Here is a 55,546-nt window from a genome sequence, read left to right on the forward strand (position 1 = left end):
GTTGCTGGAAGACTCGGGTGACACCAGCGAGTATCAGATCGAAGACTTGGATGCAGACCCAGAGCGGTTCAATGAACGGCTCTCCAAGCTCGGCATCCTGCGCGATGCGATGAACCGGGCCGAACCGGTCGAGATCGAGTACTTGACAGGTGAAGGCGGCGACGGCCCCCGTATGCTCGATCGCGTCGTGCGTATCACGCGCGACAGTGTGGCCGCATTTGGCAAGCTGGACACAGTCGATGGTTTCGTGACCGACCTTCAGCTATTCGCGGAGAACCGCACCGGCGCCCAAGCCGAACAGGCCGACCGCGCTGAAATCAGTTTATTGACGGGTGCGCTCGCTACCTCGAACCTCGTCCTCGATATGCAGGTGCCAGAAAGACACACGGCGCGTGCGCAGTTCGACTGGGTGCTCGCCGCCTACCGCAACGGCGAGGCGGTCCGGCTCTGGTTCGATGCACAGACGCGCCGCGTGGTGGCGGTCGGCGCCAGCCATGGCAGCGCTGACGACAACAAGACCGGCGCGCAGCTTATCGACGGCTTCGTGGAATCCCTCTCGCTTTGCGTGCCTGGCGTGGCTGGAGGGAATCTCGCGCGAGTCCGGTTCACGACGGCGCCGGCCTTCTTCGGCAACGGCAACTATGTGCCCCTCGCGCCCTTCGTGCCGGTCACCCTCGATTTCGTGGTTCCCAAAGGATCGGATGGCTACCGCCTGTTCGAGGCAGGGCTGCGTGACAATTTACGCATGCAGGTGCGGGCAGTCCCGCTTGCCCAGGCGGCAAGCGACACACCGCCCAAGCAGTCCGTGGAAGCACCCGCGCCGGCAGCGGCCGACACGCGCGCCGCCTCGCAGGACGCCGGCCTCGCGGACTACTGGCTCGCATGTTGTCCGGTGTTGCTTGCGCCGCTTGCGTCCGCATCGCGTCCGGTATGGATCCGCATCGCCCGCGAAACGCTCGACCATGGTATCGAGGGCGTCGCCTGCACCGAAGGCCTGCCCTCGAACGACCTGAGCCCGCTGACGCTACGCGACCTCAGGATTCCGTACCCAGCGCAGTGGACTGGGTGGGGTTGCTTCAACCATGGCGTCTACCGCTTCCAGTTCCAATTGGATGTACCCTTCAGGTTGTGTGTGGATGACGAACCGCTTTGCCTACATGTCGATGCGGACGGCAAAACACGCTTCGCTCATGCGTGCCTTTGCGGCGAATGTGAAGTGGTGGTGAGCCTCGAAGAATGGACTTGTGACAAGACATTCTCGATGGACGTCTATCGACTGCGTTGAACACCTTGACGGGAGACAGTCATGGCCGATCCAGACAAGAAAGAAGTGACCGTGCGGCAGGTCGACGGCGAGCGCTTCGCACTGGACCATCATGGGCAGGTGGCGCTCACAGGACACGAATGCGCGCCGCCGATGCAGCACAGCGCGCAGATCGTGCACAGGACGCCGGCCCATCAGCCGCTGGTGCATATGGTGTGCTGGGGCGAAGAGCGAGCCTGCGAGGTCGAGGTGAAAGGCCGCGTCCTGTTGGCGGGCGACGCAGAGGCGCCGGTGCAGGTGCGCATCGCGCATGACTTCACGACCGAACATCGTCAGCGGCATCGCGTCGAGCCAGTGGATCATACCCTGCATGTGGACTCGCAGCTCGTCAGGCCGATTCACCATGCACTGCAAATGCGCACGCCGCTGCAAATGCGATTTTGCAATCCGTGGCACCTCGCTTCCGACTACGTGATGGAAATCCGTCTGGGCGACAGGCCGCTCGTCACCGTGCACCTCACCGGCGCCACTGTGGCTACACCCCAGCCCTGCGAGGATCTCGACCCTTGCGCTACTGGCCGAACCTGACAAGGACCACGATGACTGACGATACAAGGAACGGAAAGCAGGATGGCAATCCAACCGGACAGGACTCGGAGACTACGGCCCGCGAACTTGCCGACAGCCTGGGCCAAGTCATCCATTCGGCACTCGGCGTGGGAGTCGCGCTCAGCCGTCTGGCCGCCAAGGCCACCGGCAGCGGCAGCGGCAGCGGCAGCGAGGAGCAGCCAGCGGCCGGGGCGGGACCTGTCAGCGTCATCGTGCATTACAGTCTGACCGCGGTACGCAACATGACCGGCACTTTGACAGGCATCTTGCCCGATCTGATGCCCTCCGTGAATGTCAGGCCCGTATCCGCCGATGGCTCGGCGGCGCCCGGCGCTCACGCACCGGCCAGCAACTCCGCCATGGGCGCGATGGTACCGAGCGTGCATCAGGGTGCAACGCTGCGCGTTCCCCTGTCCGTGCAGAACCCCGCGAACGAGCCCCTTCTCGCGCTCACGCCACGCTGCGAGTCGCTTGAATTCACCGGTTCGGACAGTGCTCATGTGCTCACGCACGACGCATTCCACTTCGCGCCGGCCGCTCTATCCGTCGCCGGGCGGGACTTCGAGAAGCTCACCGTACTGGTCGACGTGCCGGCGGATGCCGCGCCCGGCCGCTACACGGCGCGGATCGACTCGCCCGAAGGCGGGCTCGCGCTCAGGCTGGACTTCGACATTCTCGAAGCAGAGCACACTCCACCCGGGGCCTAGTCCTCGGCTGGTTTCAGTTGCTCTGGCACGGCGAGCGGCGGACGTGGCTCGTCAACGAACCCTTCGATCATCCGCACGAGTGTCGTATAGGCCACTGACCCCACGTCCGCGACGAGGTCGACTGCGCGGTGCATGTCTCGGCGCAAAGCGCCCGGCAGAGGTTCGTCGCGCCCGCGTTTCAAGGCCTCCGCAGAAATCGTGCTGTCGCGTAGCTTTTCGGAAATACTGACTGCCATCGCAAGTTCTCGCTCCAGCACGAGCGCAGCGGATTCCCCCAAATGGCGCGCGTCGCGTGCCAGCGTGCGCACCGAGCGCACCACATCTTCCAGCCCGGTCGGCTTTTCCGCAGCAAGACCTGGTTCGTCCATGATTCTCTTCTCCAGTCAGCGCCGACAGACAACATGCCGGCAATGCTCTTCATGCTTGTCACTACATGTGCCCGGGAGCGCCTCTCTCGGCTGTCTCGAGCATGCGTCGGGGTGCCGCTTGCCGCTCGTGCTGAAGGCCTCGTGGTAGGCGGAAGACGATGTGCTCCACCTCGCCGAACTCTCGCACCGGCAAGGGCCCAAACGTGTACTGCAAATGTGCGAGCAGCGCCTGCAACACGTCCTCTGGCGAAGATGCGCCGGCCGTAATGCCTAGGTGCTCGCAGCCGTCGAGCCAGCTGCCGTCGAAGGCTTCCACACCGCTTAGCAAATGAGCGCGCGCGCCGCATGCAAGGGCCACTTCCACCAGACGGAGCGAATTCGAACTGTTCTGCGCGCCCAATACGAGGATCGTGTCGCAACGGCGGGCCAGCTCCGTCATCGCACGTTGGCGATTGTCCGTCGCATAGCAGATGTGGGCTTTAGGCGGTTCCATGAGCAACGGGAAGCGCTGGCGCAGGATCGCCAGCACGCTTTCCGTGTCGAGCACCGAAAGTGTCGTTTGCGTGGCGCAGGCCACTCGCTCCGGATCAGGGACCGAGACCTGCCGGGCATCCTCCTCATTCTGCACCAGCACTATCTTGCCCGTGCACTCAGATCCGCCATCGCCTTGAAAATGCCCCATGCTGCCGAGCGTCTCGGCGTGACCGCGATGTCCGATATAAATGACGCTGTTTCCCTGCCGGGCGTGACGGGCGATCTCGAGATGGACCTTGGTAACGAGCGGACAAGTGCCGTCGAACACCCGAAGCCCGCGCGCCTGAGCCGCCTTCTCGACGTCCGCTGGCGTGCCGTGTGCGCTGAAGATCAGCACCGCGCCATTCGGCACCTCGTCGAGGGACTCCACAAAAACTGCTCCGCGTGCACGCAGATGATTCAACACGTGAGGGTTGTGCACGATTTCGTGGCGCACGTGCACCGGCGCGCCAAACTGGTTCAGAGCCTGCTCGACCACCGCGATTGCGCGATCGACGCCGGCGCAGAAACCCCTGGGATTGGCAAGATAGATGTCCATTTGCCGGTGCTCGTCGAGTGACACGATTTGGATCTCAACGACCCTGCGATTCTGGCGGGCCGAAGAACGCAAATAATACTTACCCAAGTATAGGTGGTTGTAGTGCAATTTCGATGCGTCGGCGGTCGCGTTCGAGCAATTGACGAGCACGGGTCAATGAGCAAGCTGAACGGCATCGGCACCTCGCGCACCTGCACTCGAGCACGGCACAGCGTCGGCATTTTCGATGTCATAGTGTCGCACCATTTCAAGAATTGAAATGGGCACCGGCACGAGCGTGAAAAATCACGCAAGCGATCTTATCTGATGTCGCGGGCAAACTGACATGTCAATCACCTCACTTGCTTCGGTTGCGTTCCCGGCTTTGGTGCGCTGACGCGGGTGCCGCGTGCGTGGATGCGGACACCTCAGGTTTCACCTGTTTGTCGACCTCGTCAAGGTTCCATACAGTTTGCGCACCACGCCGATCAACAACGAATTGGATGGCACGAACGTCACGCGTTCATCGGCGCGTCCGGCTCTTCAGAGCCAGCTCGATAGAACCCTCCAGTTCTGCCTGCGCAATGTCATGAGCTAACGTCAAGAGTGGTGGTGCGACACGTGTCGCCGTCAGCCGCGCGTCAAGCGGCATGTAGTAGGCGGTAAAGCTCGTTTTTGCCTTCTTACGCGCGGCGAACGTATTGTTTGCGGTGCCGTAACCTGCTGTACGACCAGCAGTTGCCTATCCGGACATGCGTTCTCGGTAACGGGTCGGTGTGAAGCTCCGGAGACAACGTGCCTCTCGATTGACGACTCACCCCGGTGACGTGGAAGGAGTCGACACTGCCAGCCGCCGCGCGGTGTGAGGTGCCAGGCAAGTTCCGCATGCGCAACGTAAGTGAACTGTTGTAACCCTCGTTATGACGATTGGGCCAAAGCGGCTGAAAGGCCCAGACCAAAAGGTATGCAGCCGGTTGTTTCCGTCACCACTGGAAATACGTCGTCACAAGTGCTGCTGGGGGAAAGGCAGGCGCTAAACGGATAGGCCCGGGGACATTCGGGTCGGCAATGACGGGAACGTGGTAAGTCCAATTGTCCGCCCACGCCGGAAATTTGGCTATGGCAGGTGACCCGTGAGGGAAGCTGTTGGGCAAGTGGATATGAGAACGCGGAAAAAGCGAATGGCGGGCGGTAATAGTTCGCATAGGGGTTCAAGATTTGCCCTGACTTGAAAGAGTGCAGACTTCCGCGTGGTGCAGTTGTCGCAGGTCCACGTCTGAGATTCATCGAGGGGAAGCTTGTGAGAGACCGGTATCACCACGGTTCAGCGCCCTTCGTCTCAGCGATGAGGCGAATCAACAATGTGATGCTTGCGAAGGGCTCGTGCAGCTTGCGAGACCGGCGTCATTGCGACGCTTAATGCTGTGCTCGAGCCGTATGCGGGGAAACTCGCACGTACGGTTCCTCGGGGGCTGCATTCCCGGGAGGGAGTGTGGCTACCCACTTACGAGCATTTTGACGGCGGTCGATTTCAAGCGGCGAGTTTCTGCTGACCCGGTCGATCGTCTTGCACCGGTTCGCCGTCCTTGAAGGCAACGCCTTCGAGCAACAGCTTGATCTTTTCTGGGCCGTTGATACGGCGCCAGGTTTTCTCGGCTTCCTCGATCAGCTTGAATGCCAGCCCGAGGAACGTTGGTCGTGATACGCAGTTACGCGTGCGTGTCGTGCGATGGCGCACCATGGCGAACGTCGATTCGATTGCGTTCGTCGTTCGCAAGTGCTGCCAGTGTTCGGCAGGAAAGTCGTAGAAGGCCAGCAAGCTTTCGCGGTCTTTCTTCAACGTCTCGGCCGCCCTCAGATATTTGGCCGAATAGATCGACACAAAACGATCGAACGCAGCGTGCGCGTCGGCGCGTGTTGCGGCCATCTATATCGATTGCATGTCGGCCTTCGCGCGGGCCTGTTGCGATTTGGGCAGCGCATTCATGACGTTTCCCATTTTATGAAACCAGCAGCGCTGGCCACGCGTGGCCGGATACACCTCCTCCAGCGCCGCCCAGAAGCCCATCGCGCCGTCGTGCCGCGCGTCAAACAAGATGAGAGCAGCGCGTCAATCAGGATGAGAGTACTGGCGTTGCGGCAGCGGTGGAGGGCGTAGCCCGGAAACGCTGCCGCAACGCCGCGCCGAGGAGTCCGCCCCGCTGCCGGGGTGCCTTGTCGGTGGTCGCGGTAAATCGGGTATGAACAGCTCTTCCATGTAGCGAAGGGAGGCTGAGTTGCCCGGCCGACACATCAACGACCATCAGATGAGGCTCTACATGAAGTACAGACTCAAGGAAGGACCAGCTCAAGCGGCTGCGCGCGCCGGGTTCAGCGCCGCCACGGGTTATCGCATCGATCAGGACCGGCGACTGCCATCGCAGAAGAAGGCACCACGTGCGCGTCGCCGTCCCGATCCCCTGGCGGCAATCTTTGACGCCGAGATTGTGCCGCTGCTTCAGTCCGCCCCCGGCATCCGGCCGATGGCCGTACTGGACGAGATGCTTCGGCGCCATCCCGACCTTCCGGGCAACGTGCGCCGCACACTGGAGCGCCGTATTCGCGACTGGCGCGCACTCCATGGCGAGGAGCATGACGTTATGTTCCGTCAGGTACACGAACCCGGTCGTCTCGGGTTGTCCGACTTCACCGAGATGGACAGCCTGGGCGTCACCGTGGCGGGTGTCGCGCTTGACCACCGCCTCTATCACTTCCGGCTGGCCTGCTCGGGCTTTGAGCACGCTCACGTCATTCTCGGCGGCGAGAGCTATGTCGCGCTGGCTGAAGGGCTGCAGAACGCCATCTGGGCACTCGGCGGCGTGCCGCGCGAACACCGCAGCGACAGCCTTTCGGCGGCGTTCCGCAATCTCGAAACCGAGGCGCGCGAGGATCTGACCACACGTTACGAGGCGCTGTGCGCCCACTACGGCATGCAGCCCACGCGCAACAACCGTGGCATTGCCCATGAGAACGGCTCCATCGAGAGCCCTCACGGCCACCTCAAGAACGCAGTGCGCGATGCGTTGCTTCTGCGCGGCACCAACGACTTCGATGATCTCGATTCCTATCGCCGCCTCATCGACGAGATCGTCGGTCGCATCAACGCGCGTAATGGCAAACGCATTGAGGCCGAGCGGGCGCTGCTTCAGCCTCTTCCGGCCCAGCGTACGTGTGACTACGAGGAAACGCGCGTGTACGTCACGACCACCTGTGGCTTCGTCCTGCGCAAGGTGTTCTATACCGTCCCGTCCCGGCTGATCGGCCATCACCTGCGCGTGCGCCTGTACGACGACCGGCTGGAGCTGTTTCTGGGCAGTACGGCCCTGATGACACTGCAGCGCGGCCGTGCGGGTCCCAAGGGTAAGCACGGCCACGTCATCAACTACCGACACGTCATCCACGCGCTGCGCCGCAAGCCCATGGCACTGCTCAACCTGGTCTACCGCGATCAGATCTTTCCGCGCGAGGCCTTTCGCCTGAGCTTCGATCGCCTGCTCGAGCAGCTCCCGGAGCGTCAGGCATGCAGGACCATGGTTGAACTGCTCAGCCTGGCCCACGAGCACAACTGCGAAGCGCAACTGGCCCAGGCGCTGCAGCAGTGCCTGGACGATGGACAGTTACCCGACCTGGACGCACTGTGTTCGCGTTTCGAAGCGACGCGCACGAACAGCATGCCGGAGGTGAACGTCCAGCTAGCACCGCTGAGCGACTACGAAGCCCTGCTTGACGACATGGCAACGGAGGTGACGGCATGAGTCTCGACATCGATGCCACCCGCCTGTCGCTGCTGCTCAACGATTTGCGGCTGCCCGCCATCAAGCAGATCTGGTCCAGCTTTGCCGAGCGCTCCGACACGGAAGGCTGGCCGGCAGCGCGCCTGCTGATGGCGCTGGCCGAACACGAGATCGCAGAGCGCGATCGACGCCGGGTCGAACGTCACCTCAGGGACGCCAAGCTGCTGCCGGGCAAGACACTGGAGAACTTCGATTTCGACGCGGTGCCAATGGTGTCGCGCGCGCACGTCTCGGCGCTTTGCGCTGGCGATGGCTGGTTGCGTAACGGCACCAACCTGATTCTTTTGGGGCCGAGCGGAGGGGGCAAATCGCACTTGTCGTCGGCCATCGGACTGAGCCTGCTGGAGAAGGGCTGGAAGGTCCTCTTCGCTCGCACTACCGACCTCGTGCAACGGTTGCAGGTCGCGCGCCGCGAGCTCGCGCTGGAGTCCGCCATCAACCGGCTGGATCGCTTCGACCTGGTCATCCTGGACGATTTCGCATATGTCAGCAAGGATCAGGCAGAGACGTCGGCGCTGTTCGAGCTCATCAGCGCCAGGTATGAGCGCCGTTCCCTTTGCATAACGGCCAACCAGCCGTTTGGAGAATGGGACAAGGTTTTCCCCGACCGGGCCATGACGGTGGCCGCCGTCGACCGGCTGGTCCATCACTCGACCATCTTTGAGCTGAACGTTGAAAGCTACCGTCGCCGTACTGCCCTGCAGCGCAAGCAGCAGGGACCGGGACGCCCGGCCAGTAGAGCGACACCAAAGAACGTTGGCGTGCCACCGACACAGGAGGATCAGCACGGCATCGACCTCACCGAATGACCCGCTGTTCTCATCCTGATTGACGCCGGCTAGCTTTGCCTGCGAGTCGCGCGTCAATCAACCCCGACATCACCTTCCACGCCACCACATTCTCATCCTGATTGTCGCGCAGCCGGAATACCTGCGGCGTCACCATTACACAGCAATCCTCAACGACTGGGGGCTTAACCTTGATTGTCGCGCGACACCCACTCGCCCGCGTCAATCAACGCCGCGCGTCAATCAATAAACGCTTGCCAGCGACAATCAACATCGGCATCATCATTTCTGCCGCGACATTCTCAACTTGATTGTCGCGCGTCTCTCATCCAGATTGTCGCGCCACACCGTCGCCTACCGCCAGCCGTGGCCCTGCCTTCAGCCCGCGCTATTTCAGGTCCTGAAGAAGCTCTAGCCACGACGCTTTTGTCTCGCGATACCCATCGCCGATCGCCACGCGCTCTTTGCTGCCGTCTGGTTTTACGCCGATGATGACCAGCAAGCATTGCCCATCAGAGTTCTCGCTACGCAGTCCCCGTATGAATGCCGTCGACCCACCAATAAACGTAGTGCGACTTGGACATGTCACGCCGGCTCCAAGCCACATGCTCCTCGGCCCATTGCGCCCTTAAGCCGGCTCACCACGTTGGCCGACAGGCCCTTGGCGTCATCACCGAGCAGCACGCTCAACGCTTCGCCCATGTCGCCCGTCGAGATGCCCTTCAGATACAGCCAGGGCAGCGCTGCGCTAACGCGAGGCGACTTCCTCACGTACGGCGGCACGATCTTCGAATTGAACTTCACGCCCGAACCCGAGCGATCTCGCACCTTCGGTACCTTCACCGCTATCGGCCCGGCGGCCGTCAACACCTCGCGCTCTGGCAAGTAGCCGTTGCGCACAACTGCGCGTTGCCCTTGCAAAGTCTTGACGTTCGCGAACCGCTCCATCAGCTCTGACAGCTCCGCTTCGATCGCCTGTTGAATCACTTGCCGCGCCCCGTGACGAACCAATTCGTCCAGGCCAAGCCCGACTCCCGATAGACCGACGACTGCTTTTTCCGTATCCTTGCTCATGGTGGATGGTTTGTTTTTTTGCTGGGTTCCCGACTTCGACAATCAGATTCTCAGCTGAAACCTCCACCGCCTTCAACTTCCCGCCTCAACTCCCCCGTACACCACTTCCGACTTTAGCTCCAATGTCATGGGCGTTATGCCTTCCGTATATTTTTTTGGCGATTCTTTAAAGCAGTCACGTTTGGATTGGCCTGTGGCGAAGGCATCCAATCCCCGATGAAGAACAGCGTGTGCAGACCCGGAAAATCTTCATTGTTGCGTTTCGTACGGCAGAGGCGGCCGATATGTAAGATGCTGCAATGTCTTGTTCTCTGATCCTGTTGGCGCCCGGGTGCAAGTTGTTGCGGCTAAAAGTAAAAGCGCGAGTGACCGTACCGAGCGACTGTTCGAGATCTGATACCTGCCGTTGCAACTCTGACGAGCCGACCGGCAGGAATGGGTCGGTTTCAGACGTGCGCGCCGGATTAAGCGACTGCCGCGAGGAGCGCGCCAAGGCACAGTCACAACAGCTGCTGCTGATCCTGCTCCGCTGCCGCCGGTTTTGGTTTGCGCGGCGGCAGCGGAAACGGTTCGGCGTGCATGGCTTCGACGGAATAGAGTTGAAGAAATGAGCGGGCCTCGTCGACCGATTGGCACGATAGCCAATCACCGTACTCCGTCGGCGGCACAATCACTACCGAGCGCTTCTCGTCACCTGGCTTGTGGAAGCGCTTCATAAGCGGATGCTCGTCCGAATTGACGGTCAGCATCGTGAAGGCGATCGACTGTGAGCCGTCGATCTCCTTCCACTGGCGCCATAGACCCGCGATCGCGAGCGGGGCTCCGTCCGCCATGCCAATCTTCCAGCGCACCGCTTTGCCCGTCTCGTAGTTCGGCTCGAAAAACGTCAGGCATGGGATCAGGCAAAGCTGCAGGTTCTTCCACGCGCCGCTGAAGCTGCGCTTCTGCTCGACACTTTCGGAACGTGCGTTCATCGTGTCGAACACCTTCACGCCCGGCGGGATGTGCCGGCGAGGAACGATGCCGAACGACGCGGGCACGGTCTCGAAACCGTCAAGGCCGCGACGAAAGACAGGCGCGAAATAGTCCTTGTAGATTTCCGGCTTGTAGTCGAAGTCCGGACGAGGGAACAGGCTAAAGGTGTCCCAGCGGGTATCGTTTGGATTCGCTTCGTAAGACGTGCACATGGAGGCCTCCTTGAGCCGCCATGATAGTCCAGCAAGCGGGATTGAGAGCGCCGGCTTTGACCCAACGAAGGCAGCGATGCGTCCGCGGCGCTCGGGGAAAAATTTATCTCGGGATCAAAAGCCGTACAAAATCACCTCTCTTTCTGCGGCCCAAAGGTCGAGAACCCGATATAAAGTCTGGTCCATGCCGCTCAGCTCACTGATGCCCCATTCCGCTATAGACGGTTTTGGCGAATCGCAGATTCGTCGGGGGTGCTGTGAACGCAAATTCAGTATATAAGGCGCACATGGACATGAATTCTTTGTGGCTATCTGCCCCGTCGGACGCCTATCGAATCTGGCAGGAAACGGAGGCCGTCGGGGCAGACCGACGGCCTTTCTCTGCGCGATCGCGTGTGCAGCACGCCGCAATGTTCGACCGCTTTCTCCGCCATATTCGCGAGCGGCATGCATCGGTGGCCACCTTCGACGCCGCGCAGATCGAATCATTTTTCAACGAGATCGACAGTCGCACGACGCCCCGGACGTCGACGCGCTTGAGATACGCCAAGATGCTGAACCGGCTATGCCGCCATCTCGTCGACATTGGGCTGCGTGCCGGCAACCCGGCGTCTGAAGTAAGCGCGTTCGCTCGTTGGCCCGAGGACGAGCCGCTACCTCTTTACCTCGATCAGGCCGCAGACGAACGGCTACAGGCGTGGACTACCCCGTCAGGGCTGGATGACTCCCGAATACTTCGAAACCGCGCCATCGTAGCGCTTTTCCTAGGTGCGGGCATATCGGCGGCCGAGTTGCGCCATGCGCATCGGTGTCATGTTGTCGTCGACGGCGCCAGGCCGAACGTCTATGTTCCCAAGCGCGGTGCCCGCGAACAACGGCGGGTGACGCTACCGCTGTTTGCATTGCCCGCTCTGCGCCGATGGAAGGACGCCCAGCCATCCTCGGATGACGCTCTGCTTTTTCCGGCACCGGGTCAAGGTGGCGTGATGAACGACGTCCTTCTCGGCACCGTCGTGAAGGACGCGCTCGAGGGCATCGGCTTTGTTGCGCCCGACATGAGTCCGCGAATCTTGCGCAACACCTTTGCTCGCCGACAACTACTGAGTGGCCGCAGCAACGAAGATACAAGCGGGATGCTCGGGCTTGTCAGCCAGCGAACGGTTACTCGTCTGCGTGCCACGATCAGCGAAGCGCGCCCGGCTTGACTTTGCGCGCAGCTCCGTAGGGTGGGTTACGCCGGTTAGTCCAGATCGGCATAACCCATCGATCGGAGTTCGCATGCCTTACCAAACCGAATTTGCCGACATCGCGTATCCGGACGAGTCCGGGCGGCCCTGCGCATTGACCTTTCGCATCGCCATTACCGCCTCGTCGGAACGGCTCGCTGTTGTTCACTTGCGGCGCGTCAATCCGGCTTATCAAAGTCCGATGAGTTCCTACATCGTTCGCGATCGAATCCTCAACCGGATACTCGACAGTTACTTGCGCGGTATGCCGCTCAAGACGGTCAGACTGGTGGTGGAAGATGGCGACAAGACTGCCATGTTTCCCATCGAGGTCGATTTCCAGGATTACATCGAGCGCCGAAATCCACACGAAGCAACGCCCGTCGCGACGGGGCGCGGCCTATTCACACAGCGCGTGAAGATCCGGTCGGAATTTCTGCTCGCGGGGCTCACGCGCGTGCATACCAGTCATAGCAAACCGGTCGCAGTGCCAAAGGACATCGCGCGCGTTTTGCGGTAACCGGATTCGATCGGGCCGCGCAAAGAGACACGCTATTCATGCTCTTTTACCGGCCCGCACACCGCTGATGCTGAGACACTGCTCGTTGTCGCTTGACTTCACGGGTCACCAGTTAGGCTGGTTAAATCATTCGCATCCGAAACATCATGAAAGAGATCAAGCCGACCGATGAACAGCTCTTCACGCTTGATGCAGTTGCGTCCGGCGCAACGGTCAAAGTGAAAGCGTACGCGGGCGCAGGAAAAACGTCACAGCTGCGCATGATTGCCGAGCGCTTCAGTTCAAAGCGCGGGCTCTATCTCTCGTTCAACAAGGACATCGCAACGGATGCGAGAAAGAAATTCCCGCGCAACGTCACCTGTAAAACGGTTCACTCTGCCGCTTACGGAGCAACGGAAAAAGCTCTGACGGCAAGGCTCAATCTACCGAAGGAGCCACCTCACCATCTTGCGAGCAGGTATGGGCTTGGTCCGGTTCGGGTCCCGACGATCATCGGCAAGAACATCGATCTGTCTGCATTCCAGGTCGGGCGACTGGTGGCGGACGGTGCGGCGCGCTTCTGCCGGTCGGCGCAGGACAAACCTGAGCCATGGCATATCCCCGTCGATGAAATGATCACTGAAGCCGCGGCCGACGAACTACGCTCAACGCTGCTGCCGTTCGTCGTACGCCACTGGAATGAGAGCACGGACCCAAATGGGAAGACTGCAATCACGCCCGATGTCTACCTCAAGACGTGGGAGCGGTCGCGCCCTCAGATCGGCGCGGACTTCATCCTTCTCGACGAAGCGCAGGATAGCGACGGATTGATGCTCTCGGTGTTGCGTCGGCAGGAACACGCACAGATCATCTACGTCGGCGATCCGTACCAGCAGATTTACGAGTGGCGCGGCGCGGTCAATGCGATGGAACACATCAAGGCGCGTGAATGTGCCCTGACTGAGTCTTTCCGTTTCGGGCACCACTTCGCCGCGCTCGCTTCGCGTGTGCTGAATCTCTTGGGCGAACGAACCCCGCTCCGCGGCCAGTCGCACATCGAATCTGTATTCTTCGAAGAGTCAGACCCGGCTAGGAAGTTCGATGCCATCCTGTGTCGCAAAAACGTGACCGTGATCGGGACTCTCGCGAATGGGCTGCAGGCCGGGCACAAGGTAGCCGTCCGGGCGAACATCGAAGAGATCCTGGCCTTCGCAGACGGTGCTGACCGCCTGATGCGAGGCGAGCGTACGTTCAGCCCCGCGTCTCTGGCGCTGTTTGAAACGTGGCGTGACGTGCAGGAGTATGCCGCCAGCTACGCAGGCCGAGACCTCCTACCCATCGTTCAGATCATCGACCGGGAGGGGACTGCCTACTTGCGCGATATGTTGTCACGCGCATCGCCGGAAGCCGAGGCCGACTATGTCGTTTCGACCGTTCATCGCGCAAAAGGACTCGAATGGAACCGTGTAAAGGTCTGCGGTGACTTCCGTTTCAAGACAGACGATGACGGACGCACGACACTTACCGATGAAGAGAAGCGCCTGCTCTACGTGAGTTTGACCCGAGCGCGGTGCGAGATGGATGTTTCCGAGCTTCGGAACGATCTACTTAAAGTTTTCAAGGATGGTGCCGAAAGGTAGTCAGGCACCGCCATCACCGGAAAAATCCAGCGAGAGGAAAACATGTTTGAGGAAACTTGGCAACCAATCGGAAGCGTCGCGGAACTCGAGGCTTTACTGAGACGCGTCGCCGCCGACGTCAAAGGTGAGAACGGCGCGCGGCCAAACACGATCGCTGCAACGAAAGAATATCTCAAGAAAGGCCGATGGATCGTTGAGCTTATTCAGAGAATTGAACGGGAGTATGTAAGGTTGACGGGGGGCAGTCCGGCCGCACGCAAGCAGGCTAAAAGCCGTGTCTACGAGTTCGTACAAGATACGACTGGGCTATCTCGTGACTCCGTCAACCTCTATGCACGTTGCTACGAGAAATTTGCTCAAATGCCGGAGGCATTGGAACTTAGAATTTCGGATATGCAGTTGCTGCTGCCGGACGAAGCTGACGCCGACTTGATTAGGTACATCGCTGAACGCAGGAGAGACATGCCGCATCTGCGTCGCGAAGAAGTCCGCGAACTCATCCGGCATTACCGGATGGCTCGAGCTTGATTAGGCCGGGTCTAATGTCGGCCCCAGCGAGCTCTCGACCTACCCGTTTTCCGGTCTATCTCTGGCTTCTGTATCGACCATATCAGGATCGGGAACGGCGACATAGCGGTGCGGCTCACCGCGAATAGCCGCACCGTTGTTACCTTCGCTGACCAGCGCACGGGCCAGGCTGCCCTCTGCAACGTCGTCGCGTATCAGGACGCGCTTGCCGTCGGCCTCGATCGCCCAAATTTCAAACATGTCGTTTTCCGTTACCCCTGCGACGCCTTGCGCACCGCAAGGCGATAGTTGTTGTCGATCCACTGCCTTGCCCATTCGATTCCGCGTTCGTAGGCCTGCGCCCGATAAACGCGGTTTCCGAGATCAGTGAAAATGAACCGCTCGTTATCACGCGAGACGATCACGCCCGAAACAAAAAGCCTCTGATTCGCCAGGATAGTCGGTGACGCCTCGATCTTCCAGCCTCGATACTCCGCGAACCGGTTCACGCGTTTCATGGGCACCTCCGATTGCATCACGTATAGTCTAGATTAAAGTCGACTCCCCGCCACGTACTGTGATTCTTTTCTTCCTGCAACGCCCGGTCGAATAGCCGCGTGGAGTTAGCCATCTGCGGGCCGTCTGTAGAAGGCTTTGTCTGGTCGCTTGCTTGCGCTGTAACGGTTCCAAGGAGATGCGCGCCTATAGTGCGGCGATCGCTATTTGTTGTTCACAGGTGGTATCGGTTTGCAGGTACTGTGTCGGATTAACGGCAAAAGCGCGTGGTCTTTTTACGCCACCAAGCGAATCCCGTCGGAGCCAGAAAAAAGTAAAGCCCGCGGTTCCGAGGAACTCGCGGGCTGTAGGAAAAGGATCTGAGGCTGTCAGGCGGCAAAGGAAAGCCGAAACTGATCGCCGGCGGCAGGCGCGACGCGGCGAGTTGCAGACTCCATCCAACGATCGACCTCCGCGATGCGGTGAGCGATCGTATTCGATACTCCGGCCTTTCGGGCCTTCACGCGCGCAGCGAAGTCGGCCGCCATTGAGTCTACGCTCGCTACCCAGTCGTACATCTTCACCCGCTCCAGCGCCTGTCCTTTCACCCCGAACAGATGGAGCTTCGCTCCGGCCGGAAGATGCCCTTCGAGGCCTTCGAGAATCGCGAACAAGCCGTGACGCGGATCGGTAAGATGCCGCCGACAGACCGAACCGAGACCGATCAGCACCGGCGGCGCAATCCACGGCATCCAGCGATCCCACACCTGCATCATGAGGTCGATGCTACGGCGGTAATCGTCGACGCACCAGCCCTGCGCCACGGGTACGGGAATGCGAACCATGTTCTGCACGGCGTTCGCACTCATCGTCTGGGCCAGCTGGTCCTGCCAAGCGTACACCACCCGAAGCATGCCTTCGAGCAGCGTCGCCGTCGCGTCCACACGATAGTCGATCGCCTCCTGGTCAACGGCCAGCTCTGGCTCGCAACAAAAGTCCGGTTGAGCGACCCATGACGCACCTGAGAACGAGGCCAGTTCAACAAACTGTTCCATCGTGCAAGGATAGACACCGGCAATCCCAGGCTGCCGCCCCTTCGACTGGAACAATTTCATTGCGGTAAAACCAGCGCTGTCCAGCGCAAAATCGATCTCCGTTAGATCGGTTGCTTCAGGAATGCGGAAACGACCCGTCTTCGGGTTCCAGAAGGCAGACGCGGAAACCATTCCGGCGAAGCCTTCATTAAAAGCGTGAAACGCCAGCTTGCCGCCACTATGGGGAATGCCGCCGCGGATCAACAGGCCGTCATCGACGTGCGCATTGAGTTGCGACATCGGCATGCGTCCGCCCTCTAATTCAATCAGCATAGAAATGCTCCATGACAAACGCGGAGCAGCCCATGCGGACCGCCCCGCATGGGTGTGAACGACGACCGCTTACGCGGCCAACGGAAACAGATGCATCTGTTGCCCCTCGATGCCGCGCATCTGCGCGTCGCTGATCGCGTTCTCAACGAGATGCCGGTCCAACTCGGCTGGCGAGAGATTCAGACGTTCGGCAAGCCGCGCGAAATATTGCCCGCGCGTCGCCATGTCCTGATAGCGCTGTGACGCACCCGCCGGTAGTGTCAGCATCGTTTCGTTGAGCCAGAAGCGCGCCGATTCGATCGCTGCATGGCCCTGAACACGCGCGTACCAGGCATGGTCGAAGGTGCACGTTACGAACTCGCACGCCCGCGACGCGTCGACGTCGAGTTGATCGCTCTCCTCGAAGTAGACGGTGCGCTCTCCGCCTGTGGTCTGCGCGTAGGCGGAAGGCCGCTCAGGATGGCGATACGGATTCCACTGTTCTGCTGCATAGTCTCGCAGTCCGTCGGTCGGTGCTTCTGCATCGAAACCGCCAACCCGATACCAGCCATGCAACGGAATCGGGACCTTCGGAAACGTCTCCACCTGTGGAATGGGATAGCGGCGTCCGAGGCGGTGAACTTCGAACCAGACCGAGATGGCTGGAAACGCGTGCGGTGCATAGTGGTGCATCGACCACATGAAATCGGTCGCAAGCAACTGTGCCGGCGTGATCATCTCGAACTGCACCTCGCACAGTTCGCGATTTTCGGGTGTATCAGGGATACGGCCGCTCGCGAGATCCGCGTCATGCTGCTCGGCGCGCTCCACTTCGAGCGCATCGAGCGTGAGCAGGTAGCGCAAGAGATTGACCCTCTCCTTGTAGGATATGACGTCGGGCTGAACCCGGATATAGCCGTTGTCGCTTAGCGACCGACCGACCAGCTCGCGTCTGCTGAGATCCCACTGGGTTGCGAGCAGGTAGTTCCGGAAGTCGTTGAGTCCCTCCATATAGGCATGCTCCGGCTCGCGGACCATTGATTCGAGCGAACTGTCGCGCTCGCCGGCAACGCAGCAAAAAACACAGCCCATACGACTGCCACACGGCGCACGCTGACCGTCCTCTCCGAGCACGACTCCACACATTCCATCGTTGGCCGCGCGGTACAGGTCCGAAAGGCGTTCGATGGTCCGTTGTGAGAAGGCGCAAGGGAAAGGGCGTTTTGCTTCGTCAGCGAACAGCGTGAGCATTGTCCAGACGTCGTCAGTGCTCCAGTCTCGCAGTGGCGACACGGCGAGTGCACCACGCGTATCCCGGACCGCCGCGATCGCGCTTTCACCGCGCTCGAGCATTGCCGTGCCGCGCGATGTGCTTTCGGCGAGCCGATTGCCCAGTACCGTGACAATCTCACGATCACCACTCGCGGCCGCGTTGCGTTCGAGTGCGATACGCAAGCGGCCCTGTGGGATCACTTTCCAGTCCGTCGCACACGCGCGAATGCGCTTGCCGTTTCGCACCCCGTTCTGCGGCGTACGAACCAGCGTGCCGCGACCGATGGTCGACACCACGAATTGCGCCGCCAGCGATGGCGTAGCTACGTGAGTCGTCACCGACAGAGCGTGCCTGTCGGCAAAGTGATCGATTTCTTCGAGCGTGGTCTCGATGTGACGACCAAGGCTAACGTTTTCGATGGTTGTGTTGGCGGTAGAAATGAAATGGCTCGGCTGGGCGTGATTGGCGAGCGCAACGCGACGCACGGCCTCGAGCATGAGAATCGTCGCGCAGGTTGAGTCCTTTCCGCTTACGGTGCCGCATAGTGGATGGCCCGCATGAATGAGGCCCATGAGGACCGCAATCGCGGCTTCCATCTTGAGGATGATTTCGTCAAACATGATTGCTCCGGTTCAAGGGAGCACTCCCATGCGGGAATCGCTCCCACAGGGATTAATGAATTGAGAGGGTCAGTCAGCGAGTGCTGATATTTCCTCGACCATCTGGCAGTACTTGATGAGGCCTTCCTGATGCTTTTGCATGATGGCCGCACGTCGAATACCCCGCGCCCACCGGGCAGTTGAGCCGATGCGGTCGAGCGCGCCGGGATCGGTCACGAGATAACCCATGCGGAGCATCTCTTCGACAGCCTCGTTAAGGGAGTCAAAGCACTGGTGCCCGATGAACCCATCCTGATCGAACTGCTGAACACGCCATGGCTTCGCGCCGGAGGCCTCCGGGAGTGCGAATGCCCACGACTCGCGCTCCTTCAGGCGACACTCGATACCGGCCGGGTCGCCGTCATACGAAGACATGAGACGCTGGTACGCGATCTGCAACGGACGGGCTTCATCACGCAAGAGACGGGCGAAGTCTGCTGGGATGTCATCCGATGCTGCACAGACAGTTTCCCAGGACGAGGAACGGTAACGTTTGATGGCGCTGCGATGGATGTTGTTCACGGAGGCTCCAGTGGAAGGGAGCCCTCCCCTGTGGGGAGAAGGCTCCCACAGGGAAAAAAAGAAAGGCCCGCACGGAGCGAGCCTGTCGATGCGCCAGTGGCGCGGGTTGTGTACACAGCGTAACGCCAAAAATTGGCCGTGACACCATTGAAAGATGCTGTATTTGCAGTCTCTTTCGCCAGCGCGATGTTCAACAAAAAAGCCCGTCGAAGCCTCCTGGTTGGAGACTCACGACGGGCGGCTGCAGGTTTTCGAAGGCTGCCTATGCAGGCTCGGCTACGAGAATGTGTGTCATCCAAGCCGACGCCGATGGAAGGCGGCCAACGAGGGAGATCAGCTGCGAGTCTTCGGTGCTACGCGCCTCAACGCTCGAACCGTTCAGGATCGCCGCCTGTAGATAAAACAGGAATGCAACAGCGTCTGGTCCATGTTCTTCGGCAATCGCACCAAGCGATTCGACTTCGTCGAGCAGCTCGCGCACGAACTGCGACGAGAGGCCTGCACGACGCATGTTCACGATCGCGTTGACCGCGACATCTGCGCCGGCGCCGGGATCATCGTCAGGAATGTCCGTACTGGCGATTGCCGTAGTTTCGACCAGGCAACGCATCACGTCGTCGAAAAAATCACTGCACGAATACGTCATCGATTTGCTCCAGCGAATTGTGGTGAGCAAACCGCACCAACCGGGCGGTTTGCCCGGTTGGGAACGTGAATAAAAATGGAAAGTGCTGCGGAATCAGGCCGACGGAGCAACCTGCTGGCTGAGAACAACTGTTCCGCCGCGGCCGACATTGCTGCGAATCAGACCGCGACGTGCCGCCTCGCGAAAGGCCGCATTCACGGTATTCAGGTGGAAACCAAGGTCGTCGGCAATCGCCCGCTGTGATGGCAGCCGATCTCCGGGTGCGAAGATGCCGAGGCGGATCGCTTCTTCAATCTCGGCAGCGATTGCCAGATAGGCGCTCCCGCGCAGGCGGCCAAAATCAGGACGCCAGCCCTGCTTCGGGTCCTTATACATTGCTATACCTCAAATGCCGGTCGAACGGCGACGGATTTGCGCGTGTAGTAGCGCGCGTGCCCGCGCCATGATTGCCCATTGCTGCAACGGACTGCTGTTCCCAGAGCAAACAGGCAAGCGCCAGTAACGCTCCGATCAAAGTCGCAGTCGCAATCTGCTTTTTCATGATCGCCTCGAAGTTTAAGCGAAAAGCCCCAATGCGCTGTCGAGAGTTGGGGCTTTCGCATCAGGAGCAGGTTTTCGGATGCGCGGCTGGAAATACCAGCACGCGGCCATCCTTGCAGAGAACGAAGTCGCCCCGCTCGCCTTTCGGCTGCTGGACGACAATCGTTGGGACAGGCTTCGCCGTTTCGACCCTCGCCTGGGGCTGGGACGAGCAGGCGCACAGCGACGAACTGCCTGCTGCAATGAGCAGCATCAAAAGGTTGTTCATGGGGAAGACCTCACAGGGGGCCGCTCACGCGGCTCGCGATTCCAGGGGGATACTGGCGTGGTGCGTCACCCACTTGCCGTCGACGAGAACATCACGCATGAGCGTGCCGTTCAGGACGTAGGTGTGAGTGTTGCCAACACGCGGCGTTGCGGCGCGTACCGACACCGTGACGGCTTCGATACGTGCGTACATGTCTTGCTTCGATTTCAATGCGTTCCTCGTTGGAAAAAAGCGAGGGAACGCCCCTGTGGGGAGCGGTCCCCACAGGGTTGAAAAAGCATGGTTCAGGCAGCGGCCAAGGCGGCAACATCAATCACGGCATCGGCTTCTGCGACAAGATCGGGCGTTTGCGAGATGAAGAACTCGCGCTCGTACCCGCCCTGCCGCAACACTTCCCGCTTCATCCGCATGAACTGCAGCTTGCGCTGCGGATCGAGCGGACCATCGGACTCGTCGCTGAACAGGGATTGATACGGCTGACCTGCGTTGCTAGCCAGGTACAGCGCGATACCACGCGTCAGACACTCGTTGATCCAGACCTTCTGGCCACCCGACATCACCGTGACTGCCTTGGTGCTATCGTGATCGGCGTCGTGCACGAGGATTTCAAAACCCTCGCGCAGTTCACCGCTGGCCAATGCACGTTGAGTCTGGATTTCGACCGTGAAGCGCATGCCGTAGCATGCGAGCAGCAGGTCGTTCACCATCCTCGTTAGCGCAGGTCCGGCATCGTCAATCGTCAGCGCAATCACGCCTTCGTTGCCTAAGCCCTTTGCAAGCAGCTTCCAGCGCGCGATCTCATCCGAGATGCGCTGAGCACGCGACTGCGTCGCGTCGAAGCCCCCGATTTCGGTTGCGATGGTCTGCCGCTCGACCTCACGCGTAGCCTGAGAACGGATCAGGGATTCGATCCGTGCCTCGGCCGCGGTGATGGCCTCACGGCTCTGCGCCAGTTGCCGGTCGATGTCAGCGATGGCGCCAGTCACGTCGTCGACGCCGAGGCGTGCGACTTCCGCATCCAGTTCCTTCGCTTCAGTCGTCAGTTGCGATTGCTGCGCCTCCCGGCGAGCACCCAGCGTCGTTTCTTCAGATTCGAGCGCGGCCAGTTCTACTGTGGCTTTGTTCAAACCCTCGGTCGCGGCGTCGAGCAACGGCTTGCGCGCAGCGAGGTCGACCGCCTTCTGCAGATCACGGCGCGCGGCCGCGATCTGGTCGGTGACCGACTTCAGCTCGGTACGTTTTCCCGCAAGCTGTTGGACCTCGGGCGTGAGCTTTTCGACAGACTCGCGTTTCGCGCGGAATTCGGTACGAAGGTTGTTGAGCGAAATTCGTTGCTCATGCACTTTCGTATCGGCCTCGCGCGCCTGCGCAAGCAAGGGACAGGTGTTGTGCATCGCGTGGCCGGCACATGGCACGGTTCCGATCACACTCGCCTGCTGTTCCAAGGCCTTTAGAAGCGTTGCCCGTGACGACCCTTCCGACTCCAGCCCCTTCAACCGGGACGAAGCCGACGTCAACTCAAGCTGCTTTGCTTCGAGCACGTCAATAGCTGCCTGGATCGGCGCAACGCGCGCTTCCTCTGCAGCCATGCGCGCCTGTGCGGCGTCGCGCACGGCAGCGGCTCCAAGGATCGCCTCTCGCTGCGCGATCACAGCGTTGTGCTCAGTGATCGCAGCGCGCAACGAGGTTCGCCGCTGAGCAAAGCGTCGACCGTCGGCGGTCGCGTCAGCGTGGAGGGTTTGCAGCGCCGCGGCGATTTGACTGCGCCGCGTTGCCAGTTCCCGTAACCGGGTCTGCGCGCTCGCATTCGCAGTCTGTTTCGCCACAAGCAAGGCGCGCTGGTCTGTCAGGGCGACTACCTTGACGTTCAGCGCTTCGCGGCTCTCGCGAGTTGACGCTACTGACTGAACATCGGAAGCGATCGCCTGATCGATCTGCACAAGCCGGTCGCGCTTCGTGCCGAGCGCAACGAGTTGCTGCTGCGTGGCGTCCAGCGTGCGGCCGAGTATCTTCGCGACGTCGCTGGCTTGCGCCGACAGCGTGCGAAGGTCGTCGATATGCAGGAGTTCGGCCAGCAGTGCCTTGATCTCACTCGCTCCATAGGAGGCGAGCGGACGCCGGTTCTGTGCCGAGAACACGCTGGTGAAGAAAGCCTCCAGCGATCCGCAGACCGATTCAACACACAGATCGTAAGTTTCAGCCTTGCCGTCAGAGACAGTGCCGTCGCCCGTCTGCATGGGTTGCCACTTGCTCTCCGGATCACGCCAGGCCAGAAAATACTCGGCCTTGCCGGTCTTTCCGGGCTTGCGGAAAGAGAACGACGATCGGTAACGAACCCCACCGTGCTCCCACTCGAACTCCTTCAGCGCCTGAGCGCCGTAGAGGTGATCCCAGTACGAGAAGCCGTCGACCGACAGCTTCGTTGCACGAGAAGGCATGATCCGGTACGGATGGAGGTTGTCCATGATGGTGGACTTCCCCGCCCCGTTCGGGCCCGTGAGCGCAATCAGACCGTTCGGCAAGGGTTGAAGATCGAGCGTGATGCTTTCTCGCTTCATCCCGTCCCGAACGCCGATAAAGCCCGTGAGCGTAAGCGTCAGTGGGCGCATGTCTGCACCTCCGGCGCGTCAAACAGATAGTCGGAAGGCAGCCATGGCGCGTCGTCGTCGTTGTAAAACATCCTGCCAACGGCGGGATCGGGCGTTGCGGCACGCGTCGAGGTAGTTTCCGCTTTTGCCGCTTCAGCAGCGGCAGCGGCTTCGATAGCCCGCCTTTCAAGCGAGCCATCAACGGCATCGCCGACGGCTTTGCACACAGCGGCATATTCGGCGCTGGTGTGCCGGATCAGGCCGTCCCAGTTGTCGACGCCAGTCAGCGCGAGCAGCTCCCGCGGCCCCCACTGATTCGCATATCCCGTCTCGAACGACCAGAGCAGGTTTTGCATCTGGACGTCCGGCACGACGGCAAGTTGAGCCTGAGCGGCGTTGACGGCTGCCGTGAGGATGAGGAATCGCCCGGACTGGGCGACCACCGCACCGCGATGCTCGCCAAACGGGGTGTGAAAAATGCCGGCGGTGAATCCGGCGTGGGCTGTGAGGACCTTGCCGATGTCGCGGGGCGCGCGGTTTGCGCTGAAGTGCCGGACCCATTGGGCGCCAGCAGGGTAAAGACCAAACATGATGACACTCCACAGATGATGGGCGGAGTGCATCCCGGAAGGGATGAATCCCCGCCAGGGTTAAGAGAAAAAGATGGATGCAGCGAACTGCGATCGATGCGTCGAAGACGCGGGTGAACCTTGTTTCGGTAGCGCACGTCGCGGCGCGCTACCGGAACACGGCTGTGTTCCGCGCGAGAGTGCCGTAATGGCCACTCTCGCTATGGCGGCTAGGCCGCAAACAGATCATCGTTGAGCCAGTCGAGCGTTGATCCGGCCTGCGCCGATTTCTCAGCTTCGGGCTCGGCCGCAGGTGCAGCGTCTTCCTCTGCTGGTGTCGATGCGGCCGGATGACTCAGCACGACGGCAAGGGATGGCGACTGCGCCAGCGAATCGATGCGTTCCAGCACACCGGCAGCGATTGCCTCCGCATCGCCCGAGGCGAGCAGCTGCAATCGCTCCTGCAGCGGGTTGGCTTCGACGTTGGTCAGGTCACACCAGCGCGCGAGCTTCCCCTCGACAGTCGTTTCCAGGCTGATTCCCTGAGCACGGCTGCGCACGACAGGCAAGATTCGGGCTTCCACCTTGAGATCCGCCGCACCAGCAAACAGCGCCTTGATTGCCTCGCGGTCAACCGCCTGCCGATGCTCCTCGTCGATCTGCCAGCGAACCCGGACGAACTTGTCGCCGGCGTCTGCGGCGATTTCTTCCAGCCGCCCCATGTCGGGCGGACCGTCGAAATCGATGCAGATCATCTGGCGTGACGGCGTGGGAACGAGCGTGGCCGTCGCGCTGCCCGGCACTACATTCCAGGCGAGATAGCCCTTATCGCCTTCCTCGCCGTAGTGGAACCGCCCGATCGACCCAGGATAAGCAATCAGCCTGCTATCGCGATCCCACTGCTGCTCCTTGTGGATATGACCAAGCATGAATCCATCGCATTCGGCATCAAACAGCGCCGTCAGCGAGAATTCGTGATCGAAGCCAGCCATCACGACACCGTGCTCAGTCGTGCAACCGTTGACTGTGCCATGTGACACGCCCACCGTCCGTATGCCCGAAGCGCGAAACTGTCTGTTCACCCGGCCTGCCGCCGCCAGAAATGCGGCAAGCACATCGCCCAGTCCCGTACCTGCCTCGAGCGCGCCAACGCTCGCGGCAAGCTGGCCCTTGTTGACCGTGGGAAGGCAGGTGAACACCACTTCGGGGTTCAGATCGATGAACTGGCGCAGCTCGTCATCGGAGAACACTGGCCCTTTCGACGCCCAGAAACGACCATCGATTAGCGCAACCTGTGAAACGCGGTCGGCTACGTAGATCTGATGCACGCCGCCCATGAGCGCGAAGTTGTCGAGCGTGCCCGGAGGCTCGTGCGAAAACGTGCCCTGCAGCATGAGAACCGGCATCGAATTGGCCAGCCGGTGAACCTGGGTGGCCAGCGCATTCAGCGACGGCGCATGAGCGTCGAGACGATGATCAGTCGAGTCACCCGATATCACGCCGACTTCGGCGCCGCGCTCGATTGCATCGCTAACGGCGAATCCAAAGCAACGGTCCGATTCAGCCAGGTTGTCCGGCGCGTAATGCAGATCAGAGAAATGTGCGAGTTGCAATTTCGCCTCCAGAAATAAAAATGGCCGCCCGTGGGCAGCCTGAATGGAAAGTACGTCCGCAAGGACGTGTGAAAAGTGTTTGGCCGTGATCACGGCGTGATTTCGGTGCGCGGAATGCGCGATCGAAAGCGTTTGAGCAAACGACGGTGCGCTTGCTAAAGCGTTTTCGTCGTAGTTGGGAACAGCCAGCCCGACGGCTGGCTATATACGGTAGAGCGTCAGTTCAGCAACGACTTGCCTGATGATGCGAACTGCCCGGTGGCAGCATTCCAGTCGAGCGAGTTCACCGCGTGCTGCAAAGCTTCAAAGAACAGCTGGTTTGCGACCGTCTGACTGGGCGTCGCCTTCCGGTTGATCCGGGTGCTCACACCGCTGTTCGTCGAAATGACGTGGTCCGCGTTCATCACAGAGACGTCCGCCCACGCCATATTCACACCATCGAGCACGACAGCATCACCGTCGACGTGAATCCGTAGATGATGCGCGTTCAACATGGCACATTGCTCGTCGCTGATCGGATAACCGCCCTGCTGGTTGATGATGTTGCGCAGCGGCTCTGTCGTAATGTCCTGCAACGAACAGGAGAACGCCGGGGCCGCCGACAAACCAGCAATAGCGGTGACGATCAGGGTCTTTGCAAGCTTCTTCATGGTTCCTCTTTGAAAGTAGTGCCTCTACGGCACGGATGGCCACTTGCGCGGCATTTCGATGCGCGGATGCGCTGTCGAAACGATTTGAGCAAACGCAGGCTTGCTGAAATGGTCTCGTTGGAAAGGAGAAGGAAGCCAGCCCCGAAGGGCTGGTACTGCGTTAGAAAAAGTCAGCGAGAGATGGCCGCGGCTTCGCGGCGTCGATCTCGCGATCAAGCTCGGCGGGATCGGTCAACGCCGTGATCAATCTCTCGTTCATGCGATCGACATCTGCTGTTCGCTCGGACCATCCGCGCCCAAATATCGCGTGCGCGTATATCCGGAAATCCTGCTGCCGGTCATCCGCGCTCAGGCCCAACCGCTGAAGCAGGTCGGACATGCGCTCGCGTTTGTCGGCCAGGGATTCGGTCGCTTCGCTTTCGCCTGTGTGATGGACCGAAAGAACGTGCTGTAGGAGCGGACCACTAGCCGGGGGCGCATCGGACGGTTTCCCGGTCGTATGCTCCGACGTCGACTCTGCCGGTTGCGTCGAGGCAATCGCCGGCGTGCTACCAACTTCGGCGGTCTCGTTCAATCGCGTCGCCGTGTCGCCCGTCCCTTCGACGTTGACGATCGGAACCACGTTACCGCTGGCTTCGATCAAGGCAACTGCCTGATTTGCCGCGTCAAGCGCAGGAATCGGATCGTCAGCCGCATCCAGCAGTGCGCCGATGTCGATATCGGCATCGAGCACGGTCAGGGGTTGCGTGGTTCGGACAGCGTCGCCGTGCTCGTTGATCCGCGTGATATCGAACTCCCGCTTCGTGATCCAGAATCGCGTACCCGTTAGCTTGCCTCGCGCAAGCTGTACGGTCTGCATCGCCGAGTAAGCTTTCTGAAGCACGTAGATCGAGTTGGTCGGCAGTTCGATGAGACCAAGGCCCCTGATGTCCGGCACGGCGAAGATGAAACTCGCCGACAGGTTGCATTGACGCGCTTGATACTGCGGACACTGTTCAGGATCGCAGATGCCATCGGGAATCGCCTCATCCTGACGACGGATGACTGTGCGGCCGCCGAAGTGCCGAACGGCACGTTGCGCACGTTGGTCGCGGGCGACCTTCGCATACGTCATGCAGTACCGGATGCCGTCACGCTCATACTGTGACCAGAACTTCCGGCCGTTCGTACCGTAGACGGTCATCTGGTTCGGCAGGTTCTGCATCCAGTCGTTAAACGCAAACAGCACCGGGAAGCGATACAGCTTGAGCCCCTCGCCGCGATCTTCGCCGTAGAGTTTCAGGATCTCGTCGGCGACGTCGGGGTTGGTGAAGTCCGACCGACGACACGTGAAATACGGCGTGTTCCTCGGTGCGAGTGCATTTTTCAGGTTGCATTTCGATTCGAGTGCCATCGCGATCGCATCGAACGACTCACCTGCTGCGACCATGCTCCCGTAAAGCTCCACCGCACGTGCGTTACCGCGTGCCTTCGACGTGAGAACCTTGATGCCGGGGCGAATGTGCCCGATCACCGGCGGACGCAAGGCGCGCTCCTCAACGACGCTGCGAACAGGGCCGTTGACCAGATTGACTACTGCGTTCATGAGAGTTTCCTCGCGAGAAAGAAAATGGCCGTTGTCCGCAACTCACCGGCTGACTGCTCCAGTTCGTGTGCTGCCGCTTCTCCGCGGCGTTCGGCTACATGGGAAAGAAAGACGCGGCGTTCCGGATCGCTGTATTTCGCGACCTGGGCAACCTCGCAACGCTGTCGCCATGCTGGCGACGTGGTATCGGCATTTGCGCGCTCCTCGTCGATCGTGTGGCTGATCGCTTCGGCTATGCGCTGGTCAAGACGGTCAGGAAGCAATGAAGACCTCCAACGGGACAGAAACAACGGACGAAAAAAAACGCGTCCCTCGGTGTGAGGAACGCGTTTCGGGATTCGATGGAAATGACCCGAGCGCCACAACCCTTCCGGGGTCGTGGCGCTCAGGGAGCCGTAAGGCTCATATACGAGGACGTAAGTCGCCCTCGCGCAGCATGGTCACGCCGCGCAACAGCCCATTTTCGGAAAATTCATTCCGCCGCAGGATCACGGTTCAGTCCACTTCGATCGTTCTACCCAGACGGGCTCTGGAGAGAGAACACCCGATGTCCGGGTCCGAACGATGTCACGGCGCAAATACATGCGGCCGGTGACGAGTTTTATGACTGAATGAATGGGGAGCGCGGGCTAGGCGCTCATCAGAAGAAAATTCCACACCAGTTGCCGTCTGGTCGGAGCATGCACGAAGGCACGGCTTGTACAGAAGATGGACTCCGGGCTAGCCGGGTCATGTCGATGCGTCGGAGACGCGAGAAGTAGAGTCAGTATTGCGCAAATTTCGGCTTGCAAAGCCCCGAAAGATCGCGAAAACAGCACAGCTTTTGCGCGAATTCATCATACGAAGCTCCAGCACAATGATCTATGAGAGAGACCACACCCGAAAAATCCACATGGCTGCTGTTCTTGAATACCCTCCCGATCCTGATCGGTCGGCGAAACCGGACCTATCCGATGTCAACGCGAATGGAACGGGTCTGAAGCCGATTGAGCGGCTGACTAGCGATACGCGTATTGCGCGCATCAACTCGGAAACAGACGCCCAGACGATCCTGCGCTACAGCTCGCAGTTCGCGCGCGACTACATCCGGTCCGATTACAACTTCTGTGCGTCGAAGATTGCCGTCGCACGCGGCGGAAAAGTCCGTGCACTCGAAACTGCCTTGCGCGAGACCTCCGACTGGTTCAGGAAGACGGATGCGTGGCTTGGACGCCATGACGTTCGGACTATCGAGATGCCGTACGAGGAGATCGAGCTCGTCATTACCCGCCCGCTCTCCGGTCTGTTGGTGCGGTGTCTCACCCAATTCGACCGCGTTTTCGTCAAGTCGCTCGCGACAGTAGTCATGAAAAAGATCAGCCCTGACGATCGCGCGCGGCTTCTCGCCAATGCAGAGCGCCGGCTCAAGCACATCGTGCAGTTGTGCATGCCTGACAACGACCAGTACGACTTCGACGGCAAGCGCAGCGAGCAATAGCGCTCCGCCATTCTTTGCAGACCAGGACAGCGTCCAGCGCGAACTTGACTTCGCAGCCGGATGGCTACGCTCGAACTCTGTCACAGGAGAGAAACGATGGACCTAAGGGAAATTCAGGCACTGCACGCGCAGTACACCGCGCAGCCGGTAATCATCGACATCGCCAGTCATACGGCGGCCATGCCCGCCCTTCCGGCCCCCGATGCCGGACCGAGCGTGCGAGTTCGCGTTCTCGCCTTGGCTGGCGGTCTGCGCAAAGCTGGTAAGCCCGCACTCGTCGCGATTGCCGTCGCAGCCCTTGCTGCGGGCGGTGGGATGAGCGTCGCACGTATCTGGCGCGCGATGCATGAGACAGTGGTTGCTCCACCGGCCGCTCTCACTAGCGCCTCGAAGCAGGCTCCCGGTTCGATCCCTGCAAGCGGGCCGCAAAACGACATGCCGATCGACGTCAATCCGGCACGACCTCTCACGGCGAGCGATTTCGACACGCACAGGCCCGTCGCGCAATCGGCACTCGCCAATGTCGACGCGCGTTCGCTCGCCGCAGCCAATCCCAATCCCGCGGTCGTACCGACTGTGCCGACCAGTCGCCCCGCCGCCGAGAACGTGGCGGCGGCCGCGTCCCCCATTCGAGCGCCGCGACAGTCGCCGCCAGTTGCACCGGCGAGCGCTGTTGCGACGCCCTCGCCAGCCGCTCCCACGACGCCGCCCGCGACGGCAGAGCCCCAGGCGCGGACCCAACCAGCGCAGCCCTCCGCTGCGGCTGCGTCGTCAACACTGGTCAAGTCAGCTTCGACCACGACGCCGGAAGCACCCAAGCCAGAGCAACGCCCGGCATTGCGCGCGCTGCACCGGGTTACCCGTCACACGACAGCCGCCGCAAATAGCGAGACGTCGCCCGAATCGGCCGCGCCCGCGCAACCCAAAGCACAGCCCGCCAAGTCTGGCGACGTACAGCTCTTTTAATGAGGCCGCATCTGATGAAGCCGCAACCGCTTAATGTCACGCTCCTGTCCGCAGGCCTTTCCATCCACGGCGATGTCTTTCTCGATCACGGGATCAGCAGCTTTGCCATCGTCGACGGCAACATTGTGTCGAACGCTGGCCTCCTGCATATCGGTCAGGGCGGCATGGTTAAAGGACAGGTCGAAGGCGAGCACGTGCGTGTTGACGGCACGGTCGAGGGCGACGTGCACGCGCGCGGAGTTCTGGAAATCAATGGCCGGGTCATTGGGAACGTCTATTACTACGGGACGATCCGTCTCGGACCGCGCGCATCGCTCGAGGGCCAGGTCAAACGCAAAAGCGACCTGACCATCGAGAACGCCGCAAGCAACGTGCAGCAGCTCTCGCGCACTGCGGCAAGCGTTTGACCTATCGACTACGTCCACACGACATTCAGGATGCTCATGAACCGCATTATCAAAGCTCTCTCCCCGTTCATCATCACTGGCGCCGTCATCACTGGTGCACACGCCGAAGCGCCGTCGGTACAGCAACAACTCGATGTCGCTCTTTACAAGGACGGCCACCAGATCGCGATGGGCACCTCAATCATCAAGGATGAAATTGTCGGAAAATCTCCCTACGCGATGCGCAGCGGAACCGAGATCGGCTATGGCAAGTGCACCAAAGTCGGCAACGCAACGAGCCTCGCGAGCGACAGCGTCTTTGTCGGGCTCGCGATGTTTATTGATCCCGTTGTGGTCGACGGAGCCCGGGCGAAACTTTCCGTCAGCGTTCAGGATACCGAGTTCGTGGGCAAGTACGAAGACGGTCCTGCCGACTGCCGATCCGAAACCGTCAGCACGAAGGGTCTGAAGGTCAACAAGGTTGTTGTCGACATTGCAGACGGCCAAAGCATCGATGTGCCGCTCGGTGACCCTCGTTATCGTCTCGCGCTCAAGCTTCGCAACCCTGATCTCTGACCAACGCGCGTTGCAAATGCAAAGGGGCGCCCTCGGGCGCCCCTTTTTCGTTTGGTTGCTGGCGGATCAGAGCCACTGTTCTGCGTCACTGCGAAAATACAGCGCCTGGTAGCCCGGCATATACACAAGCTGCTCTCGCCGGTCGACCGTCAGGCCTCGGGCCTCAAGCCACAGCGCCAACCATCCTATCACCCGCTCAAGCGCGTGCTCGTTCGTTTGAGCCGCGAGCCGCAGCGTGTGATGTATGGCGAGCCTGTTGAACGCAGCCGAGTTGCCGAGCCGCTGGAAGGGAGAGGACAGATAGTATCGCTTCCACGTGAGGGCGAGGAGTTCCGCCATTTCATTCGCTTTCACGAGCGGCGCGATCTCGTGCTCCGAGCCCGCGACCGATGGCGCATGTTCTTGCGCCCTGCGCTCATCGAGCCGGGTACCGAAGCCGTGCATCACATCCCGGTTAGCGTCATGCCACGACGCCAACATGTCGTGTGCAACCCATGCACGCGTGCGCAACGCGTCGTCCAGCCACGCCCGGCACTCGTCGTTGTCGGTAAGGCAGAAGCCGGCGGCCGCGAGTGGTGCCCAGTCATCTCGTCCGACGGCAAAGTGAGATCCGTCACTGTCTTCGTGCCAGGCGCATAGCGCATCCGTACTCGCGCTGGACCGCTCAAAGCCGTCCGCGTGCAGGCGATGCAAGGGTTCTCGCAAAGGGAGCGCCTCGCTGTGCGGCACAAGGCTTAACGTCGAGATCGGCACGTAGCCGAATCTGCGAAACACGCGGTCGAGCATGATCACTCCGAGGAAACCAATCAGTAGTTACTGGATAGACGATTCGATGAGGAACCGGGAAACGGGATTCTTCTTGATGGTCGCGATGGTCAGGCCGTCGCGCGCTCGGGTCATCGCGACATAGAAAAGGCGGCGCTCTTCGGACTCGGTGCTTTTTTCGTCGGGCACGACGCCCTCTTCCGCCCGCGAGATCCACACGTGATCCCATTCCAGCCCTTTCGAACTGTGCATCGTTGTCAACACGAGTGCGCCATCGGCTGGCTTGTTGTTGTCGCGGCGGAGGTATTCGATCCGCTCAGCGAAGGTGCCAGAAAGCCGCGATATCACGTCGTAGGTGCCCTGGATCGCGCGGATAGACTGATCTTTCTTTGCGTACGTCATCATCAGCTCATGCACGCCGTCGAGCACCAGCGAGTAGAAGCTCCGTTCGCACATCGCCTGCCATTCGGAAAGGCGTTTCATAAAGCTGCGATAGACCGTCGCGGTGTCTTCGGGCAGACCAAGCGCGACAAGATCCTTCTTGTGACGTTGAATAAGCTCCGGCCCCATGTCACGGTGGAGCACGGCAAGAAGCGGTGTGCTCAGCCCCATGTAGCCGAAAACCGCATCGAGCCCGTTCTGCTTGCGCCCTTCGGCGATTCCGAGCAGGTTGCACATGAGAGCCCCTTCTGGGCGATTCAGCACGGAACTGCCGGACGCCCGAAAGTATGGAACGCCATGCGATCGGCAGACAGCCTCTATCGGGTCCAGAATCCGGTTCGTGCGCGCGAGGATTGCACACGACTTGCCCGCCCTAAGGAGCGGATACAACGTCTCGACGGCCGCAACGGCATCCGCATACTCGTCGTCAGAACGCTTTGTTGCAACGGAGCCGCCCGGTCCGCGTTCCGCATGCAGTAGCTTGGCGATCCGGTCTGTGTTGTTTCGGATCACGCGGTCTGCGGCAGAGAGGATCTCCCCGTGGCAGCGATAGTTGCTGCCGAGCACGACTTTCTGGGCGTTGAAGGTCGACGCAAAATTCTCCATGCCGCGGTAACCGAGTGCTGCGCGGAATCCGTAGATGCTCTGGTCGTCATCACCAACCACAGTGACCTTTGCATTGGCTTTCGCGTGCAATTCAACCCAGCGGTATTGCAACGGGTCCGTGTCCTGGAATTCATCAACGAGAAGATCGGTGAAGCGGTACGGCGCGATGTCGCCCGCTTCCATGCCCGCGACGGCGAGGCGCAGCATGTCCTGAAAATCGATCTTGCCGTTGCGCTCAAGAGCGGCCTGATAGGCGGCGTAGATCTGCGCGTCTTCGGTGCCCGCCTCCACACGGCCGAAATTGGTCTTGATCCGCTCGATGCTGGGGACGACCTCTTCGGGCTTCCAGGCGAGGCCTAGCTCCGCGATGACACGCGCAATGAGGCCCATCCGATCGCCATCCGTCGCGATGTCGCGCTTGCCCAGCTGTTTGAACGCGAGCGAGTGAAACGTCCCCGCGATGAGCCGCTTTCTGGCGCCATCACCAGCAAGCGCCAGAATGCGATCGCGGAGCTCGACTGCTGCGTCCTTACTGAAGGTGACAGCGCCGACGATTGCGGCGGGGTCAGCCAGCAGGAGGGCTGCCTTCGCCGCGATCGTCTTGGTCTTGCCAGCACCGGGGCACGCGATCGCAACACAGTGCTGGCGCAGTTCCGCTACCTCACGCTGCTGCGGATTGAGCCCGTCGAGCATGGTGGCAGTCCTGTTATCGGCCGCGCACCGTGGTCATCAGGCGCAAATGGGTCATATAGCCGCGCACGCCGACGGGGTGAAATTTGCGGAGGAACCGGGTCGTTTCCTCGTCGACGTCGGACTGGTCACGAACGCCGTTCCACACCAGGAAGTCGAAATGATCCATGACCTTGTCGAACTTCAGCATGAGCGACAGCACGCGCATCGAGAATCGGGAATACGCTTCCACTTCAATCTCGAGCGAAGGCTTGGTAACCGTCGGCGCAAACACGATATCGCCCTGGTCCTGCATCTTCGATTCGGTCTTGGCGCGGAAGCCCTGCGCGACGCTCAGCTGCTCGTCGACATACGCTTCCAGATCGCCGACCTGCTTTTCGAACCACGCGGTGACAACGCCCAGATCTTCTGTACCGAAGGTCGAGCGGCCGAAGCGTTGCAGGTTGATGCTCATGCGGTTCAGATACGGCCACCACTGCTCGAACAGCGGCTTCAGTCTCGTGTGGTTCAAGCGAACCGCGGCCTGCACCACTGCGGCGCCGGACAACTGACGGTTCATCAGTTCGCGGCCAATCTCGCGACGGCGTTGGACGATCGCTGCGCGCTCCGCCGGCGGCAGATCACGGAAAAGCTTGCGTGTCCGCGCAACCTGCTCACGCTTTTCCGCCGCTTCCGTCTCGCTGATCATCCCTTCTTTTTGAAGGGTGTTCGCGGCGTCTTCCATCTGCTGGAGTTCGGCCTCGATTTCGCCACCATCCGCGCCGTCGGTGATCAGTGGCAGTGTCGGAGCAGCCGCGCTTGTTCCCTGCGCGGTCGGGGCGGCGACGGGTTGTCCGGCGGTTTGGCTGTCGGCGTCGAGTTTCGACTCTTCAGTGATGGCGCTCATATTTGGTCCCTGTTGGAAAGTGCTCGCGCCTCGCGCGGCATGGACTCTATTGTTTTGCGCATAGCGGTCCCGATACAGACCAAAACGTGTGCAATTTCTCGACGCTTTCGGGCGTGCTAGCGTCGACCGCGCGCTAAAACACGTCGGGGCGAAGACCCTATGAAGTCGGAATGCTAGTGACGGATATGGAGTTTGGCGCCAATCGGTACAGGAAGAGTGCCTGTATGTGGCCGACGGAGTGCGACGAGACAGGACCACGTGTCGAGAGTTCGCCGTCGTTGGGATCGCTTTGTATTGAGACGGCGAACGAGGCGGGGGACTCAAACTGCAAGAGGTGCCAGAGCGCAACGCGAATCCGACTGAGGCGAACCGATTGCGGCGAGCGGACGAGCCGGCTCACGGTCTTAACCCGGAAAGCTCCAGAAAAACATGTAGCTTTCCGGGGAAACTATTGATACGAGGACGCTGCTTTCCAGAGGAGCACGCCGAGTACGGCAGCGACCGCGATCCAGCATTGTGCGTAGATTGGAAACGGCAGAACCAGCACGGCGAACGAGACACCGAACACCAGCAAAATGCCGTGAGCGGCCAGGTGAAATGACAGCGGGCTGGCAAACCCAGCCGCCGAGGCCTTGATCTTCCGGCGAATGGTGCCGTCGACGAACGCCGCGACACAGAAAACAAGCGTGCCGAGGATAAAGAGCTTCATCACAGTTGCGCGATACACCACGCGGTATATCTCGAGCCAGAAGTTGTGCATCCACGACTGCGCGAGATCCGACATGCCTCCGTCCGTGATCTCGCTGCCACCGGCAGCGTTCATGGTCCGGCGCACGAGACCGCTTTGAACGAACCAGCGCTTGAACCGCGCGTTGGTCAACGACACGGCTTCGTCAGCGCGCTCCGCACCAACCACGTCGGCAACTGAATCGGCCTCTTCCTGAGCTATCGCGAACCACGCCCGGTCGGGAAGTGCAGGCATGATCAGCACCGCTATCAGCGGCACGAAGAAGAACCACCATTTGATGTGGGAGACGAACCGGCTATTGGCCATACGTGTGTACGCCCCATTCCAGCAGGTTCGTGACGATCCTCGCGAGGATGTAGATCGGGAAGGCGACCAGCCCACTCAATCCGAGCCAGAAATGCACAGGCCTGCGGCTGACGAACAGCGCCAGCGCATAAGCCATTGCCCCGCTTCCCCTGGAAAACTCGGCGGGCCGTGGCGCATCGACTTCATCTTGCGATGTCGCGGTTGACATCGCGCGGCGCGCGACGTCAGGCTCAACCCGCGAGAGCTTCGCTATCAGAAAAAGTGTGGGCGACATCGTAGTCCTCGAAGTAAAGGCGGAAGTTTTCGCCGGTCAGGGCTCGCGCGGCTAGCTGGAAGGCCGCCGACCGCTGCGTGATCGACTCGGGGCACCGCTCTTCGACCATTTCGGTGCCGAGCGCTTCGTGGCGTGCCTCGAATTCGGTGACGGGTTCCAGCATTGGCGGCCAGACGTGATACCGCTCACCGTCCCGGGCAACGTAACGGCGTGCGTACAGAAGGTGCGCGCTTGAGAAAAGACCTTGCATGAATGCAACATGTGGATTGCCTGTCTTACGGGTGCGCTTGTACGCCGCGATGCCGTGGTCTAGCATCTCCTTGACGAGCGGTTCGGATTCGCCGATGAACTTCTCCCCGATGAAATCGGCCACGCGTGCGCAGGCGAGCTCAAGCTCCGGCGCCAGCGTGAAAACGGGCATCAGGCGGGACGACAGCTTGTGTTCGCGGATGATTTTTTTGAATACGGCAGACATGCGTTTAGTTAGCCTTGAAGGATTGGAATACGACCCTGATACACCGCGGCACCCGAGATGCGCATGAAGTACTGCAGGTTCGGGAGTTTATGTATCAGGTCTTTGGGAATAAGGGGAACCTTCTCCAGTTGTAGTGAACGTGAGACGCCGCCGGTGAACTCTCCGATGTGCGCTTCACTGCCGGTGCTCGTACTGCCAGAGATAGTCAGGTTGCGTATGGCTGTTTCGCCGACCTTGTCCGAGAACCACTGCGCAGTGTCGCTGTCTTCCAAGCGTAGGACGATCTGATTGTTCAAGTTGCCCAAAACCTGCAGCATTTTCGCGGCGTTTCCAAGGCGAGCCTCGAGATCCGCGCGCGCCTGAAACGCGACGAACGCCTTGAAGCCGGCTCCGCGGCCCTTATTCAGGATCTGGATCACCTGTTCGTTGATCGCTTCTGCGATCTCGTCGATGATCAGGACGACCTCTGGCGGCGAGTCGTAGAAGTTGTAGATGGAGCCACACACCGCCGCGACATCGGCCAGGATCATCGATGCGATCGCTTTCTGGACGATGTTGTTCGACAGCGAGTCCAGCCCCATGTACAGGACGGCTTTCTGCTTGATGATCTTGTCGATGTCCCAGATTTCGCGTTCGTCGTCGAAGTCGTCGGCCTTCGGCGCCAGCATCAGCCCAGTTTCGCCCGTCGCCAGCATCTGGAGGAGCGGGAGCGCCGAGGCGATGATCCGCATGTAATGCTCGCGGTCATGTACCTGCGTGGCGATCAGTCCGTCAATCGCTTCGTGACCTCGCTCCAGCGCCGCGAACCGCGCGTTATACAGCGCAATCATCGCGTCGATCGGACCTGCCCCGTTGTTGCGTGCGCCCTGGCGGGTATTTTCCGTGGCGACCTGCTCTTCCCAATCAGTCAGACCCTGTTCGATGAAGAAACGCGTCAGGCTCTTTTCGAGCAGCGTTGTGATGCCCGACTGCGCGTACTTCAGGATCGATCTCAATGTGGGCTTATCGCCGATGTACAGTTCGCCCTTGACAGCGCGGTCGATGAACAGGAAGGCGAAATCGCGGAACGGCCCTTCCTCCATCAGTTGCGCGATCCGGCTCGGGATTTCTGACGGTTGTGACCAGTTCTCGATCGGGTTGAGGCGGATCGATTCGGAAGGCTTCGCCTGATTGAAGTAGAGAAATTTGCGGCCGGAGCGCGCGCATTCCTTTTCGACGCGCCGCTTCCACTCCGCATCGTTTTTCGGGTCAACGATGATGAGAACGTCGCCGAGGTGGATGACCTGGGTCGAGATGACTTCATAGGTCCGGGTCTTGCCGGCGCCGGTCGTCCCTCCAACAAGCGTATGACCACCCATCGCTTTATAGTGGAACGGCACAAGCGCCTTCTTCGGCTCCATCCCATGTATCCACGACGAGCCCTGGGGCATTCGATCACGGATGCTGTCCGTGGGAGCGAAGATGCCTTCGATAGCTTCCTCAATCTTGCGCCCTGTCTTCGTCTTGTTTAGCCATTTCGGCAGGCCGGGTATGTCGGTGGTCGGCATACGCAGAATGTCGTGCGCGATCTGGCAATGTTTTTGGGTCCACTCGTACCCGATACCCAAGTACATCGAGTTCGCTTCTTCGCGCATTCGTTGCTGGATCTGCAGCAGCTTGGGCACGTGCAGCGTGGTCAGCCACTTTGTCGAGATGGCCATGCGAAACTTGAGTGCTCCCCAAATCTGCAGGGAGCGAACCACGAGGAACCCAAGCCCGACAAGCATGAAAGCCCAGCCGTATGGCATGCCGAAGATCGGCAGCAGGACACAGGCCGCGAACCAGAAAACAGCCGCCCGAAATTCGTAGATTGGTCTGAAATGATTGATGTAGTTCGTCATGCCGGTCGATCCAGAATTAGCTGACCCACGCGCGGCGCGAGCGTGATGTCCGTCGACGCGTCGGCGACCATCAGACTGCGCTTGCGCATATGCTCAACGAGCGTACTCGAGGCGAGGCCATAACTGCCGATCAGGCGTTTTGTAACGACAAGCCCCTTGTCGTTCCACTCAACGCCCTTCGCGGCGCCCGATGCGACGTCCTCGCGCAACGCCGTGAAGAACTCACGAACTGAATTGGGCATGCCCTTGAGAACATCGTCAAAGCCAGTCGGTGCAGGCGCCTTCTCTTGCCCGGCGGCCACTCTCGGCGTGACGCGCATTGCGGTCGGATCGACAGGCTTCTGGACCGGCGCTTCGCTCGCGGTTTCCTGTCCCGGCGCGATGCCGACCGCAGCATGTAACGACCAGTGACTCGCGGTGCCTAACTCCGGTGCCTGTTCCGACGCTGGAACAGGCGAGGATACGGGTTCCACAGATGCGCGCTGAGAGGCCTCGACTGGCGAGGCCGCAGACTCAGTCGTGGACGGCTTTTCACCGGCACCACCGGATTTTGTTGCTGTCGGCTCAGCGGCCGGCGTTGGGTCCGAAGCTGTGGCGGCAGACGACGCCGGCGGAGGCGAGTGCGCGGGCGCAGGCGCTGGTGCGACAACGGGTTGCAGTTCAGCTGCAACCTGTACAGCCGTCGGCACCGTATAGTTTACCGGCGCGAACACGCCGCGTTGCGCCTTCCGGTCCGCTTCGTCCGCGACGTTGACTGCCTGTCGGACCACCTTGTGCAACAGGGATTCGACGCCTTGCGGCTGCATGACAGGATTGATAGCGCCGAACAATTCTGAGAGAACCTCGCCATCCAGTCCGGCGATCAATTCGGAGCCGACAAGCATCTGTGCGAGCATCCCAGTGCGCATCCGCTCGACAGGCAGGGGCTGCTCCCGCACCATGACCCGATACGCTGAAGCACCGAGCCACGTTCCGGCAGCACCGTGCACAGAGGGATTCCACATTGCCCGATCGCTGTCGCGTTCGATCTGGAAATGCCGGTACGGTTCGTCCAGCCTGGAACACACCGCGGCGAGAAACACCGCGTAGTTGTATTGCGGCTCGATGCGACGGCGCTTTTCCGATGACAGGTTTGTACCGAACTTCTGTCCGCCGGCGAGCCGCATGGCGAAAAACGCCGTCTCAACGGTACAGCGGAATGCCCCGCCCGGTCCGTGATACAGCGTCGCGCTGAGCGGCAACGAGGAAAACCACGTCGCACAGGCGCGCAGGACAGAGAGCCACTTGCGCTCAAACTCGGCTTTGCTCGCTTCGTTGGCGCATTGACCGATGAGATCAACGCGTCGCTGGTGCTGGTCGACGAGTGCCGACGCGTCTATGTTCTGATGCAGATTCATGGCATCAGCCCCGCTGTCGCAGCGCGACCTACTTTGGCGACAATCGAGCCGCTGGCATTTGCACCGCCGCCGAACATACCCGCGATCTTCGGAATCTCGAACGAAATGAGAAACACGAAAATAGCGAGGTCAAAGACATAGCCGCTCGCGCCGGAGGTCGACAGGCCCTTCGCTGTCGCGTCCTGTACTGCCGCGATCAGGCTCTGGGTGACCAGTCGCATCAGGATGGCTGCGACGACGACGTACATCCCGGCGCTGATCATGTAATCCAGCCATGTCTTGAAATACCCGCGCGTGATTGTTGAGAAGCCGAGTGCAAATGCAATCTGCCCCATCACGACGCCGCACGCGAATTGCAGTTGGCCGAGGTTGATGAAGAACGCAAACACGACCGAGGTGACCGATAGCACCAGCCAGGCAAAAAAGAGCGGGACCATCGCGACAGCCACGCTGAATATCGCGCTCCAGCCAGCCCCGGAGAATGCCTTGACGATCGCGTCAAGGATCTGTCCGGCTGCGCTGCCGATCACGCCCAACGTACTCGACATGTTCGTCCCGCCGATGGTATTGGCAAGGGACAGAAACCATTTGTAGAAGCCCGGGCCGAATTGGGCGAACTCGATATAGAACGACGCGAATATCCCCAGGACCCCGATCTCTTCAAAGAAGGCCAGCCACGCCATCACGGGGTCTCTCGTCGCCGCGAAGCGTACGGCAGCCAGAATGAGCGTGATAACGCCGAGGCCGCCCGCGAACTTGTCCGCTTCGGGCTTGATCTGCTCGCTGATCGCCACCGCAGTGTCCATCACCGATGAGAACAGCGCCGTGATCTTGTCCATCGCCTGCTTGCTGCCCGCCGAAAACTCGCCAGGCTTCACATACGAACTTGCGTTGGTCGTCGCCGTGCTGGACGAGTTTCCCGGGACAACCGACCCGTCCGGCAAGACTATGGGATCATCTGCGAACGCCGCGAGTGGCGTCCCGATCAGGAACAGCGGAAGCAAGGCGGCGGCAAAGATCCGTTTCAGCAATTGCAGCATGAGTGATCCGTCCTACGTCTAGAATCCGTAAGCCGCGCGCTCGGCTTCCTGCTGGTCGAGAAACGCCTTTGCCGATGCCGCGCGCGCCTTGTCGTCAGCGTTGGATGCCGACTGCTGCTGGGCTTCCTTCTGCTGTTTGCCAGCGGCCAGCTGGAGCATGTCGCTCATCTGGCTCGATACGATATCCAGATAGTGCGTGGTCAGCTCTGCGGTAGCCTGTGCGGTCGGAGTCAATGACATTTGCGACTGCAGATCCTGGCGGCGTTGTGCAAGCGTCTGGATATGCTGCATCACGTTGTTGCCCGTCTGCAGCAACTGCGTCGCCTGGTTATCGCGCTGGTTGTAGAGCGTCGCCATATCAGCAAACCATTCCGCGTTCGATTTGCCGGATCGCGAGATCAGCGACTGCACGTGATTAAGCCACTGGCCGCCGTTCTGAAGATCGCCATAGAGGTCCGTCGCGGTGCTGGCCAGCTTCTTGTACTTGTCGATGTCGCCCGTGATCTGGTCGTATTGCGCCTTCATCGCCGCCGGGTCGAGGTTTGTGGCCTGCAGCAGTTGGTTCGCCATCATCTGATACTGATAGGCGATATTGCTGTCCTGGTAGACCTCGGTCTTGATCGCCTTCAACGCGGTAATCGTGTTCTGGATAAGGTTGGTTGGATCGATGACCGTTAGCTGAGCGTACGCGGCGTTCGATACGCAGAAGGTCATCCCAGCCATCAAGGCAAGGCGCGCAAGAATCTTTTTCATAAGTGGTTTCCCTTCGGTCAGTCGAGAGTCATCATTTCCGCGATGTAGTTCTGCGGCCAGTTGCGCGCGCCGGACTGGAAATGCTTGTCAAGCACTGCCTGCGCCCGGCCGTCGGAACGCAGCACCGCGAGCGTCTCCTTCGGGAAGCTCGCCTGCAGCATGCGGGTCTGCGTCGGCGTGATCCACAGGTAGTCTCGGTTCGGCACTGCATTGGCCACCATCTCGACCTGACTCATCGTCAGACCGAACTTCTCGCAGTAGAGATGGAGGTTGTTTTTCGCGTCTGGATTGGGGAGGTAGACGATGTTCGGAATGTTTTCCTTCAACACCTCGAAGTTCGCGATGCGTGCGACCTGAGCGAGCGACTGGGTCGCCATCATGAGGGTCGCATTCAGCTTCCGTATCGTGACGGCCCACACTTCCAACCGCTTGTAGAAGCGCTCGTTCTGGAAAAAGAAGCCCGCCTCTTCGACTTCGATCACGGTGTAGCGCTTGCCGTCGAGCCACTGCGCGATCCGGTAGAACGCGTAGTCCATGAACAGCGCCGCCGCCACGGGGAAGTTGTTGAAGAGATCGCCCATCTCGATCGAAATATCGTCGGACAGCTCAAACGCGTCCTCGACGTGATCGAAAAAGCGTCCGTTCTTCTCGCCTTGCGTCCAGACTGACAGACGGTCGCGCAACTCGATCGAAAGCAGGGTGTTCAGGTGCGACAGCGTCCACAGCTCAGGACCGTATCCGTCACCTAGCGTCTTGACCGCATCGAAGATCTCCCTTTCTTGCGGCTTCGTGCACCGGAAGGTGTCGTCTTCGATCGCCATCTGTACCCACTCGGCGACATACGGATAGTGCTTTTCGTCGACAAGGAGCGACAACGGATTGACCGACGTCGCCGCCTCAAAGCGCCCGGTCGCGTCAATGAAGCGTCCGCCCGCCAGCACTGTCGGGATGCGGGTCGAGCGATCCTTGTCAAAGCGTACGCGGCGAGCACCGTGGCGCCCCGTTTGCGACATGAGAAAATTCAGGAAGATAGACTTCCCCATCCCGATCGGGCCGAGAACCAGCAGGTGCGACGCACCACCGGGGATATGCAGGTTCACGCGTTGCAGCGTCTTGTGACGGGTCGGCAGCATCGTAAGCGGCCCGGTTTTCTGGCCGGACTGCTGTGTCAGCCACGCATTGACATCGCTGCCTTCGGCAACGCCGCGCACGGGTGCGATGTCGGAAACGGTCGCGGTTTCGACGAACTGCAACCGGCGCTGCTGATCCCATCGCCCCGGCATCGTTGACGCCCATGCAGCGAACAGGTTGTCGCGCTCGACGATGACGCCGAAGCCCGCGTTGCCGATCCGCCCGACAACGTCTCGCGTCGCGTCCTCGCACTCCTCCACGGTGTTCCCATAGACGACTACCGACACGTTGGCGAAGCCAAACTGCTGACCCTCAGCCTGGATCTTTGCGAGTGCGTTTTCTGCCTCCTCAGCGAGGGTCTCTCGGCCCTTGTCGTTCTTTTGCTCTTCCTTCGCGAAGTAGGCTTTGACGATGGCCCACGGATTGAATGCCGCCATCTTGTAGAACTTGCGAATCTTGTCGACGTAGCCGCTTGCCTTGGTAGTATCGAGGAACCGGAACATCACGCAGACGTCCAGTTCCGCATCGACTTCGCCCAGCACGTCGAGCGCGGCCTCCTGGAAGCCCATCCATTCTTTGACCGCTACGATCTTCGCGAACCGCTTGCCGTATGCCGATTCGAACATCAGCATCTCGGCGCCGATGGTGATCTCGCTTTCCGTCAGGTGCGAGTCGAGCATCGTGACGGGATACCGGACGCGGCGCGGCGGCACCGAGGGATTGGCGGTCTGGTGCAGGAACGCGAGCGCCGTCTGGAGAGAGAGCCGCTTCATCTTGAGTCGGGTCACCCCGCCCTTGAATGCGTCAAGCACGGACTCGAAGCGTTTGATGTCCGATGTCAGTCGCTCCAGATCGAAGACGAAAGCGCTTCGCGCAAGCAGCGAATCTTTCATTGCTTCGATCATTGCGACGATCATGGATTTGCCACCCACCGTCATGTGGTACGCGATCTTTTCAAATACGCGGTTCACGCCGGTTTCGGGCGTGAACGCGAGTGCGAGCGAGTGGGTGTTACGAAAGTACTTGCCGCTGGCCACGTGCCTGCGGTTGATCTCGTCGATGTGAGCATCAATGTCTGATGCGAACTCGCCCTCGATCCTGCCTTGGACCCGCCGATGCGACAGCCTCCACCAGGCCGTGATGCGGTGGTCAAAATTCTTGCACGCGTGGTCGAGGTTGTCGCGCGCGGCCGAGATATCGCCGACGTTCGGCGTGTCCGCGTCGACACCACCAAACTCGAAGACGGAGAGCAGCGAGCCGTCCTTGTCGAGGATAAGCTCTGGCGTGACCATCGTTGCCCAGGGCGCTACTTCCTGTATGGAACGCACGGCGAGTCGCTTTTTCAGCATGGAAGATCCTGATCGAATCCATATGGGCGCTTGAATCGCGCCGAGAATTTTGCGGACGGCCACGGCCGGTAGACATCGGCATAGCGGTTGTAGACGAGCATGACCTGCCGCCACCATGGGTCGCGCGCACTCTTCCAGCGCAGAAGCCAGTGGACGGCGACGCCGACGACGAGAAACGTCGGCGTCATGCTCGCGTAGCAAAGCAGCACGGTCATCGTGCCGTTGGCAATCGCCAGTCCGCGGTCGGCACCGCCCATCTGGCGGGGGAGCGACAGACCGCGGCTGACCTTGGTCGGCTTACGCACAGGTATAGTTGATATGGAAGTGGTTTTTCATGATCGGGATCGCACATGCAGCGATACCGATGCCCACGAACGCGGTCGAGATCACCTTGACAATGGTGCTTTCCGAACTGCCGATAGCGACCGCGGCGAGGATGATCACGACGCAGCCGATCACGAAGAGCCACGGCCCGCTGATGTATGCGGAAATCAGGCAGATCGCATCGGTAGCCGAGCCGAGGTCATCCAGGCTGACGGCCGATGCGAACGGTGCGAACGTCGCGAGCGCCGCCGCCAGCAACGTCGTGCGCAGTTCGCGACGCGTCAGAAAGCGCGACCAGATGAACTGACGCGCCGAATGCACCTTCGCGCGCGCGGCCGCAAAAAACTGTGAGACGTACTTCTTCATGCAATGACTCCGGTAAGTTAAAAAACGCGGTTGAGGATGTAATCCCCCTCCTTGAAACCCTTAATCTCGACGATCTCGGATATGTGGCGCAGCTCGCCGGTACGGCGCAGATGAATGACGTAGTGGAAGCAGTCGGCGATGGCTTTTCGCATGTCGGCCAGCTCCCATCTGCTTCCCGTTGGTATGCCGAGCATGGCGAGGCTTTCGAGGCGGCTCAGTCCCCCGCGAGCATTGTTCGAGTGAATAGAGCCGAGGCCTCCGTCGTGGCCCGTACTGAGCGCCTGGATGAAGTCGTAGGCTTCACCGCCGCGAACTTCGCCAACGACGATGCGGTCCGGCCGGAACCGAAGGCAGAGCGCGACCAGCGCCTGTGTGGTGACGCCCTTGTCGGGATTGGAGAGAAGACGCACGAGATTGGGCACGCGCAGCTTCAGCTCCATCGTGTCCTCGATGGAGATCACGCGTTCATCGTCAGGAATCTCTCCGCCGAGTGCATTGAGAAACGTGGTCTTACCCGTTGACGTTCCGCCTGCAACGAGGATGTTCTTACGTCTTTTGACAAGCTGGCGTATCGCCTCGGCCAGCGCATCGTTCTCGATGCCCGGGTGAAACAGATCATCATCGGTGTGGTGACTACGGGCATGGACGCGCGAGAAGGCGCCCATCACGTTGTAATCGTTCAGAATGAGATTCGACTCGCGATGCTTTCGTATCGACAGCGCGTGTCCATCGATCGCCGTCGGCCGCATCACGGCTGCGATCCGCAGCCCCTTGTGACCGGCGTTGATGATGCCCTGTGCGGTGCCGGCTTTCGCCGACTTCTCTACAGAAGCGGCCAGCGAAAGGATCGCGCCGTTAAGCGTCGCCTGATTAAGCGAAAGGTCGAGCCGGTACATCCGCCCCCGACGTTCCACCCAGATGTTGTCGAAATTGTTGATCATGATTTCGGCAACATCGGATGCGTCGAACTGCTCGCGCAACGGGACGACCGACTCGAAGAACATCCGCACCGCGCTCTCCTCGAGCGGGCGGACCTTGAGCAGGGGATTTTCGGTATCGTAGGACATGCTGCTATTGTTCAGACTGGCCAAACGCGCAGCGGACCGAAAGAGACACCAAATAAGGGAGCTTTCGCGTCAGCCCGATGGCGTTGCCCAGTCGACCATGTACGTCACACTGACGCTGTGATGCTGGTCCTCCGACGAGCCGGCTCACGGGCTTAACCCGAAAAGCACAGTAAAATCGCATAGCTTTTGACCCGGCCGAGCACCGAAATCTGCGGCAGCGGAATTCAGTTCCCGGGCATTCTTCCCTTTTTCGACCGATGGCTAGAACCGCCCCGTATTTCCAACGCTCCCCCCAAGCAGTGCGCGCGCGGCGCGCGAAGACCTTGCTCTTGCCAATGCCCCGCGCCTCTGCAGACGAACTCTCCCTGCAAGTGCACATTGCTCTCGACTCGATGCGACGTGGAAAGGGATGCGTCAATGCCACTCAGACACTGTGTCAGGCGATGATCCTAGTGGGCTTGCTTGCAGAGTTGGGATACGGCACGGCAACCTATGAGCAGATGCAGCGCGCCGAGGCCATCATTTCTGCCGCGTTCGATCGCGGCCGCGATGCGGGCGTCTGGTCTTTCAGCGACGGAGATTACGCGCACTTCGCGCTTATCGTGACCACATACGACGCGCAGCTCCAGCGCGCGCCGATGTCGGCAATCGCAGAGGCGAGCAATCGACTCGACCGGTTCCGCGCCGGAGAGTCATTTGAGGAAATCGCCGGTCAAAAGCGGCAATAGCACGGTGGCCAGATCCGGCCTCACGACGTCACGCCCCGACTGCGGGCTTTTTTTATCCCTCGCACATGAAGAAAGGAAAGATCGCCGACGGCGAAGCACGCGACCGACTCATCCTCTGGATCAGGAAGCGTATGGACGAATTCGGTATTACGACCGATGCGCTCGCGGAATCGATCCAGCACGACGTGGACCATCCGCCGATCTATCGCGATGCACGGGGCAATGAGTGGAATGGGCTTGGCGACATGCCCGAGTGGCTGCGTGCCGCAAGCCACGCTGGGGTCAACGCTGAGTTCTTTCGAATCGAGGCGCCAACGCCCTCGCCGCCCGCGATTTTGAGTCCCGCAAGCGGCAGCCGCGAGACCGACCCTCGCCAGCTGGACCTGTTTTTTTTCGGAAGCGAACGAAAAAGCTAGCAAAGCGAGAAGTTCCTCGCTGCAATTCCGACAAGCAGTTGTCGGCCCTCATCTTGATATTCAGGTTTTCCCCTCGCAAACTGATACAAAAAATACGGGAATCGCCGTTGTTTAGTCGTCCGTTGACTGGTTTTGTTGCCCATATTGAAATAGGCCCGTGAGCCGGCTCACGGGCCTAATCGATCCAGCCCGACCTCGCAGTTTCTCATTTCTCAGCGTATGTGATTGATTTTATTGATTTCACAACGATTGACTCTGCGGCGCTGTCTCCAACTAGGGTCGTAATTCATTGAACCGCTTCGGCGACGCGCCATGCACGCAGAAAAAAAAACCCCGGCACGCGGCCGGGGTTGGTTTAAGGGGGATGAGCAGATAAATCGCGCATCAGCAAATCACTTCGACCATCTCGCCGAAAGGCGCCTTCTTCGCCCGCTTGAGAGGCGTCGTCGACGCCCACAGAACAGGGTAGTCCGGTGGATCATCAGGAAACGGCCCGTCCATGTCGGTGAGATAAACCAGGAACGCAGGGCGGATGCCCTCTTTCGCGAGTCGTTCGAACGGCTCGACGAACGAGGTGCCGCCACCGCCACGTACGGGCAGCAGGTCGAACTCGACCGCGTCGCCGCGCTCGAAGATCTGCACCTGCGTTACGCGCGTGTTGCAATCCATCACGATCAGGCGTCGAGGTTGCACGCCGGCATTCACTGCGACGATTTCTGCAGCGAATTGCGCCTGCGTTTCATCCCACACGGAGCCACTCGAATCGCGAACGAACACCGCATCGCCAACTGCCGGTTCGTTCAACGATGGCAGATACAGGCCCATGTGCAGATAGCGACGATTCGGCATCGCGAAGCTGTAGTCAGTCGGCGACGATTCCTGCGCAAAGCGATGCAGGATCGGCCGCCAGTCGACAACAGGCTCGACGGCATCCGTTGCCATCGCCTCCAGAGCACCAGGCAGTGCGCCGCGCATTTTGGCTGCTTTCGCGGCCTGCAACACGGCCACCTTCCAGTCAGCTTCCTTCAACGCCTTGTCGTCGCCGGTGTACTGGCGGACCTCGCCACAGGAGGGCGCGGCATCGGGAGTCGCAGTGGGTTCGGAATTAGCGGACGGTGTGTTCGCGCCGTTCGCGTTTGAGGACTGCGGCGGGCTACTGCCCCCGGTTGCACCGTCTTGCTGCTTCGGCTGCGGAGCCGATTGCTGCCCAGACTGTGCATCCGGTTTGCCACCGTCCTGCTTCCCCTTCCCTTGCTGCTTTTGCTGCTTCTCCTTCTGCCGCTTCTCCTGCGCGAGAATGCCATAAATCTCCTCGGCTGACTTGCCCTTGAAGCGCGCATCGACGAGCACACCCTTTGGTAGCAGCATGCCTGCCTCGAGCACGATCGGATTGATCGCGTAGTCACATGCGTCGTTCCAGAGCTTCGGATCGCGATCGCCCTGACGCCAGCAGTGACCATTGTTCACGTGCAGAACTTCATGCGCCAGGACACCACGTGTCTCAAGGTCGTTCAGGCCGCCGAGGTACGCCGGGTTGTAGCCCAGCGATTCCCCGTCAGTCCAGAACGTCTTGCACGATGCGTCTTCAACTACCTTCAGTCGAAGCGCGAGCGCGCCGAAGAACGGCTGATCGAGGACGAGCGCGGTGCGCTGTTTCGAGATTCGCGGGTCCATGGCCACCTCAGGCAACGAGGCGAAGCAGCGGCGTCGGCTCCGGCTGAACGATCGGTTCGACCGGCGAAAACACCGACTCGCGGTCGACCATCGGCTCAGGGATCGTGCCCATGAATGCCGCCATCAGCCCCTCGATTTCCGAGGCCTTGGCCGCTACCTGAGAACGCAGCACGTTCGACTCCTTCAGATCCGCACCCTTGTGCACGGCGAGATGACGCTTCGCCTGCTCGAGGATGTGATTGAGCTTCGGATCATTGGAGAAGTTGAGCTTCGGCAGCAGGTCGCACAGCTCGCGCACGTTGTTCGTGACGTCCAGGCGAACGTTCGTGGCGCCGTAAAGGCGATCAGCAAGCTTCGAGACTGCCTCGTACAGACGGCCGACCAGATCGTTGTTGGCCGTCGAGATCGAGGCCAGCACGTGCTGATCGATTTCCGTACGCAGATCGGTCAGCACGTCGGGCGGCAGGTCCACACCGAACTGGCTGGCATCCGGGAACGGCAGCACAGCGAGCTTGACGCCGAACTTGCCCGACATCTGGGCGAGTGTCGGATAGTCCGCCTCGTTGTACAGGTCCTTTTGCTCTTCGCGTGCCTTCTCCTTCAGGTCCAGATAGTCCGTCAGGAACACCGACACGGCCAGCTCGAACTCGTCTTTCATCTTGCGTAGCTGATCGGCGACGTCCATGTAGATCATCGTCGGCAGCAGGCGCACGCCCAGCTGGTCGTACTGCAGCGTGTGGGCGTAGTAGTAGGAGCGGATGCGATTGCCGATCGAGATCACTTCGTGATAGCTCGGCGCGTGTTCAGGCAACAGACGCTTGTTGAAACGGCCGATGCCCTTGGTATGGTGCTTCGCCTCGACGGCTTCAGTCGCTTTCATGTCGAAGCGGCGACCCTGCCAGGCGGAGACGGTGACAGACGAGAGCATGACTTTCGACTTCAGTTCGGTGATGTTCATGGATAACTCCAGAAAAGATAGGGAATGGATCCAGCGGAAAGAAAAAAGCCACGGGCCGCGCGTGGCGGGCCGTGGCAACAGAGAAGACAGGTACAGCGGGAAGAGCTCGTGCTTACTGGCCGCGAATGATCTGACCGAGCGCAGAACCCTGTGCGCGAATGAACGCGTGCGTGTTCTGCAACTCCGGCTTGCGCCGGATCGCGTCACGTGCGAGCAGCGCCGCAAATTCGCGGTGCCCCTCGCCGATCAGCCGGTCGTTATATGTCAGCACTCGATCGAAGTTGCCTTCAGTCGAGTGCGCTGCCAGTGCCGTGCTGACTGCGTAGAGCGCAGCGGGCGTTTCTGGAATCGGCGCACTATCCGGTGAAAGCAGGATGGCGTCCGGCGATGGCAACTGACGGTAGATACCGAGAAAGCTGATCAGCTCGGTCGCGGCCGCTTCGCCGACCGATCCCGCATAGGAGATCAGTTCAAGGTCTTGCGGCACGACGCCCATCGTCTTCGCGACGAACCCCCAGGTACGGGGGCTTGCGGAGTTTTCGATGTCGCGCGACTTCTTCTGCACGTAAAGCAGATCCGGCCGGAAGCGCAGAAAAGCTATGAGTTCCGCCGGCACGTTGTTGCGCACAGCCCAGGCGGTCCACGCGTCGATGCTCGGCTCCAGTTCCACCACCGTCGCGAAACGGGAGATGACGGGATCGAGGATGCCTGTCACGCCCGCGTTGTCGCTGCGCCGGTTGGTGGCCGCAACGAAAGTGACGCAGTCGGGCAGAACGTGCTCGCCGATGCGACGCGCAAGCAGCAGTTGCATCTTTGCTGCCTGCACGGCGGGCGACGCCTGCCCCAGATCGTCGAGGAACCAGAGCAGTGGCGTTGTTGCGCTCAAGGCGCGTTCAAGGTCGCCAAATGGGAGAAAGCGGGCAATGTCGCCCTTGGGGAACGGCAGACCTTTGGAGTCCGTCGGATCCTCGACGACGGGGTGGCTGATGAGCAGGCCGTGACCGGTCTCATCAGCAGCCTGATCGACGATATCGCTCTTTCCAACGCCCGCCGGGCCGGTGATCAGCACCGGGAGACGCTTCGGGATGAAGGCACAGAGTAGTGCAAACAGTTGCTCGGGATTGACTTTCATGGGGTACCTGAAAAGGAAAGGCCCCACGAGACGACGCCCCAGGGGACGTGGTCCCTATGGGGCGAGTTGAGTGTGCCGCTTCAGCGGCCGTTCGATGCGTCAAGAGACGCGAGGAAAAGCGATTCGGCGTTACGCCAGCGCGCCAGCCAATGCAGCCAGTTGCGCCTGCGTGAGCGACTCGCGCGACACCGAGGTTTCACGCGTGAAAATCAGCTCGCCGTACAGATCGGCGAGACAACGTGCTTCAGCACACAGCACCAGCACATCCGCTTCAAACATAGACGGATTGCGGTTGCGCCAGACGTTGATCGCGGCTTCGATCTGCGGGATCGAAATGCAATCAGGATCGGACGTGTTGTGTTGGGTCATGGGGTCCTCAGAAGTGTAGTACCCCGGTGTCGCCCGTAAAGGGAAGACGTCCCCCAGGGCAGACTTGTTGCCGGAATCCGGCGGCTCGATGCGTCCGGGACGCGGGTGATGATGAAAGTCTATGCTTTGAAAGCGCCGCAAATTCCCCGAATCATGCGCAAAACAACCCCGCTTTGACCGCGAGCCGATAACTGACGGCGAAAAAAAAAGCCGACGCTGAGCGCCGGCTGTGTTTCAGAAAAGTTACTTCAGAGTAGCGGGGTCTGCGCGAGGCGTGCGCCGTCAATCCGGGCAATCATCGCCGCTTCCCTCTCGCGGAACACGCGTGACTTTTCGGCAGCCACGCCGTTGTGCTTTTCCATGACATACGAAAAGCAGACCGGGTTGGCCGGGCCGCGCCACGCTTTCCACTCTCCCATGATCAGCTCGCGCACTTCGACGGTACACGCGAAGTACTCGCGTCGCGCGTCACGCCACTGGCGCGCGAAGAGGTCACGCATGCGTTGCTCACTGCGGTCGTACATGCGCTCGCGACGCTCCTTCTCTTCGTCGACCGACAGCGCGCGAGGCGCTTCGATCTGGTCAGCAAACAGCGGATACGCGTGGGCGATCTTTTCAGCCGCACGCTCCTGTCGGCGCAGGTGCAGCGTTTCCATGCGTGACGTCCAGCGATAGCCTTCGTAGCGGGGGTACCGATCGAATCGCATGACCGGCTCCCTCAGGCTGCAAGACGTTCGAGCATCGCGCGGGCGTAATCCAGCGTGCCGTCCTTCGCACGCAGTGTTCGCGCCTCGCCGCGTTCGGGATTCACGAGCGCGTACTGCCTGCTCGCGCCCTTACGCCAGTCACGGATCTCACGGAAGCCCTCCTCGATCGCGGCTTCGACATGCTGTGCGCCGTCGATGATGACGCCGTCGGAGCGCTGATACTTCGTGCGTTGCGCCGCTTCCTTCGCTCGTTGCGCATCTTCCGCCTTTCGTTGCGCCGCCTTGCGTTCCGCATCAGCCGATTCCCAGGCTGCCTGAGCCGCTTCATCCATTCCGCACAGGGCGAAGATTGCGCGACGCCGGGTTTTCGAGTTACCGCCACGCAGTTTGAAGCCGTAATGTTCTTCGACGGCGCGCTTGCTGCTCCGGTTTCGATCGTCGGGGCTGTCCAGCACCTCCAGCAACAACGGGAGGTGATGCTGCTCGATGGCGACGGCCATGCGGTTTGCCCATTCGAAGGTTTCACGACCATGTGAGAGCAACGCCATCTCACGCTCCAGCTTATGCCGTCGCGCAGTCGTGCGCCCCTGGGTGCGCTCCATATCGGCCCTGTCCAGAGATTTGTCCCGCTTCGAGTCGGCCAGAATCTGGCGCAGATGCCCGGCGAAGGCATTCACGGGTGTGCCCAACGTCAGCGGCTCGTTGAACATCGGCGGCAGCGATTCCGCGGACAGGATACCTGCCGCGAAAAGCGCGTCGTCGACCGAGACGAAATCACAGGCAGCCGGCAAGGCGTCGACGGCCGCCACGATCGCATCCACGTTCTGGGCGGTAATCGGCAGCTTCGCGGCTCGCATCACCGACGCCACCCATCGATGTTTCTCGGCCGGCAGACGCCCGCGTAGCTCGACTACGTTGAGCAACGGCTCGGCCCACTCCAGGTCGTAGCGAAAGGCGCGCTCCATCTTTCGATAGTCTCCGAGGACCGCATCAGGCACAGGCTCGTTGCGTAACAGTGCGTACGCTACGTGCACCTCATGCCTGGCGTTCACGCCACCACCCGGCGCGGGCGGGCCGCCTGCCCCGAAGCCAAAGCGCTCAACGGCTGCGCGATGGAACAACGGCGACAGGTCGAAGAACTGGCGGGCGTCGCGCGCTGCTGCACGTTCCGCATCAATCTGGCTGCTGGACAGAAAGCGCTCCGGCGCGCGAGAAAGATCGAACAGGCCGAACAGTTCGTCCCAGTGCGCCGGGCGGATCTGCCACGGCTTCGGCTCCGCGCCATATTGGCCGAGCCAGTGCGCGCGGACCTCGTCAAACAGGCATGCCACCACTTCGGCAGCAGTACCAGTGCGGCGGATCGCCAGCTTGCCGTTGTAGCGGGTTACGCTCGCGGCAGCGCTGTCGCACTCCAGCCCGATAAGCGCCGTTTCCGCTGCCTGCACGCGCTCATCACGGAACAGGGACAGCACACCGGCCAGCGTGGCGACAAGGAAGGTTTCACCGGGAATCGTAAGTTTGTACATAGGGAGTTGGCTCCATAAAAAGAAGCGGGGCCAACACCCCATCTGGGGACGTTGGCCCCGATTGGGTTTGAAGTAGGGAAATGCGGCTGAATCAGTCGAGATCGAGCATCCGCGAAACGATCGCTGCAATCGACCACGCGCGGGAGCGCGATAGGCTCTTGATACGCATCAGCCCGCGGTTTTTCCAGAATCGCGTATCACCGCTGACGACGAGTTCAACGACATCGACGCGGATAATCCAGCCTTCCGAATTTCCACGTTCGATCGAGAGGCTCATGCGCTTCGTCGAACATGTTTCCGGCCAGCTTGCGTTTCCCGACAAGCCACAGATCTGTATTCGCGTCGTTGACGAAATTTGCAGACGAAACCCACTCGGGTTCGTTTTCGGTCTGGCGCAGCGCGCGCTCAACGTGCGTTACGACTTCGTCGACCGTCTTGCCTTCCGGGTCGAACGGAGCCGCGGCAAGTGCGACTGGCAAATCAAAGGTTTCAGACATAGAGGGTCCATAAAGCAAAAAGGCCACACCCGAAGGTGCAGCCTTTAAGGAAAAACGGACCAGTTGAATCTGGCCCGCGTCAATGATCAGCGGGATACGCGCAAATGCCGACGTTCGCGCTCCGCCTTCCGGCCGAGGTTGCTCATGTGTTTGCCATACGCACAAATAGCAATCGTCAGGATTAGCGCAACTACACCGAAGCCCATAGTCATTCTCCGTTCATGGAATCCATGCCCTCAGTGAAGGTTAGCACAATGATCGCAGCGAGCGCGGCCTCGTTCAGGATGGCGGCCCCCGTCCAACTGCTGGTCGAGTGCCAATACCCAACGAAACCCGCCAGCGAAGCGACTGTAAGTCCGTGACAGAATCGTCCGAACTGCTGTCGTTGGTCCTTGCTCCACGCCTTTCCAAGCCGACCTAGCGTCCGCTTCCGGTCGACCTGCTGCTCGGTATTTGGAGCATCTGCCGCGCCGACTGCAAAGCTGCCGTCTACGCGATGATCCAATGGCGCTTTCAGCCCGTCTATCACAGCATTGACGACCGGCGGTGCCTCCGTGGCGCTGAATTCGCGCAACAGAGAAGCGAGGCGCTCGGACGGGAATACTTGTTCGAGCTCGCGTGAAAAGGACGCCTGGTCAGAAATGACCATCCCAGACGCGTATTCGACGGTGATTTCGACAATTTCCATCGATACCCACCTATCGGCGTTTGCTGTCCAGACCCGCGGCCAGCCGCAAGCCTATGAGCATTGCATCGTATCCCTCGCGGGACGACAACTGCTCGAGTGCGACCGTGTTATCGCCACCGCCCGACATATCGGAGCGGCCTCGACGGGTACGGAAGGAGACGGCGACCTTTTGACGTGTGGGCGTGTCAGCCACCTCCAGCATGACAGCCGGAGTGCGCAGCATGACACGGCAGCCGCGACCGCGGCGGGCGGGTTCGGCGACGATCTCGTGCTCGCTAGAGCGAAGACGAAGATCGCGTGCTACACGACGCAACATCTGCGTCGCATGATGGGTGATAGCCGCGTCGGCAGCCGCGCCCGCACTGCGGCGGTCGGCATAGAACACCTTCGGAACTTTGAACATTGCTGCCTCGAAAAAAAAATGCGAGGGTCCCTTTCGGGACACCTCGCGATGAAGGATTGGGCCGGCCAAACCGGCTTTTGAAGAGCGGATCAGTGCGTGACGCGCAGACCCGAATTGGTGGAAATCAGAAGCACGTGTTCGCCCGGAGCAAAACGCTGGTCGTCGGGTTGAGCGATGACCACGTTTCGGCCCGAGTTCGTGCGCACGATGATTTCGAGGCCCGAGTGATGCGAAAGGACCTGTGAGACCTTCTGCGTGATGAAGCCCGATGCGGCACCGGACAATGCGCCCGCGATGTACCGGCCGGAGCCGTTGCCGATCGTTTGACTTCCGAGGAAGGCTCCGACGCCCGCGCTGATCAGCGAAGTCAGCCCGGAGCTATCCGAACTGGCCTCAATCGTGATTGCGCGGGTGCGAAGTACCGTACCCTCTTCAACCGTTCCGCTGTGCTGGACGTCATAACGCTGGTACGTGTTCGGCGAACCGAAATCGACACCGGCGCAAGCCGACAGCATGGATGCGAGAACGAGACTGACGATGATCTTGAACATTTGATTGCCTCAACGAGATGAGGGGCAACCATCCCGTCAGGGAGGTTGCCCTGACGGGGAAGAGATTTTTAGTTAGTGAGCCGCAGCAAAGCGAAGACGCAGGTTCGCGTTTCGCTCACGCGCACCCAACCAGCGCACTGCGATAAGCAGTGCAGCCGACAGCGGTGCGAGAACAAAAACGAACCAGAAACCGACGCCCTGCAGGAAAGCGCCATATGCGTAGCCGTGTCCGGTGACGGACTCGAGCATGAACGCGGCGAACGACAGTTGATGCGAATCGACGTGCGCCAGATAGGCATCGACAGCAGCCGGTCCGGAAGCACGCAGCAGGTCAAGCTGGCTTTGCGCTTCGAAGGCGCAACCTGAAAAGACCAATATGCAGCCGATTGCAGCGAGAACAGCGGCAACGATCAGGATGAACTTGAACGAAACGGCCGTGGCCGCATGATTGCGATTCGACATGGAACAGCTCCTTGAAAATGCGGGA

59 protein-coding genes and 2 pseudogenes (1 of these 61 running past the window's edge) are annotated in these 55,546 nt (G+C 60.4%); 15 read left to right on the top strand and 46 right to left on the bottom strand.

What is annotated here, in order from left to right:
* The 3 genes in view from KFO72_RS00315 to KFO72_RS00325 are tightly spaced (at most 21 nt apart) and all read left to right on the top strand, a layout consistent with a single transcriptional unit that may run on beyond the window.
* Nucleotides 1-1,285 carry the 3' portion of a hypothetical protein gene (locus KFO72_RS00315; protein WP_225031051.1) on the top strand. It extends 77 nt beyond the left edge of the window, so the window shows 1,285 of its 1,362 coding nt (coding positions 78-1,362); its start codon lies beyond the left edge, outside the window; it ends in the stop codon at nt 1,283-1,285.
* 21 nt (nt 1,286-1,306) lie between these two features.
* The gene (locus tag KFO72_RS00320; RefSeq protein WP_225031052.1) at nt 1,307-1,852 is read left to right on the top strand and encodes a hypothetical protein; all 546 of its coding nucleotides are present in this window, start codon (nt 1,307-1,309) and stop codon (nt 1,850-1,852) included.
* A gap of 11 nt (nt 1,853-1,863) precedes the next feature.
* Complete coding sequence (locus tag KFO72_RS00325) at nt 1,864-2,580, top strand: hypothetical protein (protein WP_225031053.1); 717 nt, start codon at nt 1,864-1,866, stop codon at nt 2,578-2,580.
* Here KFO72_RS00325 and KFO72_RS00330 read toward each other — a convergent pair.
* The 3 genes and pseudogenes from KFO72_RS00330 to KFO72_RS00340 all read right to left on the bottom strand — a co-directional run.
* Nucleotides 2,577-2,948, bottom strand: a complete 372-nt coding sequence (locus KFO72_RS00330; RefSeq protein ID WP_225031054.1) for a hypothetical protein — start codon at nt 2,946-2,948, stop codon at nt 2,577-2,579. The two genes, KFO72_RS00325 and KFO72_RS00330, sit on opposite strands and share 4 nt — an antisense overlap.
* A gap of 61 nt (nt 2,949-3,009) precedes the next feature.
* Nucleotides 3,010-4,020, bottom strand: a complete 1,011-nt coding sequence (gene ispH / locus KFO72_RS00335) for a 4-hydroxy-3-methylbut-2-enyl diphosphate reductase (protein ID WP_225031055.1) — start codon at nt 4,018-4,020, stop codon at nt 3,010-3,012.
* 1,510 nt (nt 4,021-5,530) lie between these two features.
* Nucleotides 5,531-6,076, bottom strand: a pseudogene (locus KFO72_RS00340) (transposase); the annotation flags it as partial.
* Nucleotides 6,077-6,305: 229 nt separating this feature from the next.
* On the opposite strand from KFO72_RS00340, the gene istA reads away from it, so the two are divergent.
* The gene (gene istA, locus KFO72_RS00345) at nt 6,306-7,793 is read left to right on the top strand and encodes an IS21 family transposase (protein ID WP_225031056.1); all 1,488 of its coding nucleotides are present in this window, start codon (nt 6,306-6,308) and stop codon (nt 7,791-7,793) included.
* On the top strand, nt 7,790-8,641 hold the full coding sequence (gene istB, locus KFO72_RS00350) for an IS21-like element helper ATPase IstB (protein ID WP_225031057.1): 852 nt from the start codon (nt 7,790-7,792) through the stop codon (nt 8,639-8,641). The genes istA and istB overlap by 4 nt, the downstream gene beginning before the upstream one ends.
* A gap of 370 nt (nt 8,642-9,011) precedes the next feature.
* Here the strand turns inward: istB and KFO72_RS00355 are convergent.
* A pseudogene (locus tag KFO72_RS00355) lies at nt 9,012-9,694 on the bottom strand (transposase); the annotation flags it as partial.
* 500 nt (nt 9,695-10,194) lie between these two features.
* Nucleotides 10,195-10,881 carry an SOS response-associated peptidase gene (locus tag KFO72_RS00360; RefSeq protein WP_225031058.1) on the bottom strand — a complete coding sequence of 229 codons (687 nt, stop codon included), beginning with the start codon at nt 10,879-10,881 and terminating at the stop codon, nt 10,195-10,197.
* Between the two features lie 410 nt (nt 10,882-11,291).
* Here KFO72_RS00360 and KFO72_RS00365 point away from each other — a divergent pair, with 410 nt between their 5' ends.
* The 4 genes from KFO72_RS00365 to KFO72_RS00380 all read left to right on the top strand — a co-directional run bounded on the left by KFO72_RS00365 (nt 11,292) and on the right by KFO72_RS00380 (nt 14,774).
* Nucleotides 11,292-12,086: a site-specific integrase gene (locus KFO72_RS00365; protein ID WP_318248376.1), complete on the top strand. Its 795-nt coding sequence runs from the start codon at nt 11,292-11,294 to the stop codon at nt 12,084-12,086.
* Nucleotides 12,087-12,222: 136 nt separating this feature from the next.
* Nucleotides 12,223-12,627 carry a hypothetical protein gene (locus KFO72_RS00370; protein ID WP_225031060.1) on the top strand — a complete coding sequence of 135 codons (405 nt, stop codon included), beginning with the start codon at nt 12,223-12,225 and terminating at the stop codon, nt 12,625-12,627.
* A 146-nt stretch (nt 12,628-12,773) separates the two neighbouring features.
* On the top strand, nt 12,774-14,246 hold the full coding sequence (locus KFO72_RS00375; RefSeq protein ID WP_225031061.1) for a 3'-5' exonuclease: 1,473 nt from the start codon (nt 12,774-12,776) through the stop codon (nt 14,244-14,246).
* 42 nt (nt 14,247-14,288) lie between these two features.
* Nucleotides 14,289-14,774, top strand: coding sequence for a hypothetical protein (locus KFO72_RS00380; protein WP_225031062.1), 486 nt, complete (start codon nt 14,289-14,291; stop codon nt 14,772-14,774).
* 39 nt (nt 14,775-14,813) lie between these two features.
* On the opposite strand, the gene KFO72_RS00385 is transcribed toward KFO72_RS00380, so the two are convergent.
* From KFO72_RS00385 to KFO72_RS00460, 16 genes are all read right to left on the bottom strand, one after another.
* On the bottom strand, nt 14,814-15,014 hold the full coding sequence (locus KFO72_RS00385) for a hypothetical protein (RefSeq protein WP_054924159.1): 201 nt from the start codon (nt 15,012-15,014) through the stop codon (nt 14,814-14,816).
* A gap of 11 nt (nt 15,015-15,025) precedes the next feature.
* Nucleotides 15,026-15,271, bottom strand: a complete 246-nt coding sequence (locus KFO72_RS00390) for a hypothetical protein (RefSeq protein WP_225031063.1) — start codon at nt 15,269-15,271, stop codon at nt 15,026-15,028.
* 366 nt (nt 15,272-15,637) lie between these two features.
* Complete coding sequence (locus KFO72_RS00395) at nt 15,638-16,615, bottom strand: hypothetical protein (protein WP_225031064.1); 978 nt, start codon at nt 16,613-16,615, stop codon at nt 15,638-15,640.
* A gap of 69 nt (nt 16,616-16,684) precedes the next feature.
* Entirely contained in the window at nt 16,685-18,487 is a 1,803-nt protein-coding gene (locus KFO72_RS00400) for a phosphoadenosine phosphosulfate reductase family protein (protein WP_225031065.1), read from the bottom strand.
* Nucleotides 18,488-18,556: 69 nt separating this feature from the next.
* Entirely contained in the window at nt 18,557-19,048 is a 492-nt protein-coding gene (locus tag KFO72_RS00405; protein WP_225031066.1) for a hypothetical protein, read from the bottom strand.
* Nucleotides 19,049-19,310: 262 nt separating this feature from the next.
* On the bottom strand, nt 19,311-19,694 hold the full coding sequence (locus tag KFO72_RS00410) for a hypothetical protein (protein WP_225031067.1): 384 nt from the start codon (nt 19,692-19,694) through the stop codon (nt 19,311-19,313).
* Nucleotides 19,695-19,787: 93 nt separating this feature from the next.
* A complete protein-coding gene (locus KFO72_RS00415) occupies nt 19,788-20,069 on the bottom strand; it encodes a GntR family transcriptional regulator (protein ID WP_225031068.1) in 282 nt (93 codons plus the stop codon).
* Nucleotides 20,062-20,235 (bottom strand): hypothetical protein, encoded by a 174-nt coding sequence (locus KFO72_RS00420; RefSeq protein WP_225031069.1) that lies wholly within the window; start codon nt 20,233-20,235, stop codon nt 20,062-20,064. Before KFO72_RS00420 ends, KFO72_RS00415 begins: the two co-directional genes overlap by 8 nt.
* Nucleotides 20,236-20,295: 60 nt before the next feature.
* Nucleotides 20,296-20,502, bottom strand: coding sequence for a hypothetical protein (locus KFO72_RS00425; protein ID WP_225031070.1), 207 nt, complete (start codon nt 20,500-20,502; stop codon nt 20,296-20,298).
* Between the two features lie 24 nt (nt 20,503-20,526).
* Nucleotides 20,527-20,712, bottom strand: coding sequence for a hypothetical protein (locus KFO72_RS00430; protein WP_225031071.1), 186 nt, complete (start codon nt 20,710-20,712; stop codon nt 20,527-20,529).
* Nucleotides 20,713-20,786: 74 nt separating this feature from the next.
* Nucleotides 20,787-23,111: an SMC family ATPase gene (locus KFO72_RS00435; protein WP_225031072.1), complete on the bottom strand. Its 2,325-nt coding sequence runs from the start codon at nt 23,109-23,111 to the stop codon at nt 20,787-20,789.
* A complete protein-coding gene (locus KFO72_RS00440; RefSeq protein ID WP_225031073.1) occupies nt 23,099-23,680 on the bottom strand; it encodes a hypothetical protein in 582 nt (193 codons plus the stop codon). Before KFO72_RS00440 ends, KFO72_RS00435 begins: the two co-directional genes overlap by 13 nt.
* Before the next feature lie 209 nt (nt 23,681-23,889).
* Nucleotides 23,890-25,272, bottom strand: a complete 1,383-nt coding sequence (locus KFO72_RS00445) for a metallophosphoesterase family protein (RefSeq protein ID WP_225031219.1) — start codon at nt 25,270-25,272, stop codon at nt 23,890-23,892.
* Nucleotides 25,273-25,490: 218 nt separating this feature from the next.
* Nucleotides 25,491-25,922, bottom strand: coding sequence for a hypothetical protein (locus KFO72_RS00450; protein ID WP_225031074.1), 432 nt, complete (start codon nt 25,920-25,922; stop codon nt 25,491-25,493).
* Between the two features lie 160 nt (nt 25,923-26,082).
* Complete coding sequence (locus KFO72_RS00455) at nt 26,083-27,507, bottom strand: hypothetical protein (RefSeq protein ID WP_225031075.1); 1,425 nt, start codon at nt 27,505-27,507, stop codon at nt 26,083-26,085.
* Entirely contained in the window at nt 27,504-27,770 is a 267-nt protein-coding gene (locus KFO72_RS00460; RefSeq protein ID WP_225031076.1) for a hypothetical protein, read from the bottom strand. Before KFO72_RS00460 ends, KFO72_RS00455 begins: the two co-directional genes overlap by 4 nt.
* Nucleotides 27,771-28,399: 629 nt before the next feature.
* Here KFO72_RS00460 and KFO72_RS00465 point away from each other — a divergent pair.
* The 4 genes from KFO72_RS00465 to KFO72_RS00480 all read left to right on the top strand — a co-directional run bounded on the left by KFO72_RS00465 (nt 28,400) and on the right by KFO72_RS00480 (nt 30,912).
* Nucleotides 28,400-28,984, top strand: coding sequence for a DUF1845 domain-containing protein (locus KFO72_RS00465; protein ID WP_225031220.1), 585 nt, complete (start codon nt 28,400-28,402; stop codon nt 28,982-28,984).
* Nucleotides 28,985-29,080: 96 nt separating this feature from the next.
* Nucleotides 29,081-29,950 carry a hypothetical protein gene (locus KFO72_RS00470; protein WP_225031077.1) on the top strand — a complete coding sequence of 290 codons (870 nt, stop codon included), beginning with the start codon at nt 29,081-29,083 and terminating at the stop codon, nt 29,948-29,950.
* Between the two features lie 14 nt (nt 29,951-29,964).
* Entirely contained in the window at nt 29,965-30,357 is a 393-nt protein-coding gene (locus KFO72_RS00475) for a bactofilin family protein (protein WP_225031078.1), read from the top strand.
* A gap of 36 nt (nt 30,358-30,393) precedes the next feature.
* Nucleotides 30,394-30,912: a hypothetical protein gene (locus KFO72_RS00480; protein WP_225031079.1), complete on the top strand. Its 519-nt coding sequence runs from the start codon at nt 30,394-30,396 to the stop codon at nt 30,910-30,912.
* Nucleotides 30,913-30,978: 66 nt separating this feature from the next.
* Here the strand turns inward: KFO72_RS00480 and KFO72_RS00485 are convergent, their stop codons facing one another.
* The 14 genes from KFO72_RS00485 to KFO72_RS00550 all read right to left on the bottom strand — a co-directional run bounded on the left by KFO72_RS00485 (nt 30,979) and on the right by KFO72_RS00550 (nt 45,410).
* Complete coding sequence (locus tag KFO72_RS00485; RefSeq protein ID WP_225031080.1) at nt 30,979-31,698, bottom strand: hypothetical protein; 720 nt, start codon at nt 31,696-31,698, stop codon at nt 30,979-30,981.
* Nucleotides 31,699-31,725: 27 nt separating this feature from the next.
* On the bottom strand, nt 31,726-33,417 hold the full coding sequence (locus KFO72_RS00490) for an ATP-dependent helicase (protein ID WP_225031081.1): 1,692 nt from the start codon (nt 33,415-33,417) through the stop codon (nt 31,726-31,728).
* A 13-nt stretch (nt 33,418-33,430) separates the two neighbouring features.
* Nucleotides 33,431-34,300 (bottom strand): ATPase, encoded by an 870-nt coding sequence (locus tag KFO72_RS00495; protein ID WP_225031082.1) that lies wholly within the window; start codon nt 34,298-34,300, stop codon nt 33,431-33,433.
* Nucleotides 34,301-34,748: 448 nt separating this feature from the next.
* On the bottom strand, nt 34,749-35,354 hold the full coding sequence (locus KFO72_RS00500; RefSeq protein ID WP_225031083.1) for a DUF4400 domain-containing protein: 606 nt from the start codon (nt 35,352-35,354) through the stop codon (nt 34,749-34,751).
* Entirely contained in the window at nt 35,344-35,490 is a 147-nt protein-coding gene (locus KFO72_RS00505; RefSeq protein WP_225031084.1) for a hypothetical protein, read from the bottom strand. Before KFO72_RS00505 ends, KFO72_RS00500 begins: the two co-directional genes overlap by 11 nt.
* A gap of 94 nt (nt 35,491-35,584) precedes the next feature.
* Nucleotides 35,585-36,103, bottom strand: a complete 519-nt coding sequence (locus tag KFO72_RS00510) for a hypothetical protein (protein WP_225031085.1) — start codon at nt 36,101-36,103, stop codon at nt 35,585-35,587.
* Nucleotides 36,104-36,111: 8 nt separating this feature from the next.
* Entirely contained in the window at nt 36,112-37,983 is a 1,872-nt protein-coding gene (gene traD, locus KFO72_RS00515; RefSeq protein ID WP_225031086.1) for a conjugative transfer system coupling protein TraD, read from the bottom strand.
* A complete protein-coding gene (locus KFO72_RS00520) occupies nt 37,980-39,380 on the bottom strand; it encodes a TraI domain-containing protein (RefSeq protein ID WP_225031087.1) in 1,401 nt (466 codons plus the stop codon). The genes traD and KFO72_RS00520 overlap by 4 nt, the downstream gene beginning before the upstream one ends.
* Entirely contained in the window at nt 39,377-40,420 is a 1,044-nt protein-coding gene (locus tag KFO72_RS00525; RefSeq protein ID WP_225031088.1) for a type IV secretion system protein, read from the bottom strand. The genes KFO72_RS00520 and KFO72_RS00525 overlap by 4 nt, the downstream gene beginning before the upstream one ends.
* An 18-nt stretch (nt 40,421-40,438) precedes the next feature.
* Nucleotides 40,439-41,173 (bottom strand): type VI secretion protein, encoded by a 735-nt coding sequence (locus KFO72_RS00530; RefSeq protein ID WP_225031089.1) that lies wholly within the window; start codon nt 41,171-41,173, stop codon nt 40,439-40,441.
* Between the two features lie 17 nt (nt 41,174-41,190).
* Nucleotides 41,191-43,653: a VirB4 family type IV secretion system protein gene (locus KFO72_RS00535; protein WP_225031221.1), complete on the bottom strand. Its 2,463-nt coding sequence runs from the start codon at nt 43,651-43,653 to the stop codon at nt 41,191-41,193.
* Nucleotides 43,647-43,910: a VirB3 family type IV secretion system protein gene (locus KFO72_RS00540; RefSeq protein ID WP_263626929.1), complete on the bottom strand. Its 264-nt coding sequence runs from the start codon at nt 43,908-43,910 to the stop codon at nt 43,647-43,649. The genes KFO72_RS00535 and KFO72_RS00540 overlap by 7 nt, the downstream gene beginning before the upstream one ends.
* 40 nt (nt 43,911-43,950) lie before the next feature.
* Nucleotides 43,951-44,343 carry a conjugal transfer protein TrbC gene (locus tag KFO72_RS00545; RefSeq protein ID WP_225031091.1) on the bottom strand — a complete coding sequence of 131 codons (393 nt, stop codon included), beginning with the start codon at nt 44,341-44,343 and terminating at the stop codon, nt 43,951-43,953.
* 17 nt (nt 44,344-44,360) lie between these two features.
* Nucleotides 44,361-45,410 (bottom strand): CpaF family protein, encoded by a 1,050-nt coding sequence (locus tag KFO72_RS00550; RefSeq protein ID WP_225031092.1) that lies wholly within the window; start codon nt 45,408-45,410, stop codon nt 44,361-44,363.
* Between the two features lie 452 nt (nt 45,411-45,862).
* Between KFO72_RS00550 and KFO72_RS42390 the strand changes: the two genes are divergently transcribed.
* Together KFO72_RS42390 and KFO72_RS00560 are read left to right on the top strand one after the other, a co-directional pair.
* Complete coding sequence (locus KFO72_RS42390) at nt 45,863-46,138, top strand: hypothetical protein (protein ID WP_412101748.1); 276 nt, start codon at nt 45,863-45,865, stop codon at nt 46,136-46,138.
* Between the two features lie 65 nt (nt 46,139-46,203).
* Nucleotides 46,204-46,554: an H-NS family nucleoid-associated regulatory protein gene (locus KFO72_RS00560; RefSeq protein WP_225031094.1), complete on the top strand. Its 351-nt coding sequence runs from the start codon at nt 46,204-46,206 to the stop codon at nt 46,552-46,554.
* Between the two features lie 384 nt (nt 46,555-46,938).
* On the opposite strand, the gene KFO72_RS00565 is transcribed toward KFO72_RS00560, so the two are convergent.
* The 11 genes from KFO72_RS00565 to KFO72_RS00615 form a co-directional block, all read right to left on the bottom strand.
* Nucleotides 46,939-48,228 (bottom strand): DUF2201 family putative metallopeptidase, encoded by a 1,290-nt coding sequence (locus tag KFO72_RS00565; protein WP_225031095.1) that lies wholly within the window; start codon nt 48,226-48,228, stop codon nt 46,939-46,941.
* 7 nt (nt 48,229-48,235) lie between these two features.
* Nucleotides 48,236-49,186, bottom strand: a complete 951-nt coding sequence (locus KFO72_RS00570) for a hypothetical protein (protein ID WP_225031096.1) — start codon at nt 49,184-49,186, stop codon at nt 48,236-48,238.
* Between the two features lie 112 nt (nt 49,187-49,298).
* Nucleotides 49,299-50,318: an ATP-binding protein gene (locus KFO72_RS00575; RefSeq protein WP_103153806.1), complete on the bottom strand. Its 1,020-nt coding sequence runs from the start codon at nt 50,316-50,318 to the stop codon at nt 49,299-49,301.
* Nucleotides 50,319-50,447: 129 nt separating this feature from the next.
* Nucleotides 50,448-50,687, bottom strand: coding sequence for a DUF3717 domain-containing protein (locus KFO72_RS00580; RefSeq protein WP_225031097.1), 240 nt, complete (start codon nt 50,685-50,687; stop codon nt 50,448-50,450).
* Nucleotides 50,688-50,935: 248 nt separating this feature from the next.
* Nucleotides 50,936-51,394: a hypothetical protein gene (locus tag KFO72_RS00585; RefSeq protein WP_225031098.1), complete on the bottom strand. Its 459-nt coding sequence runs from the start codon at nt 51,392-51,394 to the stop codon at nt 50,936-50,938.
* A gap of 11 nt (nt 51,395-51,405) precedes the next feature.
* On the bottom strand, nt 51,406-53,049 hold the full coding sequence (locus KFO72_RS00590) for a hypothetical protein (RefSeq protein ID WP_225031099.1): 1,644 nt from the start codon (nt 53,047-53,049) through the stop codon (nt 51,406-51,408).
* A gap of 86 nt (nt 53,050-53,135) precedes the next feature.
* Nucleotides 53,136-53,417 carry a hypothetical protein gene (locus tag KFO72_RS00595; RefSeq protein ID WP_225031100.1) on the bottom strand — a complete coding sequence of 94 codons (282 nt, stop codon included), beginning with the start codon at nt 53,415-53,417 and terminating at the stop codon, nt 53,136-53,138.
* Between the two features lie 208 nt (nt 53,418-53,625).
* A complete protein-coding gene (locus KFO72_RS00600; RefSeq protein WP_225031101.1) occupies nt 53,626-54,105 on the bottom strand; it encodes a hypothetical protein in 480 nt (159 codons plus the stop codon).
* A 10-nt stretch (nt 54,106-54,115) separates the two neighbouring features.
* Complete coding sequence (locus tag KFO72_RS00605) at nt 54,116-54,508, bottom strand: hypothetical protein (RefSeq protein ID WP_225031102.1); 393 nt, start codon at nt 54,506-54,508, stop codon at nt 54,116-54,118.
* Between the two features lie 89 nt (nt 54,509-54,597).
* Nucleotides 54,598-55,059: a glycine zipper 2TM domain-containing protein gene (locus KFO72_RS00610; protein ID WP_225031103.1), complete on the bottom strand. Its 462-nt coding sequence runs from the start codon at nt 55,057-55,059 to the stop codon at nt 54,598-54,600.
* Between the two features lie 72 nt (nt 55,060-55,131).
* On the bottom strand, nt 55,132-55,521 hold the full coding sequence (locus KFO72_RS00615; RefSeq protein ID WP_225031104.1) for a hypothetical protein: 390 nt from the start codon (nt 55,519-55,521) through the stop codon (nt 55,132-55,134).
* Nucleotides 55,522-55,546: the final 25 nt, after the last annotated feature.

The sequence above is a fragment of the Paraburkholderia sp. XV genome (assembly GCF_020177535.1).
GTDB classification, from domain to species: domain Bacteria; phylum Pseudomonadota; class Gammaproteobacteria; order Burkholderiales; family Burkholderiaceae; genus Paraburkholderia; species Paraburkholderia caribensis.

Coding starts and splice junctions, on each gene's coding strand:
- KFO72_RS00365 (WP_318248376.1), top strand. CDS start 11,292: ATGTTCGACCGCTTTCTCCGCCATATTCGCGAGCGGCATGCATCGGTG.
- KFO72_RS00400 (WP_225031065.1), bottom strand. CDS start 18,487: ATGTTTGACGAAATCATCCTCAAGATGGAAGCCGCGATTGCGGTCCTC.
- KFO72_RS00395 (WP_225031064.1), bottom strand. CDS start 16,615: ATGCTGATTGAATTAGAGGGCGGACGCATGCCGATGTCGCAACTCAAT.
- KFO72_RS00570 (WP_225031096.1), bottom strand. CDS start 49,186: ATGAACATCACCGAACTGAAGTCGAAAGTCATGCTCTCGTCTGTCACC.
- KFO72_RS00465 (WP_225031220.1), top strand. CDS start 28,400: ATGGCTGCTGTTCTTGAATACCCTCCCGATCCTGATCGGTCGGCGAAA.
- KFO72_RS00540 (WP_263626929.1), bottom strand. CDS start 43,910: ATGGGCGGTGCCGACCGCGGACTGGCGATTGCCAACGGCACGATGACC.
- KFO72_RS00480 (WP_225031079.1), top strand. CDS start 30,394: ATGAACCGCATTATCAAAGCTCTCTCCCCGTTCATCATCACTGGCGCC.
- KFO72_RS00580 (WP_225031097.1), bottom strand. CDS start 50,687: ATGACCCAACACAACACGTCCGATCCTGATTGCATTTCGATCCCGCAG.
- KFO72_RS00550 (WP_225031092.1), bottom strand. CDS start 45,410: ATGTCCTACGATACCGAAAATCCCCTGCTCAAGGTCCGCCCGCTCGAG.
- KFO72_RS00475 (WP_225031078.1), top strand. CDS start 29,965: ATGAAGCCGCAACCGCTTAATGTCACGCTCCTGTCCGCAGGCCTTTCC.
- KFO72_RS00425 (WP_225031070.1), bottom strand. CDS start 20,502: ATGAACAACCTTTTGATGCTGCTCATTGCAGCAGGCAGTTCGTCGCTG.
- KFO72_RS00360 (WP_225031058.1), bottom strand. CDS start 10,881: ATGTGCACGTCTTACGAAGCGAATCCAAACGATACCCGCTGGGACACC.
- KFO72_RS00615 (WP_225031104.1), bottom strand. CDS start 55,521: ATGTCGAATCGCAATCATGCGGCCACGGCCGTTTCGTTCAAGTTCATC.
- istB (WP_225031057.1), top strand. CDS start 7,790: ATGAGTCTCGACATCGATGCCACCCGCCTGTCGCTGCTGCTCAACGAT.
- KFO72_RS00420 (WP_225031069.1), bottom strand. CDS start 20,235: ATGAAAAAGCAGATTGCGACTGCGACTTTGATCGGAGCGTTACTGGCG.
- KFO72_RS00485 (WP_225031080.1), bottom strand. CDS start 31,698: ATGCTCGACCGCGTGTTTCGCAGATTCGGCTACGTGCCGATCTCGACG.
- KFO72_RS00530 (WP_225031089.1), bottom strand. CDS start 41,173: ATGAAAAAGATTCTTGCGCGCCTTGCCTTGATGGCTGGGATGACCTTC.
- ispH (WP_225031055.1), bottom strand. CDS start 4,020: ATGGACATCTATCTTGCCAATCCCAGGGGTTTCTGCGCCGGCGTCGAT.
- istA (WP_225031056.1), top strand. CDS start 6,306: ATGAGGCTCTACATGAAGTACAGACTCAAGGAAGGACCAGCTCAAGCG.
- KFO72_RS00565 (WP_225031095.1), bottom strand. CDS start 48,228: ATGGACCCGCGAATCTCGAAACAGCGCACCGCGCTCGTCCTCGATCAG.
- KFO72_RS00525 (WP_225031088.1), bottom strand. CDS start 40,420: ATGCTGCAATTGCTGAAACGGATCTTTGCCGCCGCCTTGCTTCCGCTG.
- KFO72_RS00375 (WP_225031061.1), top strand. CDS start 12,774: ATGAAAGAGATCAAGCCGACCGATGAACAGCTCTTCACGCTTGATGCA.
- KFO72_RS00455 (WP_225031075.1), bottom strand. CDS start 27,507: ATGAACGCAGTAGTCAATCTGGTCAACGGCCCTGTTCGCAGCGTCGTT.
- KFO72_RS00490 (WP_225031081.1), bottom strand. CDS start 33,417: ATGCTCGACGGGCTCAATCCGCAGCAGCGTGAGGTAGCGGAACTGCGC.
- KFO72_RS00605 (WP_225031102.1), bottom strand. CDS start 54,508: ATGTTCAAAGTTCCGAAGGTGTTCTATGCCGACCGCCGCAGTGCGGGC.
- KFO72_RS00380 (WP_225031062.1), top strand. CDS start 14,289: ATGTTTGAGGAAACTTGGCAACCAATCGGAAGCGTCGCGGAACTCGAG.
- KFO72_RS00330 (WP_225031054.1), bottom strand. CDS start 2,948: ATGGACGAACCAGGTCTTGCTGCGGAAAAGCCGACCGGGCTGGAAGAT.
- KFO72_RS00545 (WP_225031091.1), bottom strand. CDS start 44,343: ATGAAGAAGTACGTCTCACAGTTTTTTGCGGCCGCGCGCGCGAAGGTG.
- KFO72_RS00415 (WP_225031068.1), bottom strand. CDS start 20,069: ATGTATAAGGACCCGAAGCAGGGCTGGCGTCCTGATTTTGGCCGCCTG.
- KFO72_RS00595 (WP_225031100.1), bottom strand. CDS start 53,417: ATGTCTGAAACCTTTGATTTGCCAGTCGCACTTGCCGCGGCTCCGTTC.
- traD (WP_225031086.1), bottom strand. CDS start 37,983: ATGACGAACTACATCAATCATTTCAGACCAATCTACGAATTTCGGGCG.
- KFO72_RS00325 (WP_225031053.1), top strand. CDS start 1,864: ATGACTGACGATACAAGGAACGGAAAGCAGGATGGCAATCCAACCGGA.
- KFO72_RS00410 (WP_225031067.1), bottom strand. CDS start 19,694: ATGACGTATTCGTGCAGTGATTTTTTCGACGACGTGATGCGTTGCCTG.
- KFO72_RS00470 (WP_225031077.1), top strand. CDS start 29,081: ATGGACCTAAGGGAAATTCAGGCACTGCACGCGCAGTACACCGCGCAG.
- KFO72_RS00510 (WP_225031085.1), bottom strand. CDS start 36,103: ATGTCTGCCGTATTCAAAAAAATCATCCGCGAACACAAGCTGTCGTCC.
- KFO72_RS00495 (WP_225031082.1), bottom strand. CDS start 34,300: ATGAGCGCCATCACTGAAGAGTCGAAACTCGACGCCGACAGCCAAACC.
- KFO72_RS00320 (WP_225031052.1), top strand. CDS start 1,307: ATGGCCGATCCAGACAAGAAAGAAGTGACCGTGCGGCAGGTCGACGGC.
- KFO72_RS00435 (WP_225031072.1), bottom strand. CDS start 23,111: ATGCGCCCACTGACGCTTACGCTCACGGGCTTTATCGGCGTTCGGGAC.
- KFO72_RS00500 (WP_225031083.1), bottom strand. CDS start 35,354: ATGGCCAATAGCCGGTTCGTCTCCCACATCAAATGGTGGTTCTTCTTC.
- KFO72_RS00610 (WP_225031103.1), bottom strand. CDS start 55,059: ATGTTCAAGATCATCGTCAGTCTCGTTCTCGCATCCATGCTGTCGGCT.
- KFO72_RS00585 (WP_225031098.1), bottom strand. CDS start 51,394: ATGCGATTCGATCGGTACCCCCGCTACGAAGGCTATCGCTGGACGTCA.
- KFO72_RS00385 (WP_054924159.1), bottom strand. CDS start 15,014: ATGTTTGAAATTTGGGCGATCGAGGCCGACGGCAAGCGCGTCCTGATA.
- KFO72_RS00450 (WP_225031074.1), bottom strand. CDS start 25,922: ATGAAGAAGCTTGCAAAGACCCTGATCGTCACCGCTATTGCTGGTTTG.
- KFO72_RS00600 (WP_225031101.1), bottom strand. CDS start 54,105: ATGGAAATTGTCGAAATCACCGTCGAATACGCGTCTGGGATGGTCATT.
- KFO72_RS00390 (WP_225031063.1), bottom strand. CDS start 15,271: ATGAAACGCGTGAACCGGTTCGCGGAGTATCGAGGCTGGAAGATCGAG.
- KFO72_RS00520 (WP_225031087.1), bottom strand. CDS start 39,380: ATGAATCTGCATCAGAACATAGACGCGTCGGCACTCGTCGACCAGCAC.
- KFO72_RS00575 (WP_103153806.1), bottom strand. CDS start 50,318: ATGAAAGTCAATCCCGAGCAACTGTTTGCACTACTCTGTGCCTTCATC.
- KFO72_RS00535 (WP_225031221.1), bottom strand. CDS start 43,653: ATGCTGAAAAAGCGACTCGCCGTGCGTTCCATACAGGAAGTAGCGCCC.
- KFO72_RS00505 (WP_225031084.1), bottom strand. CDS start 35,490: ATGGCTTATGCGCTGGCGCTGTTCGTCAGCCGCAGGCCTGTGCATTTC.
- KFO72_RS00560 (WP_225031094.1), top strand. CDS start 46,204: ATGAAGAAAGGAAAGATCGCCGACGGCGAAGCACGCGACCGACTCATC.
- KFO72_RS00440 (WP_225031073.1), bottom strand. CDS start 23,680: ATGTTTGGTCTTTACCCTGCTGGCGCCCAATGGGTCCGGCACTTCAGC.